The sequence below is a fragment of the Trinickia mobilis genome, from assembly GCF_017315705.1.
Classification (GTDB): Bacteria; Pseudomonadota; Gammaproteobacteria; order Burkholderiales; family Burkholderiaceae; genus Trinickia_A; species Trinickia_A mobilis.
On sequence record NZ_JAFLRF010000011.1, the window covers coordinates 173561 to 229169 of the forward strand.

General features: G+C 64.9%; 52 protein-coding genes, 1 tRNA gene, 4 pseudogenes and 1 riboswitch (1 of these 58 only partly in view). Of the genes and pseudogenes, 28 read left to right on the forward strand and 29 right to left on the reverse strand.

Annotated features, from left to right (window positions below; genetic code table 11):
* From J3489_RS17555 to J3489_RS17590, 8 genes are all read left to right on the forward strand, one after another.
* Positions 1–1682, forward strand: partial view of a sensor histidine kinase gene (locus J3489_RS17555; protein ID WP_207000065.1) — the 3' portion only. It extends 721 nt beyond the left edge of the window; only the last 1682 of its 2403 coding nucleotides appear in the window; the start codon falls outside the window, past its left edge; its stop codon occupies positions 1680–1682.
* Positions 1683–2369 carry a response regulator transcription factor EsaR gene (gene esaR / locus J3489_RS17560; RefSeq protein ID WP_207000066.1) on the forward strand — a complete coding sequence of 229 codons (687 nt, stop codon included), beginning with the start codon at positions 1683–1685 and terminating at the stop codon, positions 2367–2369.
* Between the two features lie 57 nt (positions 2370–2426).
* Positions 2427–2502: transfer RNA gene (locus tag J3489_RS17565), tRNA-Phe, on the forward strand.
* A 397-nt stretch (positions 2503–2899) separates the two neighbouring features.
* The gene (queC, locus tag J3489_RS17570; RefSeq protein ID WP_207000068.1) at positions 2900–3631 is read left to right on the forward strand and encodes a 7-cyano-7-deazaguanine synthase QueC; all 732 of its coding nucleotides are present in this window, start codon (positions 2900–2902) and stop codon (positions 3629–3631) included.
* A gap of 150 nt (positions 3632–3781) precedes the next feature.
* Complete coding sequence (gene queE, locus J3489_RS17575; RefSeq protein ID WP_207000070.1) at positions 3782–4414, forward strand: 7-carboxy-7-deazaguanine synthase; 633 nt, start codon at positions 3782–3784, stop codon at positions 4412–4414.
* A gap of 10 nt (positions 4415–4424) precedes the next feature.
* Positions 4425–4868, forward strand: coding sequence for a 6-carboxytetrahydropterin synthase QueD (queD, locus tag J3489_RS17580; RefSeq protein ID WP_207000188.1), 444 nt, complete (start codon positions 4425–4427; stop codon positions 4866–4868).
* Between the two features lie 165 nt (positions 4869–5033).
* Complete coding sequence (locus J3489_RS17585; RefSeq protein WP_207000072.1) at positions 5034–5816, forward strand: HpcH/HpaI aldolase family protein; 783 nt, start codon at positions 5034–5036, stop codon at positions 5814–5816.
* Positions 5813–6568 (forward strand): tetratricopeptide repeat protein, encoded by a 756-nt coding sequence (locus J3489_RS17590; RefSeq protein ID WP_207000074.1) that lies wholly within the window; start codon positions 5813–5815, stop codon positions 6566–6568. The genes J3489_RS17585 and J3489_RS17590 overlap by 4 nt, the downstream gene beginning before the upstream one ends.
* Before the next feature lie 84 nt (positions 6569–6652).
* On the opposite strand, the gene rodA is transcribed toward J3489_RS17590, so the two are convergent.
* The 5 genes from rodA to J3489_RS17615 form a co-directional block, all read right to left on the reverse strand.
* Entirely contained in the window at positions 6653–7801 is a 1149-nt protein-coding gene (gene rodA, locus J3489_RS17595) for a rod shape-determining protein RodA (RefSeq protein WP_207000076.1), read from the reverse strand.
* 11 nt (positions 7802–7812) lie between these two features.
* The gene (mrdA, locus tag J3489_RS17600) at positions 7813–10122 is read right to left on the reverse strand and encodes a penicillin-binding protein 2 (protein WP_207000077.1); all 2310 of its coding nucleotides are present in this window, start codon (positions 10120–10122) and stop codon (positions 7813–7815) included.
* Between the two features lie 16 nt (positions 10123–10138).
* Positions 10139–10651 carry a rod shape-determining protein MreD gene (gene mreD, locus J3489_RS17605; RefSeq protein ID WP_207000078.1) on the reverse strand — a complete coding sequence of 171 codons (513 nt, stop codon included), beginning with the start codon at positions 10649–10651 and terminating at the stop codon, positions 10139–10141.
* Positions 10648–11646, reverse strand: coding sequence for a rod shape-determining protein MreC (gene mreC / locus J3489_RS17610; RefSeq protein WP_207000079.1), 999 nt, complete (start codon positions 11644–11646; stop codon positions 10648–10650). The genes mreD and mreC overlap by 4 nt, the downstream gene beginning before the upstream one ends.
* Before the next feature lie 107 nt (positions 11647–11753).
* Entirely contained in the window at positions 11754–12797 is a 1044-nt protein-coding gene (locus J3489_RS17615; protein ID WP_136897651.1) for a rod shape-determining protein, read from the reverse strand.
* A 400-nt stretch (positions 12798–13197) separates the two neighbouring features.
* On the opposite strand from J3489_RS17615, the gene gatC reads away from it, so the two are divergent.
* The 5 genes and pseudogenes from gatC (at position 13198) to J3489_RS17640 (ending at position 18407) form a co-directional block, all read left to right on the forward strand.
* Positions 13198–13497: an Asp-tRNA(Asn)/Glu-tRNA(Gln) amidotransferase subunit GatC gene (gene gatC / locus J3489_RS17620; protein ID WP_207000080.1), complete on the forward strand. Its 300-nt coding sequence runs from the start codon at positions 13198–13200 to the stop codon at positions 13495–13497.
* A gap of 23 nt (positions 13498–13520) precedes the next feature.
* Positions 13521–15005 (forward strand): annotated as a pseudogene (gene gatA / locus J3489_RS17625) (Asp-tRNA(Asn)/Glu-tRNA(Gln) amidotransferase subunit GatA); the annotation flags it as partial.
* Between the two features lie 86 nt (positions 15006–15091).
* Positions 15092–16567 (forward strand): Asp-tRNA(Asn)/Glu-tRNA(Gln) amidotransferase subunit GatB, encoded by a 1476-nt coding sequence (gene gatB, locus J3489_RS17630; protein WP_207000082.1) that lies wholly within the window; start codon positions 15092–15094, stop codon positions 16565–16567.
* A gap of 148 nt (positions 16568–16715) precedes the next feature.
* Complete coding sequence (locus J3489_RS17635; RefSeq protein WP_207000085.1) at positions 16716–17555, forward strand: polyphosphate kinase 2 family protein; 840 nt, start codon at positions 16716–16718, stop codon at positions 17553–17555.
* A 72-nt stretch (positions 17556–17627) separates the two neighbouring features.
* Positions 17628–18407 carry an exodeoxyribonuclease III gene (locus tag J3489_RS17640; protein WP_207000086.1) on the forward strand — a complete coding sequence of 260 codons (780 nt, stop codon included), beginning with the start codon at positions 17628–17630 and terminating at the stop codon, positions 18405–18407.
* Positions 18408–18473: 66 nt separating this feature from the next.
* On the opposite strand, the gene J3489_RS17645 is transcribed toward J3489_RS17640, so the two are convergent.
* The 5 genes from J3489_RS17645 to J3489_RS17665 all read right to left on the reverse strand — a co-directional run bounded on the left by J3489_RS17645 (position 18474) and on the right by J3489_RS17665 (position 23831).
* On the reverse strand, positions 18474–19532 hold the full coding sequence (locus tag J3489_RS17645; RefSeq protein WP_374193460.1) for a M48 family metallopeptidase: 1059 nt from the start codon (positions 19530–19532) through the stop codon (positions 18474–18476).
* Positions 19463–20803, reverse strand: a complete 1341-nt coding sequence (locus tag J3489_RS17650) for an AmpG family muropeptide MFS transporter (protein ID WP_207000090.1) — start codon at positions 20801–20803, stop codon at positions 19463–19465. The genes J3489_RS17645 and J3489_RS17650 overlap by 70 nt, the downstream gene beginning before the upstream one ends.
* Before the next feature lie 16 nt (positions 20804–20819).
* Positions 20820–21428, reverse strand: coding sequence for a methionine biosynthesis protein MetW (metW, locus tag J3489_RS17655; RefSeq protein WP_207000092.1), 609 nt, complete (start codon positions 21426–21428; stop codon positions 20820–20822).
* The gene (gene metX / locus J3489_RS17660) at positions 21425–22570 is read right to left on the reverse strand and encodes a homoserine O-succinyltransferase MetX (protein WP_207000095.1); all 1146 of its coding nucleotides are present in this window, start codon (positions 22568–22570) and stop codon (positions 21425–21427) included. Before metX ends, metW begins: the two co-directional genes overlap by 4 nt.
* Before the next feature lie 310 nt (positions 22571–22880).
* Positions 22881–23831: a LysR substrate-binding domain-containing protein gene (locus J3489_RS17665; protein WP_207000097.1), complete on the reverse strand. Its 951-nt coding sequence runs from the start codon at positions 23829–23831 to the stop codon at positions 22881–22883.
* Between the two features lie 165 nt (positions 23832–23996).
* On the opposite strand from J3489_RS17665, the gene J3489_RS17670 reads away from it, so the two are divergent.
* Positions 23997–25169, forward strand: a complete 1173-nt coding sequence (locus J3489_RS17670) for a M20 aminoacylase family protein (RefSeq protein WP_207000099.1) — start codon at positions 23997–23999, stop codon at positions 25167–25169.
* Positions 25170–25242: 73 nt separating this feature from the next.
* A complete protein-coding gene (locus J3489_RS17675; protein WP_207000101.1) occupies positions 25243–26613 on the forward strand; it encodes an MFS transporter in 1371 nt (456 codons plus the stop codon).
* 21 nt (positions 26614–26634) lie between these two features.
* Here J3489_RS17675 and slmA read toward each other — a convergent pair whose 3' ends face one another.
* The 3 genes from slmA to argB all read right to left on the reverse strand — a co-directional run bounded on the left by slmA (position 26635) and on the right by argB (position 29223).
* Positions 26635–27336 carry a nucleoid occlusion factor SlmA gene (slmA, locus tag J3489_RS17680; RefSeq protein WP_207000103.1) on the reverse strand — a complete coding sequence of 234 codons (702 nt, stop codon included), beginning with the start codon at positions 27334–27336 and terminating at the stop codon, positions 26635–26637.
* 119 nt (positions 27337–27455) lie between these two features.
* The gene (locus J3489_RS17685; protein WP_207000106.1) at positions 27456–28247 is read right to left on the reverse strand and encodes a pyrimidine 5'-nucleotidase; all 792 of its coding nucleotides are present in this window, start codon (positions 28245–28247) and stop codon (positions 27456–27458) included.
* Between the two features lie 76 nt (positions 28248–28323).
* On the reverse strand, positions 28324–29223 hold the full coding sequence (gene argB / locus J3489_RS17690; protein ID WP_207000108.1) for an acetylglutamate kinase: 900 nt from the start codon (positions 29221–29223) through the stop codon (positions 28324–28326).
* Between the two features lie 210 nt (positions 29224–29433).
* Here argB and J3489_RS17695 point away from each other — a divergent pair, with 210 nt between their 5' ends.
* Genes J3489_RS17695 through J3489_RS17705 form a run of 3 tightly spaced genes read left to right on the forward strand, consistent with a single transcriptional unit; the run spans position 29434 to position 31526 of the window.
* The gene (locus J3489_RS17695) at positions 29434–29682 is read left to right on the forward strand and encodes a cysteine-rich CWC family protein (protein WP_207000109.1); all 249 of its coding nucleotides are present in this window, start codon (positions 29434–29436) and stop codon (positions 29680–29682) included.
* A 9-nt stretch (positions 29683–29691) separates the two neighbouring features.
* The gene (locus J3489_RS17700; RefSeq protein ID WP_207000110.1) at positions 29692–30987 is read left to right on the forward strand and encodes an ATP-binding protein; all 1296 of its coding nucleotides are present in this window, start codon (positions 29692–29694) and stop codon (positions 30985–30987) included.
* Positions 30984–31526, forward strand: coding sequence for a response regulator transcription factor (locus tag J3489_RS17705; protein WP_207000111.1), 543 nt, complete (start codon positions 30984–30986; stop codon positions 31524–31526). Before J3489_RS17700 ends, J3489_RS17705 begins: the two co-directional genes overlap by 4 nt.
* Before the next feature lie 109 nt (positions 31527–31635).
* Here J3489_RS17705 and hslU read toward each other — a convergent pair whose 3' ends face one another.
* From hslU to J3489_RS17750, 10 genes and pseudogenes are all read right to left on the reverse strand, one after another.
* Entirely contained in the window at positions 31636–32985 is a 1350-nt protein-coding gene (gene hslU / locus J3489_RS17710) for an ATP-dependent protease ATPase subunit HslU (RefSeq protein WP_207000112.1), read from the reverse strand.
* Between the two features lie 7 nt (positions 32986–32992).
* Entirely contained in the window at positions 32993–33529 is a 537-nt protein-coding gene (hslV, locus tag J3489_RS17715) for an ATP-dependent protease subunit HslV (protein WP_207000189.1), read from the reverse strand.
* Positions 33530–33961: 432 nt separating this feature from the next.
* Entirely contained in the window at positions 33962–34381 is a 420-nt protein-coding gene (gene dksA / locus J3489_RS17720) for an RNA polymerase-binding protein DksA (RefSeq protein ID WP_136897671.1), read from the reverse strand.
* Between the two features lie 597 nt (positions 34382–34978).
* A complete protein-coding gene (locus tag J3489_RS17725; RefSeq protein WP_207000113.1) occupies positions 34979–36055 on the reverse strand; it encodes a CobW family GTP-binding protein in 1077 nt (358 codons plus the stop codon).
* Positions 36056–36269: 214 nt separating this feature from the next.
* A pseudogene (locus J3489_RS38850) lies at positions 36270–37103 on the reverse strand (class I SAM-dependent rRNA methyltransferase); the annotation flags it as partial.
* Between the two features lie 95 nt (positions 37104–37198).
* Positions 37199–37553: pseudogene (locus J3489_RS38855) on the reverse strand (23S rRNA (cytosine(1962)-C(5))-methyltransferase RlmI); the annotation flags it as partial.
* A 152-nt stretch (positions 37554–37705) separates the two neighbouring features.
* Entirely contained in the window at positions 37706–38635 is a 930-nt protein-coding gene (gene xerC, locus J3489_RS17735; protein WP_207000115.1) for a tyrosine recombinase XerC, read from the reverse strand.
* A gap of 54 nt (positions 38636–38689) precedes the next feature.
* Entirely contained in the window at positions 38690–39424 is a 735-nt protein-coding gene (locus J3489_RS17740; protein WP_207000116.1) for a DUF484 family protein, read from the reverse strand.
* 37 nt (positions 39425–39461) lie between these two features.
* Positions 39462–40337 (reverse strand): diaminopimelate epimerase, encoded by an 876-nt coding sequence (gene dapF, locus J3489_RS17745; protein ID WP_207000117.1) that lies wholly within the window; start codon positions 40335–40337, stop codon positions 39462–39464.
* Between the two features lie 62 nt (positions 40338–40399).
* Positions 40400–41416, reverse strand: a complete 1017-nt coding sequence (locus J3489_RS17750) for a lipid A biosynthesis lauroyl acyltransferase (protein ID WP_309491385.1) — start codon at positions 41414–41416, stop codon at positions 40400–40402.
* A gap of 154 nt (positions 41417–41570) precedes the next feature.
* Between J3489_RS17750 and metK the strand changes: the two genes are divergently transcribed.
* Positions 41571–42758 carry a methionine adenosyltransferase gene (metK, locus tag J3489_RS17755; RefSeq protein WP_207000122.1) on the forward strand — a complete coding sequence of 396 codons (1188 nt, stop codon included), beginning with the start codon at positions 41571–41573 and terminating at the stop codon, positions 42756–42758.
* Positions 42759–42867: 109 nt separating this feature from the next.
* Here metK and J3489_RS17760 read toward each other — a convergent pair whose 3' ends face one another.
* The gene (locus J3489_RS17760; RefSeq protein ID WP_207000124.1) at positions 42868–43233 is read right to left on the reverse strand and encodes a hypothetical protein; all 366 of its coding nucleotides are present in this window, start codon (positions 43231–43233) and stop codon (positions 42868–42870) included.
* A 376-nt stretch (positions 43234–43609) separates the two neighbouring features.
* Between J3489_RS17760 and J3489_RS17765 the strand changes: the two genes are divergently transcribed.
* On the forward strand, positions 43610–44371 hold the full coding sequence (locus tag J3489_RS17765; protein ID WP_207000126.1) for a phytanoyl-CoA dioxygenase family protein: 762 nt from the start codon (positions 43610–43612) through the stop codon (positions 44369–44371).
* A 102-nt stretch (positions 44372–44473) separates the two neighbouring features.
* On the opposite strand, the gene J3489_RS17770 is transcribed toward J3489_RS17765, so the two are convergent.
* Positions 44474–44680, reverse strand: coding sequence for a DUF3185 family protein (locus tag J3489_RS17770; protein WP_207000128.1), 207 nt, complete (start codon positions 44678–44680; stop codon positions 44474–44476).
* Positions 44681–44923: 243 nt separating this feature from the next.
* On the opposite strand from J3489_RS17770, the gene mgrA reads away from it, so the two are divergent.
* Positions 44924–45967, forward strand: coding sequence for an L-glyceraldehyde 3-phosphate reductase (mgrA, locus tag J3489_RS17775; RefSeq protein ID WP_207000131.1), 1044 nt, complete (start codon positions 44924–44926; stop codon positions 45965–45967).
* A gap of 121 nt (positions 45968–46088) precedes the next feature.
* Here mgrA and J3489_RS17780 read toward each other — a convergent pair whose 3' ends face one another.
* Complete coding sequence (locus J3489_RS17780) at positions 46089–46274, reverse strand: hypothetical protein (RefSeq protein ID WP_207000133.1); 186 nt, start codon at positions 46272–46274, stop codon at positions 46089–46091.
* A gap of 649 nt (positions 46275–46923) precedes the next feature.
* Here J3489_RS17780 and J3489_RS17785 point away from each other — a divergent pair.
* From J3489_RS17785 to J3489_RS17800, 4 genes are all read left to right on the forward strand, one after another.
* Positions 46924–47136, forward strand: coding sequence for a hypothetical protein (locus J3489_RS17785; RefSeq protein WP_207000135.1), 213 nt, complete (start codon positions 46924–46926; stop codon positions 47134–47136).
* An 81-nt stretch (positions 47137–47217) separates the two neighbouring features.
* On the forward strand, positions 47218–48270 hold the full coding sequence (locus J3489_RS17790) for a serine/threonine protein kinase (RefSeq protein ID WP_207000190.1): 1053 nt from the start codon (positions 47218–47220) through the stop codon (positions 48268–48270).
* A gap of 101 nt (positions 48271–48371) precedes the next feature.
* Complete coding sequence (locus J3489_RS17795) at positions 48372–48803, forward strand: STM2901 family protein (RefSeq protein WP_207000137.1); 432 nt, start codon at positions 48372–48374, stop codon at positions 48801–48803.
* Complete coding sequence (locus J3489_RS17800; RefSeq protein ID WP_207000191.1) at positions 48803–49174, forward strand: DUF1493 family protein; 372 nt, start codon at positions 48803–48805, stop codon at positions 49172–49174. Before J3489_RS17795 ends, J3489_RS17800 begins: the two co-directional genes overlap by 1 nt.
* A 20-nt stretch (positions 49175–49194) precedes the next feature.
* Here J3489_RS17800 and J3489_RS17805 read toward each other — a convergent pair.
* From J3489_RS17805 to J3489_RS17815, 3 genes and pseudogenes are all read right to left on the reverse strand, one after another.
* A pseudogene (locus J3489_RS17805) lies at positions 49195–49434 on the reverse strand (coniferyl aldehyde dehydrogenase); the annotation flags it as partial.
* 264 nt (positions 49435–49698) lie between these two features.
* Positions 49699–51417: an isovaleryl-CoA dehydrogenase gene (locus J3489_RS17810; protein ID WP_207000138.1), complete on the reverse strand. Its 1719-nt coding sequence runs from the start codon at positions 51415–51417 to the stop codon at positions 49699–49701.
* 172 nt (positions 51418–51589) lie between these two features.
* A complete protein-coding gene (locus J3489_RS17815; RefSeq protein WP_207000140.1) occupies positions 51590–52531 on the reverse strand; it encodes a LysR family transcriptional regulator in 942 nt (313 codons plus the stop codon).
* A 113-nt stretch (positions 52532–52644) separates the two neighbouring features.
* Here J3489_RS17815 and J3489_RS17820 point away from each other — a divergent pair, with 113 nt between their 5' ends.
* The 3 genes from J3489_RS17820 (at position 52645) to ahcY (ending at position 55534) form a co-directional block, all read left to right on the forward strand.
* On the forward strand, positions 52645–53100 hold the full coding sequence (locus J3489_RS17820; protein WP_207000142.1) for a CidA/LrgA family protein: 456 nt from the start codon (positions 52645–52647) through the stop codon (positions 53098–53100).
* 51 nt (positions 53101–53151) lie between these two features.
* The gene (locus tag J3489_RS17825) at positions 53152–53877 is read left to right on the forward strand and encodes an LrgB family protein (protein ID WP_207000144.1); all 726 of its coding nucleotides are present in this window, start codon (positions 53152–53154) and stop codon (positions 53875–53877) included.
* Positions 53878–53971: 94 nt separating this feature from the next.
* A riboswitch (S-adenosyl-L-homocysteine riboswitch) is annotated at positions 53972–54082 on the forward strand.
* 33 nt (positions 54083–54115) lie between these two features.
* On the forward strand, positions 54116–55534 hold the full coding sequence (ahcY, locus tag J3489_RS17830; RefSeq protein WP_207000146.1) for an adenosylhomocysteinase: 1419 nt from the start codon (positions 54116–54118) through the stop codon (positions 55532–55534).
* The last annotated feature ends 75 nt before the right edge of the window (positions 55535–55609 follow it).

The following is a 55609-nucleotide window of genomic DNA, read 5'->3' on the forward strand; positions in this document are numbered from 1 at the left end:
CGAACTCGAAAGGCGGCTTACGGTTGCGCATCGTGCAGCGCATTCCGGATTCGAGCACGTCGCTCTTGCAGCCGGCCGAACGATTCCTGCAGCTCACGCAACCGGTATCGCCCACCTTGGCGCGCAACGCCGATGCCGTGCAGCGCGCGTATCGCGAGTACCAGGAGAAAGCGCTGGGCCGCACCGGCTTGCGCAAGATGTACATCGGCACGCTGACCCTCGCGCTCTTTCTCGCGACCTTCATTGCGATGATGCTCGCGCTCGCGCTCGGCAATCAGCTCGCGCGGCCGCTCTTCCTGCTTGCACAAGGGACGAAGGAAGTGGCCGAAGGCGACTACACGCCGAAGCGCGAAATCAAGTCGCGCGACGAGCTCGGCTTTCTCACGCAGTCGTTCAATGCGATGACGCGTCAGTTGTCCGAGGCGCGCGCGGCCGTCGAGAAAAACCGCATCGCGCTCGAGCATTCGAAGGCGTACCTCGAAAGCATTCTTGCGAACCTGACGGCGGGTGTGTTCGTGTTCGATCGCCAGTTTCGTCTGACGACGGCCAATCGAGGCGCCGAGCGCATCTTCCGTCAGCCTTTCCAATCAACGCTCGGTGCTTCGCTCGATCACATCGGCGTGCTCGCCGAATTCGGCGCGATGGTGAAGAAGGCGTTTGCCGAGCGCGATGCGGCGAGCACCAACGGCGCGGCCGACGGCGGCCACTGGCAGCAGCAGGTCGCGGTGCCGGTCGCCGGCGAAACCGAACCGCTGACGCTGCTCGTGCGCGGCGCGCGGCTCGTATCGAGCACGGAGCGCATCGAAGACGTGCAGACGGCGGGCTACGTGGTCGTGTTCGACGACATCTCCGACGTGATCTCCGCGCAGCGTTCGATCGCGTGGGGCGAGGTCGCGCGGCGTCTCGCGCATGAGATCAAGAACCCGCTCACGCCGATCCAGCTTTCGGCGGAACGCCTGCAAATGAAGCTCGCCGACAAGCTCACGCCGCAAGACGCCGACGTCTTGAAGCGCGGTGCGACGACGATCGTGAACCAGGTCGCGGCGATGAAGCAGATGGTCGACGATTTCCGCGAATACGCGCGCACGCCGCCCGCGGTGCTTGAGAATCTGCAACTGAACGAACTGGTGTCGGAAGTGCTGACGCTCTACGGCATCGAGGAAGGCAAGAGCGCAATCAAGGTCGAGCTGTCCGGTCTGCCGGTAATTCGCGGCGACGCCACGCAGCTTCGTCAGGTGATTCACAACTTGTTGCAAAACGCGCAAGACGCGGTGGCCGATGTCGAAAACCCGCGTGTTTTGCTCGAAACCAAGACAGTAGAATATGGCGACCCCGACGCGGACGGCAAAGTGCGCGTCGCCGTGCGCCTGACCGTCTCGGACAACGGTCCGGGCTTCCCCGCGCGCATCCTGACGCGCGCGTTCGAACCCTACGTAACGACGAAGGCCAAAGGGACGGGACTCGGTCTCGCCACGGTCAAGAAGATCGTCGATGAACATGGCGCACGCATCGACATTCGCAACCGCCTCAGGGCGGGCGACGTGATCGAAGGGGCGCAGATCTCAATTCTGTTTCTGCAAATGGCAGACGATGGCGCATCGCCCGCGGCGGCGAGCGTGCCGTCGCACGGCGCGGAAGTGCCGGGACACACAAAAGCAATAGTGCAGACAAGGGCAGCGTAAATGGCAACCATCCTGGTGGTAGATGATGAAATGGGCATCCGGGAATTGCTCTCGGAGATCCTCTCCGACGAAGGACACGTCGTGGAGGCCGCGGAAAACGCGCAGCAGGCGCGGGATTTCCGCTTGCGCCAGGCGCCCGATCTGGTGCTGCTCGATATCTGGATGCCCGACACCGACGGCGTCACGTTGCTGAAAGAGTGGGCAGCGCAAGGGCAGTTGACGATGCCGGTCATCATGATGTCCGGCCACGCGACGATCGATACGGCGGTCGAGGCGACGAAGATCGGCGCGCTGAACTTTCTCGAAAAGCCGATCGCGCTGCAGAAGCTCTTGAAGGCGGTCGAGCAGGGGCTCGCGCGCGGTAACGCGACGCTGCCCGTCGGCGCGGCGGCGAAGCCGGCGTCGCCGATCAACTCGGCGGCGGTTGCGTCGGCGGCGGCACTGCCGATGCTGGCCTCGGAGAACGGCGTGAGCGGCGCCCTGCCTGCGCAGACCACGTCGATTTCGTTCGATATCCCCCTGCGTGACGCGCGCGATGCGTTCGAACGCGCATATTTCGAATATCACCTCGCGCGCGAGAACGGCAGCATGACGCGCGTCGCGGAAAAGACCGGGCTCGAGCGCACGCACTTGTATCGCAAGCTGAAGCAGCTCGGCGTGGACCTCGGCAAGAACAAGGGGGAATAAATCTTCACCAAGGGGCTTGAGCACAGCAAAAACCCTTGCTATACTCTCGCTCTTCGTGGCCCGGTAGCTCAGTTGGTAGAGCAGCGGATTGAAAATCCGCGTGTCGGTGGTTCGATTCCGCCCCAGGCCACCAGCAGTATCCAACCCCAAGAATCGCGAGGTTCTTGGGGTTTTTCGTATGTCGGGTCCCATGCAACGCTGGCGATGGATCTGGCAGCGCGCGGGCCGGCGTCAGCGCCATGTCGGGGCGGCATGATAAAATCTCACTGTTACAAGGACTTGCAGCGCATTTGTCCCGCAAGTCCTTTTTTGTTTTCGGCCGCGATTCCTGCGTGCTCGCATCCCGGCCGGCGTGATGCGGCACATCGGCGGCACATCGCGCCAGCCGATCAGCGGTATAAGCGGCACGCCGCCTGCCGCCAAACGGTGCGACCTATACTGCATGAGCCGGCGCCGCCGGCACGCGTTGCCGCACGGCGCCGCCACCGCGCCGGCGCGACGCGAGCCCTCATCACTCACGGAGTTTCACGGTGACTCGGACAGACGCTAAGAACAGCGCGCTCGTGTTGTTTTCCGGCGGCCAGGATTCGGCCACATGCCTTGCATGGGCGCTCGATCGATACGAAACGGTCGAGACGCTCGGCTTCGACTACGGTCAGCGGCACCGGGTCGAGCTCGAATGCCGCGAAGGTTTTCGCAGCGCGATCGCGCGCGAGTTTCCCGCGTGGTCGGAGCGGCTCGGCGACGATCACATGATCGACCTTTCGGTGCTCGGCTCGATCAGCGATACCGCAATGACGCGCGAGATCCAGATCGAAGCGGCGGCCAACGGTCTGCCGAATACGTTCGTGCCCGGCCGCAACCTGATGTTCATGACGTTCGCCGCGGCGATCGCTTATCGGCGCGGGTTGAAGGTGCTGGTCGGCGGCATGTGCGAGACCGATTTCTCGGGCTATCCCGATTGCCGCGACGACACGATGAAGGCGCTGCAAGTCACGCTGAATCTCGGCATGGACAGCCGCTTCGCGCTGGAGACGCCGCTGATGTGGCTCGACAAGGCCGATACGTGGCGCTTGGCGCAGCAACTGGGCGGCGACGCGCTCGTCGAGCTGGTGCGCGTCGAGACGCACACGTGCTATGTCGGCGAACGCGCCGAGCTGCACGATTGGGGCTTCGGCTGCGGCGAATGCCCGGCGTGCCGTCTGCGCAAGCGCGGCTACGAAGCGTTTCGCGCGGGCGAGAACGTGACTGAGCCGGCTTGAGCGGCTGGGATGGTTGATTCGGATATGCCGAGCGGCCAGGGTGGCCGGTGCGGCGCACCATCGGAAACATTCAGGCGGTCCGGCCAACCGCCGATCCACGACTGACGGCGGCACGAATCGGCCACGGTTGAGAACCTCACAGAGAGCAGCATGACGTACGCGGTAAAGGAAATTTTCTACACGTTGCAGGGCGAGGGCGCGAACGCCGGCCGCCCGGCCGTGTTTTGCCGGTTTGCCGGCTGCAATCTGTGGTCGGGCCGCGAGGAAGACCGGGGGGAAGCCGTGTGCCGCTTCTGCGATACCGATTTCGTCGGCACCGACGGCGAGAACGGCGGCAAGTACAAGAGTGCGGACGAACTCGTCGCGATGATCGCGTCGCTGTGGCCCGAGGGCGAGACGCACCGCTTCGTCGTGTGCACGGGCGGCGAGCCGATGCTGCAGATCGACCCGCCGTTCGTCGACGCGCTGCACGCAGCCGGCTTCGAGATCGCGATCGAAACGAACGGCTCGCTGCCGGTGCTCGAGACGATCGACTGGATTTGCGTGAGCCCGAAGGCCGACGCGCCGCTTGTCGTGACGAAAGGCAACGAGCTCAAGGTCGTGATCCCGCAGGACAACCAGCGTCTTGCCGACTACGCGAAGCTCGATTTCGACTATTTCCTCGTCCAGCCGATGGACGGCCCCTCGCGCGACTTCAACACGAAGCTCGCGATCGACTGGTGCAAGCGCCATCCGCAGTGGCGCCTGTCGATGCAAACCCATAAGTACCTGAACATTCCGTGATTCCGCCGTGCTGACGATTACCCGAAAACTCGAATTCGATGCGGGCCACCGCATCCCCGACCACCGCAGCCAGTGCCGCAACCTGCATGGGCACCGCTACGTGCTCGAAATCACGCTGCAAGGCGATGTCGTCGAAACGGAAGGCGCGCCGGACCGCGGCATGGTGATGGACTTCGCCGACGTCAAATCGCTGGCGATGGAGCATCTCGTCAATCTCTGGGATCATGCGTTTCTCGTCTACGAGGGCGACGCGAAGGTGCGCGAGTTTCTCGATTCGATGCCGGGCCACAAGACGGTCGTGCTCAACCGCATTCCGACGGTCGAAAATCTCGCGGCGATCGCGTTCGACGTGCTCGCCAACGTCTACGACGCGCACTACGGCGTGAACCTGCGCCTGCAGCGCGTGCGTCTCTACGAAACGCCGAATTGCTGGGCCGACGTGGTCCGCAACTAAGCTGCTTTTGTCAAGGTATGATCGTTCCGGTATAGCCATACGGCGATACACACATACGGAGCGAGACATGCTGGAGACCTTATTCATAACCGCGCCATGCGGGCAACCAGCCCGCGTCATCGGGCGCTTTTCGTGCTGTACCGCGCGTGCGGGAGGAATGCGTCGATGAGCGCCCTGACCAATCCCCTCAAGCAACGCCTGAAGGAAGCCGGCCCGCTCTACGGGCTGTGGCTGTCGCTCGGCAGCGAGAACGCGGCCGAGGCGCTCGCGCATGCCGGCTTCGACTGGCTTTGCATCGACATGGAACACGCGCCGAACGATTCCGGCGATGTCACCGCGCAACTGCGCGCGATCGCCGCGGCGCACTTGCCGAGCGAGCCCGTCGTGCGCGTGCCCGCCAAAGATCCATGGCTCGTGAAGCGCGTGCTCGATGCGGGCGCGCGCACGATCATGTTCCCGAATATCGAATCGGCCGACGATGCGTTGCACGCGGTGCGGCTCACGCAATACCAGAACACGGAATCGCCCGAGGGCTTGCGCGGCGTCGCCGGCGTGGTGCGGGCGGCGGCCTTCGGCATGCGGCGCGATTACGTGCTGACGGCCAACGCGCAGATCGCGACGATCGTGCAGATCGAATCGGCCCGCGCGCTCGAGAATGTCGAAGCGATCGCGGCGACGCCGGGCGTCGACTGCTTGTTCATCGGCCCGGCCGATCTGTCGGCGAGCCTCGGTCATCTCGGGGACACCAAGCATCCGGAAGTGCAGGCGGCGATGGCGCGCATTGCGGACGCGGCGCAGCGCGCCGGGGTCGCCACCGGCATCTTCGCGCTCGACAGCGCCGGCGCGCGCCAGTATCGCGATGCCGGTTTTCGATTCATCGCGCTTGCGGCCGACGTCATGTGGCTGCTGCGTGCGACGCGGCAAGCGTTACAGGAGGTGCGGTCATGAGCAAACGGGCTACAACGAAGGCTTGGGCCATTGCGCCCTGGGCCATTCCGGTCCGGGCCGTCGCGGCCTGCGCGGGCGCGGCGCTCTGCGGCATCTTGGCGGTGAGCGTACCCGCCCATGCGCAGACGATGACGCAGGAGGCCCCCGACGCGGAAACGCAGACGGCCGTCGCCGACTACAACGCCGGCAATCTTCCCGTCGCGTTGAAGGAATTCCGCCATGCCGCCGAGCACGGCAGCCGGCTCGCCGAATTCAACTACGCGATGATGCTGCTGAACGGCGAGGGGACGTCGGCGAACGTCGATGAAGGCAAGAAATGGCTGCGCAAGGCGGCCGACGCGAACATGTCGCACGCGCAATACGTGTACGGGAAGATGTACGACGACGGCGATTTCGTCGCGCGTGACCCGGCGGAGGCGCATCGCTGGTTCCTGAAGGCTGCGCAGCAAGGCCACGTGCAGGCGGAACTCGCGCTCGCGAATCAGTTCCTCGACGGGCGCGGCACGATGCGCGACAACCAGCAGGCGTTCGTCTGGTACAAGAAGGCCGCCGAAGGCGGCGACATGACCGCGCAATACGTGACGGGGTCGTTTTATGAACGCGGCGGGGATGGCGTCGAGCAGAACCTGAACGTGGCGCGCGCGTACTACGCCGCCGCTGCGGCGCAGGGCGATCCGGCGGCGCGTCTGAAGTACCAGCAGCTCAGCACGCAATTGCAGCAGAAGGGGAAACCGCAAGCGCAGTCGCAGTAGCGAACCGCAATCGCAATCACGATCGCAAGCAAAGACGAACGCCGCGCTGGTTGGGGCCTAAAATCAAGACCCCCAGCGCGGCGTTCAGCTTTTCATGAGCCGCTTCTGCCGCCCGACGCTCATGATGAGGCCGACCGCGACGCCGAGCGTGGTGAGGGCGGTGCCCCCGTAACTCATGAACGGCAGCGGCACGCCGACGACCGGGAGAATCCCGCTCACCATCCCGATGTTGACGAACGCGTAGGTGAAGAACGCCATCGTGAGCGATCCGGCCAATAATCGCCCGAACAGTGTCGCGCCGTTGGCGGCGACATATAGGCCGCGCGCGATCAGCAGCATGTACAGCACGAGCAGCACGAGCCCGCCCGCGAGCCCGAATTCCTCGGAGAACACGGCGAAGATGAAGTCGGTATGCTTTTCGGGGATGAATTCGAGGTGCGCCTGCGTGCCCTTGAGCCAGCCCTTGCCGAGCGGACCGCCCGAGCCGATCGCGATGACGGCCTGGATCGTGTGGAAACCTTTGCCGAGCGGATCGGAGGTCGGGTCGAGCAGCGTGCAGACGCGGTGCTTCTGGTAGTCGTGCATCAGCGGCCACTGCACTTCGGGCTGGCAGATCTTGTCCTGGAACGTCGCGATCAACGCCACCGACATGACGACGGCGACCAGCACCGGTGCGATCAGCTTGAACGACAGCCCCGCGAAATAGATGACGAAGAGGCCCGCGGCGAATACGAGCATCGCCGTGCCGAGGTCCGGCTGCTTGGCGATCAGGCCGACCGGCACCGCGAGAATGGCGAAGCCGACGAGAAAGTCCCACCAGCGCAGCCCGCCTTCGCGCTTCTGGTAGTACCACGCGAGCATGAGCGGCGTGGCGATCTTGAGGATTTCCGACGGCTGGATCACGACGCCCACGTTGATCCAGCGTTTCGCCCCCTTCTTCGTGATCCCGAACAGCGCCACGCCGACCAAGAGCGCGATCCCGATCGTATAGAGCGGCATGGCAAAGCGCATGAGCGTCGTCGGCGGCAGGTTGGCGAGCGCCCACATGAGGATGAAGGTGAAGACGATGTTGCGCAGTTGGTCTTCGACCTTGCCGGGCATGTCGAGCGTCGCGCTATAAAGCGTCACGATGCCGACGCACAGCAACAGGAACACCGTCAGCGCGAGCGCGCGATCGAAGCCCACGAACATCTGCTTGACGCGTTCGATCCAGATACGCTTGTCGAATTGCATGCCTTTCTCCGTCAATCGTCGATGCCGGACGAGGCCGGCGTGGAGGGGGTGGCGGACGGCGAGTTGTTCTCGTCGCGCGACGGCGGCGCGATGGCGACGTCGGGTGTATCGCTGGCGGGGCGCGGTTTGCGCGGCGCGGGCTTGTTGGCCGCGGCGGGGGCGGCCGCGGCGGTGCTCGAAGCGCTCGAAGCGCCCGCTGCGCCCGACGCCGGAAGCGCACCGGCGGCACCGGAGGCGGAGGCATCGGAAGCCGCAGCGTCAGACGCCGGCGTCGGCGGCACAGGCGACGCCAGCGGCGTGAAGCCCGCGGCAATCTTGACCACCGGCACGGAGCCGCCGGTCGCCTCGGATGCGCCGATCACGGGCGCGGCGATGCCTTGCGTTGCCGAGGCCGCCGCCGCGACCGCCGCCGCTTCCACACCTGACTTCTGGCGCTCGAGCAGCCAGAAGTCGAGCACGCGGCGTGCGATCGGGCCGGCCGCCTGCGCGCCCCAGCCGCCGTTTTCGACGACCAGTGCGACCGCGATCTGCGGCTTGTCGGCAGGAGCGAACGCGATGAAGAGCGCGTGGTCGCGCAGATTTTCGGCAAGCGCATGGCCGTGGTATTTCGCGCCTTGCAGCGAGAACACCTGCGCCGTGCCGGTCTTGCCTGCCACGGTGTACGGCGCGTCGCGGAAAACCTGATAGGCGGTGCCCGACGGATTGCTCGTCACGTTGACCATGCCCCGCTTGACGACGTCGATATCGTCCTGGGACACGTTGATCCGTCCGTTGTCCTTCGGCACGGTCAGCCGCATCTCGTGGGAGATCGGGTTCTCGATTTCCTTCACCAAGTGCGGCTTCATGACGACGCCGTCGTTCGCGAGCGTCGCCGTTGCGTGCGCGAGCTGCAGGATCGTGTAGGAGTTGTAGCCCTGGCCGATCCCGAGGCTGATCGTCTCGCCTTCGTACCAGCGCTGCTGTTCGGGCTTGCGATACGCCTTCTTCTTCCACTCGGTCGACGGCAGCACGCCGCGCGCTTCGCCCGCGATGTCGATGCCGGTGATCTGCCCGAAGCCCCACGGCTTCATGAAGTTGGCGATCGCGTTGACGCCCAGGTCGTGCGCGAGCATGTAGAAGTAGGTGTCGTTCGACACCATGATCGCGCGATTCATGTCGATCCAGCCCTGGCCCTGCGGCACGTCGTTGCGGAACGTGTGGCCGCCGAACGTGTACGAGCCCGGGTCCTGGAACCCCCACTGCGGCGTGCGCTTGTGCAGCGTCAGCGCCGCGAGCGCCATGAACGGCTTGTACGTCGAGCCTGGCGGATAGGTGCCGTGCAGCGGGCGGTTCAGGAGCGGGTGGTCGGACGAGTTGTTCAGTTCGTCCCAGGTTTGCTGATCGATGCCGTCGACGAACGCGTTCGGATCGAAGCTCGGCGACGACACGAACGCGAGCACGTCGCCCGTCGACGGCTCAATGGCAACGAGCGCGCCGCGCTTTCCCGCGAACGCCTGCTCGGCGACTTCCTGCAGCCCGATGTCGAGCGACAGCACGAGGTTGTTGCCGGGCGTCGCCTGCGTGCGCGAGAGCGTGCGCACGGGCCGGCCGCCTGCCGTCACTTCGACTTCCTCGAAGCCGGTCATGCCGTGCAGTTCGGTCTCGTAGCTCTGCTCGACGCCGATCTTGCCGATGTAGTCGGTGCCCTTGTAGTTGTTCGCGTCGAGGCGCGGATCGTAGTGATCCGGGTCGCTGTCGTTCTGGTCGCTGATGTCGTCGATGCGCTCCTGGTCGCGCTGCGAGATTCGCCCGATGTAGCCGATGACGTGCGCCGCCGTCGTGCCGAGCGGATATTGGCGGAACAGGCGCGCGCGCACGTCGACGCCCGGGAAGCGGAAGCGCTGAGCGGTGAACTTCGCGACTTCGTCGTCGGTGAGGCGGGTGCGGATCGGCAGGCTCTCGAAGTTCTTCGAGTCTTCGAGCAGCTTCTTGAAGCGGCGGCGGTCGCGCTGGTCGATCGTGATGACGGTCGACAGCTTGTCGATCACGTTGTCGAGCGTGTCGTCGATCTTCGAGGGCGTGATTTCGAGCGTGTACGCCGAGTAGTTCTTCGCCAGCACGACGCCGTTGCGGTCGGTGATGATGCCGCGATTCGGCACGATCGGCGCGACGGAAATGCGGTTTTCCTCGGCTTGCAGCGAGTATTTGCTGTAGCGCCAGACCTGCAGGTCCAGAAAGCGCAGCACCAGGAGCCCGAAGCAGACGAACACGAACAGCCCGGCCGCCGCGACGCGCAGGCGGAACCTGGTGAGCTGTTGCTGGGTGTCCTTGAATTCGGTCATGCGATTCGGGGGCGGCTCAGATCGGCCGGGTGTCGTCCGGATCTTCCGGGCGGCGCTGCGGCATCAGGAGCAGCGTGCTCGCGACCGGCCAGAGCGCGGCCTCGACGAAGCCGTTGATCAGATAACCCCAGCCGGGAAACGCGGCGCCCATCAAAAGGCGAATCACGAACGGCACGATCTGCGCGCCGACCAGGAGCGGCGCGACGGCGAACATCTGCACGCCGAGCGTCATCCACAGCACGCGACGGTGAATCGTGATCGCACCGTAGGAGAGCAGCGTGTAGGCGAGCGCGTGCTCGCCGAGCAGGCTCGCGTTGTGCACGTCCATCAGGATGCCGAGCAGGAACGCGATGCCCATCCCGACCTTGCGCGGCTGATGCACGTTCCAGAACAGCAGCACGAGCGCGACGAAGTCGGGCACGGCGACGAGGCGCCCCCACGGCATCAGGTTCAGCAGGAACGCGGCGGCGAGACTGAACGCGATGAAGTACGGATTCACCGGCAGCAAGATGTATTGCGGGCGGTTCATCGCTTGGCCCCCGACGCGGCTACGGCTTTATCGGCGGTGGGCGCCTTCGCGTTCTTGTCGGCGGGTTTGTCCTTGTCCGCTGCCTTCACCGCTTTCTTGCCCTTGGCGTCCTTGCCCGCCGTCGCGGACGCCGCTTCCGGCTCTTCCGGACTCGGCGGCACGTTGCTCTGATAGTGCAGCACCAAGAACTGCTTTGCGCCGCGCACGGTGGCGATCGGCTGGCAGACGACGCGTGCGAACGCCGTATCGGCGAGCTTGTCGACGCGCGTCACTTTCGCGACCGGCAGGCCCGGCGGATAAACACCGTCGAGGCCGCTCGTCACGAGCTCGTCGCCGGCGACCACATCGGCGCTGATCGGCACGAAGCGCATTTCGAGCGCGTCGCCCTTCGGCGTGCCGTAAATGACGCTGCGCAGCCCGGTGCGCACGACTTGCACGGGCACGGCTTGATCCTTATCGCTGAGGAGCGTCACTTCCGACTGCATCGGATACACGCGCGTGACCTGGCCGACGACGCCGTTCTCGCTCACCACCGGCGAACCGTTCTGGATGTCCTGATGCGACCCGACGCCGATCACGACCTTCTGCGTGAACGGATCGCTCGTGTCGTACTGGATTTCGGCGGGGATGGCTTGCGTCGTGATCTGCTTGGACAGATTCAAGAGGGCGCGCAGATGCGCGTTTTCGGCTTCGAGCGCGGCGGCTTGGTTCGCTTGCAGCGAGAGCTGCAGGTTGCGCGCGGTGAGCTTCTGGTTTTCCGTGCGCAACGTGGCGCTCGTGACGGCGAGATCGGCGGCGCCCACGAAGACGTCGCGCGGCACGAGGGCCGCGCGCTGCAGCGGATAGAGCCCCGCGCCAAGCACGCCGCGCACGATTTCAAGCGTCTTGAAACGCGCATCGGAAATGAGCAGCGCGAGCGCGAGCATGACAAAAAAGACCAGCCGCGCGAGCGCAGACGGGCCTTGCTTGAAAAGAGGCGGCGGACTGTATTCCATGGTCGGCGCCGGGGGCGTGAACGTGTGAGTGAAGCTACGGCGCGCTTAGCGCGCGGCGGCTCGCCGAAGAGGCTGTGAGCGCCGCGCAACTGCGGATGTCACGGGGTTCACTCGTACGAGAAGATGCTGCCGAGCTTGTCCATGCGCTCGAGAGCCATGCCCGAGCCGCGCACGACGCACGTCAGCGGGTCTTCGGCGACCAGCACCGGCAGGCCGGTTTCTTCGGCGAGCAGGCGGTCGAGATCGCGCAGGAGCGCGCCGCCGCCCGTCAGCATCATGCCGCGCTCGGCGATGTCGGCGCCCAGTTCCGGCGGGGTTTGTTCGAGCGCGATCTTCACCGACGACACGATCTGGTTCAGCGGATCGGTCAGCGCTTCGAGGATTTCGTTGCTGGAGATCGTGAAGCTGCGCGGAATGCCTTCCGACAGGTTGCGGCCCTTGACTTCGATTTCCTTGACTTCGGAGCCCGGGAAAGCCGAGCCGATTTCCTTCTTGATCGATTCGGCGGTTTGCTCGCCGATCAGCATGCCGTAGTTGCGGCGGATGTAGTTGACGATCGCTTCGTCGAACTTGTCGCCGCCGACGCGCACCGAGCCCTTGTAGACAATGCCGCCGAGCGAAATGACGCCCACTTCAGTGGTGCCGCCGCCGATATCGACGACCATCGAGCCCGTGGCTTCCGACACCGGCAGGCCGGCGCCGATTGCGGCGGCCATCGGCTCTTCGATCAGGTAGACCTGCGAGGCGCCGGCGCCGTGCGCGGCTTCCTTGATCGCGCGGCGCTCCACTTGCGTGGAGCCGCACGGCACGCAGATGATGATGCGCGGCGACGGCGAGAACATCCGCGATTCGTGCGCCATCTTGATGAACTGCTTGATCATCTGTTCGGTGACGGTGAAGTCGGCGATCACGCCGTCCTTCATCGGGCGGATCGCCTCGATGTTGCCCGGCACCTTGCCGAGCATCTGCTTGGCTTCCTTGCCGACTGCCTGAATGGTCTTCTTGCCGTTGGGGCCGCCTTCCTGGCGGATGGAAACGACGGACGGTTCGTCGAGAACGACACCCTTGCCGCGCATGTAGATGAGCGTGTTGGCCGTGCCGAGGTCAATCGCCAGATCGTTGGAGAAGTAGCTGCGCAAAAAACCGAACATGAAAATCCTGTTTCGCTGGGGGCCGGCTTCGCTTCATGGGCGCAGCGCGGCAGCGGAAAAAATAACAGCTTCGAGTTCGGGCGTGAGCGGCCGCCACACGAGCACGAAGCTGCAATGAAATCTACCGGGGACCGTGAAAACCAAGGTGGAATTTTCAGCGCAACGTTCAGTGAACACGCCAAAAGGCCTGAGTAAGTCGGCCCGGGTTTGGATCGAACGCGTAATGATACCTTATAATTTTGTCGTATTTGAAGGTTGCAGACGGCACTTTTTGCCCTGGTTTTACCCTTGGAAGCCGCCTTTTTAAGGGTTCGATCTGGCCGCCGCAACGCTTCCTAACCCCCTGTCGCAGCATCGTTTTTTTCGATGCGCTAAGTTCCACGCCTTTTCCGGTGACAGCATGCCTTTGACCCTGACCGATGTTAAACGCATCGCGCACTTGGCGCGCCTCGAATTGGCCGACGCCGATGCCGAGCACACCCTCACCCAGCTCAACGATTTCTTCGGGCTCGTCGAGCAGATGCAAGCCGTCGATACGACCGGCATCGCGCCGCTCGCCCACCCGATCGAGCACATCGAAGACGTCGCACTGCGGCTGCGCGAGGACGCCGTCACCGAGTCCGTCGACCGCGACTCGTATCAGCGCCCGGCGCCCGCTGTGCAGGATGGTCTGTACCTCGTCCCGAAAGTGATCGAATAACCGTCTTCAGGAACGCAATCCCAATGCACGCAAAGAGTTTGACCGAGCTGCGCGCGCTCATCACGTCGAAGGAATGTTCGGCGCTCGAGCTGGCGCAGCACTATCTGAAGCGAATCGACGCCGCGAGCGCGCTCAACGCGTTCATCCAGGTCGATCCCGAGCTGACGCTCGCGCAGGCGAAGGCCGCCGACGAGCGCATCGCGCAGGGCGACGCCGGCCCGCTCGCCGGCTTGCCGATCGCGCACAAGGACGTGTTCGTCACGCGCGGCTGGCGTTCTACCGCCGGCTCCAAGATGCTTGCCGATTACGTGAGCCCGTTCGATGCAACGGTCGTCGAGCGCTTTGCGCGCGCCGGCATGGTGACGCTCGGCAAGACCAACATGGACGAGTTCGCGATGGGCTCGTCGAACGAGAATTCGGCGTTCGGCCCCGTGAAGAACCCGTGGGATACGAGAGCGGTGCCGGGCGGCTCGTCGGGCGGCTCGGCCGCGGCCGTGGCCGCGCGCCTCGCGCCCGCCGCGACGGCCACCGATACCGGCGGCTCGATCCGCCAGCCGGCGTCGTTCTCGGGCGTGACCGGCATCAAGCCGACCTACGGCCGCGTGTCGCGCTACGGCATGATCGCGTTCGCGTCGTCGCTCGACCAGGGCGGCCCGATGGCGCAGAGCGCCGCCGATTGCGCGACGCTGCTCAACGCGATGGCGGGCTTCGACGAGCGCGATTCGACGAGCTTGAAGCGCGACGACGAAGACTACACGCGCTATCTCGGCAAGACATGGTCGGCCGACGGCACGTCCGCCAAGCCGCTCGCGGGGCTGCGCATCGGCTTGCCCAAGGAGTACTTCGGCGCCGGTCTCGCCGACGACGTGCGCGCCGCCGTGGACGCCGCGCTCAAGCAATACGAAGCGCTCGGCGCGACGCTCGTGCCCGTGACGCTCCCGAAGACGGAACTGTCCATCCCGGTCTATTACGTGATCGCGCCGGCGGAAGCCTCGTCGAACCTCTCGCGTTTCGACGGCGTGCGCTACGGCCATCGCGCGGCGGAATACCGCGATCTGCTCGACATGTACAAGAAGTCGCGCGCCGAAGGCTTCGGGCACGAAGTGAAGCGCCGCATTCTGGTCGGCACGTATGTGCTCTCGCACGGCTACTACGACGCGTACTACCTGCAGGCGCAGAAGATCCGCCGCATCATCGCGCAAGACTTCCAGGAAGCGTTCAAGACCTGCGACGTGATCATGGGGCCGGTCGCGCCGTCGGTGGCGTGGGAGATCGGCGCGAAGGGCGACGATCCGCTGCAGATGTATCTCGCCGACGTCTACACGCTGTCGATCAGCCTCGCAGGCCTCCCCGGCATGAGCGTGCCGTGCGGATTCGGCGCGGGCGCGAACGCGAAGCGTCCGGTCGGCTTGCAGATCGTCGGCAATTATTTCAATGAAGGCCGGATGCTGCAGGTCGCAGACGCGTTCCAGCGTGCCACCGATTGGCACAAGCAATCCCCGGCAGGAGCATGGGATGAACCCCCACGCTTACAACAACGTTCGCTGCCCCCCGAGGGGGCGCATGCCTCCCTTGAGGCGGCTCGGCGGGAGGCATGAACATGGAGTGGGAAGTCGTTATCGGCCTGGAGACGCACACACAGCTCTCGACGGCCTCGAAGATTTTCTCGGGCGCCTCGACGCAATTCGGCGCCGAGCCGAACACGCAGGCGTGCCCCGTCGATCTCGCGCTGCCGGGCGTGCTGCCGGTGATGAACAAGGGCGCCGTCGAGCGCGCGATCCGCTTCGGTCTTGCGATCGGCGCGACGGTCGCGCCGCGCAGCATCTTCGCGCGCAAGAATTATTTCTACCCCGATCTGCCGAAGGGCTACCAGATCAGCCAGTACGAGATCCCCGTCGTGCAGGGCGGCCAGATCACGATTCAGGTGCCGGCCAACGACAAGGCCGGCACAGCCGCGTACGAGAAGACCGTCAACCTCACGCGCGCTCACCTCGAAGAGGACGCCGGCAAGTCGCTGCATGAAGACTTCGCGGGCATGACCGGCATCGACTTGAATCGCGCCGGCACGCCGCTGCTCGAAATCGTCACCGAGCCGGAAATGCGCAGCGCCGCCGAGGCGGTGGCGTACGCGAAGGCGCTTCATGGGCTCGTCATGTGGCTCGGCATCTGCGACGGCAACATGCAGGAAGGCTCGTTCCGCTGCGACGCGAACGTGTCGGTACGTCCGGTTGGGCAGAAGGCATTCGGCACGCGCGCGGAGATCAAGAACCTGAACTCGTTCCGCTTCCTCGAAGAAGCGATCCAGTACGAAGTGCGCCGCCAGATCGAGCTGATCGAAGACGGCGGCACCGTCGTGCAGGAAACGCGTCTGTACGATCCGGACAAGCGCGAAACGCGCTCGATGCGCAGCAAGGAAGACGCGCACGACTACCGCTATTTCCCCGACCCCGACCTGATGCCGCTCGTGATCGACGCGGCGTGGGTCGAGCGCGTGAAGGGCGAGATGCCCGAGTTGCCCGCCGGCATGCAGAAGCGCTTCGTCGACCAATACGGCGTGACGCCGTACGACGCCGGCGCGCTGACGTCGAGCAAGGCGATGGCGGCGTACTTCGAGGCGGTCGTCGCGAAAGCCGGGGTTGCGCAGGCAAAGACGGCGGCGAACTGGCTGATGGGCGAAGTGTCGTCGCAACTGAACCGCGACGGGCTCGACATCGCCGACAGCCCCGTCTCCGCCGCGCAGCTCGCGCTGGTGCTGCAACGCATCGCCGACGGCACGATCTCGAACAAGATCGCGAAGGAAATTTTCCTCGCGATCGGGGACGAGCGCGCCACCGACGAAGCCGCCGCCGACCGCATCATCGAAGCGAAAGGCTTGAAGCAGATCTCGGATACCGGCGCGCTGGAAGCGATCATCGACGAAGTGCTTGCCGCGAACCAGAAGTCGGTCGAGGAATTCCGCGCGGGAAAGGAAAAGGCGTTCAACGCGCTGATCGGCCAGGCGATGAAGGCGACCAAGGGCAAGGCGAACCCGCAGCAGGTCAACGAGCTGCTGAAGAAGAAGCTGTCTTGATGGCGTTTTGATCGAAATGAATCGCCGGCTCGCAGGAGCCGGCGCGATGTGACAACGGGCTGTTGCCGGACCTGAATACGGGGCGACGGCCCGTTTTGTTTGGGCTGGCCCATCACGGGCCCGGCAACCCGATCCCAGGGGAGTGCGCATGTCGAAGCAACCGAATCTGGACGACTTTCGCGTCCCGTACACCGGCAACGGCAAGAAAACCGAGAAATTCGCGCTGACCGATTTCGACACCGCATCGAAGCCGTTTTCGATGGGATCGAAAGACGCCGACCGCGCGCGCCTGTCGGAGATCGGCAAGCGCCTCGACGAGCTGCAGGAGCGCCTTCACGCGCAGCGCCGCCAGCGCGTGCTGCTGGTGCTGCAGGGCATGGACACGAGCGGCAAGGATGGCACCGTGCGCGCCGTGTTTCACGAAGTCGATCCGCTCGGCTTGCGCATCGTGCCCTTCAAGGCGCCAACGCCGATCGAGACCGCGCACGATTTCCTGTGGCGCGTGCATGCGAACGCGCCGGCGGCCGGCGAACTGACGGTCTTCAACCGCAGCCACTACGAAGACGTGCTCGTGCCGCGCGTGCTCAAGCAGATCGACGCCGCCGAGATCGAGCGCCGCTACCAGCACATCCGGCAATTTGAGGAACTGCTCGCCGATACGGGCGCAACGATCGTCAAGTGCTTCCTGCACATCTCGAAGGATGAGCAACGGAGCCGCTTGCAGGCCCGCATCGACGATCCGACGAAACACTGGAAGTTCGACGTCTCGGACATCGAAGCGCGCGAGTACTGGGACGCGTATCAGGAAGCCTATCGCGACGCGCTCGCGGCAACTTCGACGGAATACGCGCCGTGGTACGTGATTCCCGCCGATTCGAAAACGCACCGCAACCTGATGATCGCCGAGCTGCTGCTGCGCGTGTTCGAGGGCATGAAGCTCGAATACCCGCCCGCGAAGGAATCGCTCAAAGGCGTCAAGGTCGAATGACCGCCATCGCGCGACGCACGGCGCTTCGCGCATCGAACCGACTCCATTCACCGACAAGAACCAGGGAACACCATGCTGCGTGTGATTACCGCCAATCTGAACGGCATCCGCTCCGCCGCGAAAAAGGGCTTTTTCGAGTGGTTCGGCGAGCAGAAGGCCGACGTGCTTTGCGTGCAGGAACTGAAGTGCTCGCAGGACGACATGACGCCCGAGTTTCTCGCGCCGCACGGCTTTGCCGGCTACTTCCAGCATGCGGAGAAAAAAGGCTATAGCGGCGCGGGCGTCTATACACGCCACGAACCCGACGATGTGATCATCGGCTTCGGCAGCGAAGAGTTCGACCCGGAAGGGCGCTATGTGGAGGCGCGTTTCCGCAAGCTGTCGGTGGTGTCGGTGTACGTGCCGTCCGGCTCGAGCGGCGACGATCGCCAGCAGGCGAAGTACCGCTTCATGGACGAGTTCATGCCTCACCTCGCGGCGCTCTCCAAAAAGCGCGAAGTGATCCTGTGCGGCGACGTGAACATCGTCCACAAGGAAATCGACATCAAGAACTGGAAGAGCAATCAGAAGAATTCGGGCTGCCTGCCCGAAGAGCGCGCGTGGCTGACCCATCTCTTCGACGAAGTCGGCTACGTCGACGTGTTCCGCACGCTCGATCAGCGGCCCGAGCAGTACACGTGGTGGAGCAATCGCGGGCAGGCGTATGCGAAGAACGTCGGGTGGCGGATCGACTATCAGATCGCGACGCCGGGCATCGCGGGCACGGCGAAAAGCACGTCGATCTTCCGCGATATCAAGTTCAGCGACCACGCGCCGCTGACGGTCGATTACGACCATAAGGTGAAGGGTTGAGGCTACCCGGGCCGACGCGCACGACGCATGCGGCGCGGCGATCGAACGGCGCGCCGCGCCGCTTCGTCAGTCGCGCGCTGCGGTGCCCCGGCGTGCCGCGCTGATGCCCGCGTAGTCGGGCAACGAATCGACCGGCACGCCCTTCGCCTTCGCGTACAGCACGAGCATGTCGGGCAGGCGCTTCATGATGTCGTGACGCCGCGCCGCGCTGTACGGGTGCACGTAGATGAAGCCTTGCTCCTTGTTCGCGTGCGTCGCAGCGGCGAGCTTGTCCCATAGCGTGACCGCCGCGCGCGGGTCGAAGTCCGCGCGCGCGGCGATGTCGCTGCCGATCACGTCGGCCTCGGTTTCGTCGGTCGGCGTATAGCGCATCGCAAGGAGCTGCGAGCCGATGCCGAGCGGCGTCGCGCCCAGATCGGCGAGGCCGAAGAGCTGCGGAATCGTCCCGGCGCCAAGCTGCGCCGACTGCTGCTCGCCGAGCCGTTCGCGCGCATGTTCGCGCAGCGCATGCGCGATTTCGTTGCCGAACAGCACGCCGAGTTCGTCTTCGTTCAGATGCACGCGATCCAGCAGCCCGCTGTAGACGACGATCTTGCCGCCCGGCAGGCAGTACATGCGGATCTCCGTCGAGCGGACCACGTTGACTTCCCACCTCCAGTTCTTCACGCGGTCGTTCCACTTCAACGCGTACGGCGTCACCCTCGCGGCGATGTCGCGCGCGAGTTTGACGCGCGGATCGGAATCCGGCAGCAGGCGGCCGGTTTGTTCGGCGCCGTGCAGGATGTCGGCGTATTCATCGGCGGCCTGTTCGTCGAGCACCGGAGACGGGATCAGATTGCGGAACGTGGTCGCGTTGCCGAAGCGCACCTGCAGATTGCGGTCCGGTTGATAGGCGGCAGCCGCTGCGGGTGCGCTTGCCGCAGGGGCGGGCGGCGCACTTGCGGGCGTAGTGGACGCTGCCTCTGCTGCAACAGCGGCGACCGACAGGTTCGAAAGCAGCGCTGCGGCACAGAGAAGCACCGCAACGCGCCGTAGTGCCGACGCAGCCGATGCGCTCACGACCGTGCCCTCCACGGCGCGATCATCGGCAACAGCAGCATCCCGGGCAGCGCGAGCACGGCGCAAACGATGAAGTAATCGAACCAGCCGATCTGCGCGACGACAAAGCCGCTCGAGGCCGAAGCCAGCGTGCGCGGCACCGAGGCGAGACTCGTGAAGAGCGCGAATTGCGTCGCGGTATAGCGCGGATCGGTGGTGCTCGCGATATAAGCCGTGAACGCCGCGAGTGTGAGCCCGGTCGAGAACGTTTCGAAGCCGTAGATCAGCGCGAGCGCGGCGGGCGACGGGCCGATCTTCGCGAGCCACGCGAAGCCGAGCGTCGACACGATCTGCACGACCCCGAAAATCCACAACCCGCGCGCAATGCCGATCTTCACGAGCCACGCGCCGCCGATGATGCCGCCCGCGATGCTGGCCCAGAACGCCGTGGTCTTCGCGATCACGCCGATCTGCGTCTTGTCGAAGCCGATGTCGAGGAAGAACGACGTCGACAGCGTGGTCGCCATCGTATCGCCGAGCTTGTAAAGGAAGATGAAGCCGAGCACGAGGAGCGCCGCGCGCCAGCCGTCGCGCGAGACGAACTCGGAGAACGGCAGCACGATCGCATCGCGCAGATTCTTCGGCGGCGCGCCGTGGATCTCGGGTTCGCGCACGACGAGCGACAGCACCATGCCCGGCAGCATGAACGCGGCGGTCACGGCGAACACGACGTTCCACGGCATGTGGTCGGAGAGAATCAGCGCGAGCGAGCCGGGAATCAGCGCGGCGATCTTGTACGCGTTCACGTGGACCGCATTGCCGAGCCCTTGTTCGGTGTCGCGCAGCAGTTCGCGCCGGTAGGCGTCGACGACGATGTCCTGGCTCGCGCCGAAGAGCGCAACAAGCGCCGTGAGCGCGGCCACCGTCCAGATGTCGTTGCGCGGCGAGACGAACCCGAGCGAGGCGATCGCGCCCGCGACGAGCAATTGCGTCACGAGCATCCAGCCGCGCCGCCGCCCCGGACGCCAGCCGGGCAGGCGCGGGACGTAGCGGTCCATCAGCGGCGCCCAGATGAACTTCCAGGTGTACGGGAACTGGATCAGCGCAAAGAGGCCGATTTCCTTGAGATTGACCCCTTCCGAGCGCAGCCACGCCTGCACGAGATAGACGAGCGTGAAGAGCGGCAATCCGGACGTGAAGCCGAGAAAGACGCAGATCAGCATGTGCCGGTTCAGGAACGCCCGCCAGCCGGGATGCGCCTCGTGGGCGCTCAGCGCGGGCGGCTCGTGGTGCTCGGGGTGCTCGTGCGGCGGCTTCCGGTCCTGTTCCTGTGCCTGCTCATTTGACTGATTGGGCATGTCTCGTTTGATGGCGCTACCCTTTTTTCACGCGATAGACCGCAAGACTACCACGCCAGTTAACACCCCACCTCACGGTCTGGCCGCCGTGCAGCACGACGCGGTCCAGAATTTCGATGCCGACTTCCGGCGCGAGCGCCTCGAAGTCCTTGATCGTCAGCACCCGCACGTTCGGCGTGTTGTGCCACTGGTAAGGCAGCGATTTCGACACCGGCATGCGTCCGTGCAGCACCGACAACCGGTGCGTCCAGAAGCCGAAATTCGGAAACGACACGATGCATTGCTTGCCGACGCGCACCGTCTCGCGCAGGATCGCGGCGGTCTGGTGGATGGTCTGCAGCGTCTGCGACAGGATCGCGAAATCGAAGCTGCCGTCCTCGAACAGGCGCAGGCCGTCTTCGAGATTCTGCTGGATCACGTTCACGCCGTTCTTCGCGCACGCGAGCACGCCGGCGTCGTTGATCTCGATCCCATAGCCCGAGACTTCGAGCTCTTCGGAGAGGAGCTGGAGCAGGGTTCCGTCGCCGCAGCCGAGGTCGAGCACCGTCGAGCGCGGCTCGACCCAGCGGGCGATCGCGCGGAAGTCGGAGCGTGCAGTCAGGTTGTCGATAGCGTGCTGGTTCATGCGCCCACCTCCTCGGCAATGCGTTCGTAATAGGCGCGCATCAGGTTGTGATAGCGCGCGTCGTCGAGCAGGAAGGCGTCGTGGCCGTGCGGCGCGTCGATCTCCGCGTAGGTGACCTGCCGCTTGTGGTCGAGCAGCGCCTTCACGAGCTCGCGCGAGCGCGCGGGGGCGAAGCGCCAGTCGGTCGAGAAGCTCGCGATCAGGTACTTTGCCTGGGTGTGCGCGAGCGCGGCGGTGAGGTCGCCGTCGAACGCCTTGGCCGGGTCGAAGTAGTCGAGCGCGCGCGTGATCAGGAGGTAGGTGTTCGCGTCGAAGTAGTCGGCGAACTTGTCGCCCTGGTAGCGCAGGTACGACTCCACCTCGAATTCGACATCGAAGTTGAAGTTGTACTCGTCGAGCGCGCCTTCGGCCCGGCGCAGCGCGCGGCCGAATTTGGCGGCCATGTCGTCGTCGGACAAATACGTGATGTGGCCGATCATTCGCGCCACGCGCAGGCCGCGCTTCGGCTTCACGCCGTGCGCGTAGTAGTCGCCGCCGTGGAAGTCCGGGTCCGACAGGATCGCCGAGCGCGCGACCTCATTGAACGCAATGTTTTGCGCGGAGAGCTTCGGCGTCGACGCGACCACGATGCAGTGGCCGAGACGCTCCGGATACATCAGGCTCCACGCGAGCGCCTGCATGCCGCCGAGGCTGCCGCCCATCACGGCCGCGAAGCGTTCGATGCCGAACGCGTCGGCGACGCGCACCTGAGCGTTCACCCAATCCTCGACCGTGACGACCGGGAAGCTCGCGCCATACGGCTTGCCGGTGGCGGGATTGAGGCTCATCGGCCCGGTCGAGCCGAAGCACGAGCCGAGGTTGTTCACGCCGATCACGAAGAAGCGGTTCGTATCGAGCGGCTTGCCGGGGCCGACCATGTTGTCCCACCAGCCGACGTTCTTGGGCTCGTCCGCGTAGACGCCCGCCACGTGATGCGACGCGTTGAGCGCATGGCAAACGAGCACCGCGTTCGAGCGCGCGGCGTTGAGCGTGCCGTAGGTTTCGACCATGAGGTCGTAGCTGGCGAGCGAGCTGCCGTTTTGCATGGCGAGCGGCTCGGTGAACAGCATTTTTTGTGGAGCGACGATACCGATCGATTCCATTCATTCCGCCTTCTGACAGGGGCGGCTAAATGGTGTCGGCGATGCGCGGGGGAGAGGGTGCGCGGCTGACGACCTCTTTAGCCGCATTTATAGTGAACCTCAGATTTCGAAGGTTCGCGCGCCCGCAATCGAGTCAGCAAATCGGCGCGCTGTGAATGATTCCGCTGCAAGTGCGCAGCGAATTTCACGAAAGAGGGCAAAGTATAGCGGAAAAAATTCTGCGGCGACGGCGCCGCGCGCATAGCCGCCATTACGGCGACGGATGCGGCGCGCGTCGCCTTTGGCGCTCGCTTGCCCGGGCCGCGCGGGCTTACAGCAGCAACTCGATCGAATGAAACAGCCGCCGCCGTTCCGGATCGTCCGAGCGCGCGCCCTCGTCGATCACCTCGCGCAAGCATTCGAGAAAGCACGCCCCGGCCGGGCTCGCTGGCGCGCCGCGGCGCGAGACCACGCTCACGATCGTCTCCTCGACCGTCTCGCGCAGCGGCAGCGCCCGCAGGTTCTCCTTGCCGATGCTCACCTCGACGAGTGGCCACGGAAAGATGCTGAGCATGTCGGTCTTCGCGAGCAGTCCGAGCACGATGGCGAGCGAATGCGCGAGATGAATCGTGCGCGGCACATTCATGCCGTGGCTGAGAAATACGTTCTCGGAGATCGACTCGCGGCTCGCCGGGTCCCAGTTCAGGACCCATTCGGCGTCTTCGAGTTCGACGAGGTTGCGGCATTGGGCCAGCGGATGATCGCGCCGCGCGACCACGGCCGAGTGCGTCGAAAAGAGCGGCACGTTCTGAAACTCCGACTGCGGCGACGCGGGCGGCGGCCGTCCAATCGAGAAATCGAGGCTGCCGTCGCGCAGGCGCGGCTGCACAACGGCCAGGAGCCCCTCGAAGAATTCGAGCTGGACTTCGGGCATGCGCTGCCGGAAGCGCTGCACGGTCTGGGGCAGGAACGTCAGTGCGACCCATGGCGTGACGCCGATCGACAGCTTCCCGGCCGAACGCCCGCGCATCGCGTCGAGTTCGGCTTCGGCGCGCGCGAGCTGGCCGAGCACGAGCCGCGCATGGACGACGAGCGCGCGGCCGTACTCGGTGAACGTGATCCCGCTCGTGCCGCGGATCACGAGCGGCGCGCGCAGGTCGGCTTCGAGTTCGCGCACGGCCTTCGTCGCCGCGGCCGGCGAGACGCCGAGCGAGCGTGCGGCGGCGCGGATGCTGCCGGTGTCGGCGATCGCCGCGAGCGTGGTGAGTTGATGGAGTTTCATCGGACCAAATTGCCTGCCGCTTGGTGTTCGCTTGGTACTGATCGACGCGTGGAGCTGGCACGCGGCATGGCAACCACAGGTTGCTGCCGCGAAGATTCTACGCCTGTCCGTCGAGCCATCCGCTGGCTATGCTGCATCGATGCCAATCATCGAGGAAGACAACGCATGAACACGATGGCAATCCCGTCCGGCATCGCCGATCTGGAAGAGGAAATGATAGCGTTGCGGCGCCGGATCCACGCGCATCCGGAGCTGGCGTACGAGGAAGTGGCGACGGGCAATCTGGTCGCCGAGCGGCTCGAAGCATGGGGCTACACGGTCCATCGCGGGCTCGGGAAAACCGGCGTGGTAGGGCAACTGAAAGTGGGCAATGGCACGCGGCGCCTCGGCCTGCGCGCCGACATGGACGCGCTGCCGATCCACGAGCAGACCGGCCTGCCGTACGCGAGCAAGCTCCCCGGCAAGATGCACGCGTGCGGCCACGACGGCCACACGGCGATGCTGCTCGCCGCCGCGCAGCACCTGGCGCAAGAGAAATCGTTCGACGGCACGCTTAACCTGATTTTCCAGCCGGCGGAGGAAGGGTTCGCGGGCGCCGAGAAAATGCTCGAAGACGGCCTGTTCGAGCGCTTCCCGTGCGACGCCGTGTTCGCCATGCACAACATGCCCGGCCATCCGACCGGCAAGTTTGGCTTCCTGCCGGGCTCGTTCATGGCGTCGTCCGATACGGTGATCGCGAAAGTGACCGGGCGCGGCGGCCACGGCGCGATGCCGCACAAGGCGGTCGATCCGGTCGTCGTGTGCGCGCAGATCGTGCTCGCGCTGCAGACGATCGTCGCGCGCAACGTGGCGCCGCTCGACATGGCGATCATCACGGTCGGCGCGATCCACGCGGGCGAGGCGCCGAACGTGATTCCCGAGAGCGCGGAAATGCGGCTGTCGGTGCGTGCGCTGAAGCGCGAGGTTCGCGATTTCCTCGAAGAGCGCATCACCGACGTGATTCACGCTCAGGCGGCCGTGTACGGGGCGCGCGCCGAGATCGACTATCAGCGCCGCTACCCCGTGCTCGTCAACGACGCGCAAATGACGGACTTCGCGCGTCAGGTCGCGCTCGACTGGGTCGGCGAGGCCGGTCTGATCCGGGACATGGAACCGCTCACCGGCAGCGAGGACTTCGCGTTCATGCTCGAATGCTGCGCGGGCAGCTACCTGATCATCGGCAATGGCGACGGGGAGGGCGGCTGCATGGTCCACAACCCGGGCTACGACTTCAACGACGACTGTCTCGCGACAGGCGCCGCCTACTGGGTGAAGCTCGCCGAGGCTTTCCTCGCGTGAGCTTGATTGAGCGACCGAAACCGCCCGAGCGGCAAGCGCAGGACATCGGCTTTGCTTGGGACCCGGGAGAGACATGGACTATTCCGCCACTGAGGCGACCGGCCCGCAGAGCGCCGGCGCCGCCACCGCACCAACCAAGCGCATCTCGCAGCCGAAGGCGATCGCCGCAATCACGATCGGCAACGGCCTCGAATTTTTCGACTTCACGATCTACAGCTTCTTCGCGACGATCATCGGCAAGCTGTACTTCCCGGTCGAGGGGCAGCTCGGGCAACTGATGCTCGCGGTCGGCACGTTCGGCGTCGGCTTCATCATGCGGCCGATCGGCGGCGTCGTGCTCGGCGGTTACGCGGACCGCGCCGGCCGCAAGGCCGCGATGAGCCTCACGCTGTGGCTCATGACGCTCGGCTCGGCGATCATCGCGTTCGCGCCGACTTACGCGACGATCGGCCTCGCTGCGCCGGCGCTCATCATCCTCGCGCGGCTGATCCAGGGCTTTGCCATCGGCGGCGAGGTCGGCGCGTCGACCTCGCTCCTGCTCGAATACGGCGGCGACCGCACGCGCGGCTTCTACGGCAGTTGGCAGTTCGTGAGCCAGGGGCTCAACACGGTGTGCGGGTCGCTGCTTGGCGTCGTGCTGGCGGCGAGCTTGTCGACGCCGTCGCTCGAGAGCTGGGGCTGGCGCATTCCGTTCGTGATCGGGATGGCGATGGGGCCGATCGGCACCTATATCCGCCGGCATCTGAACGAGACGCTGCCGGGCGTCGAGACCGCCGATCACCGGCCGCAGGCGTTGCCCGCAGCCGAACGCACCGGGCCCGCCGTCCATCCCACCCATCCCGCGCGCACGATCTTCCGCCACCACGCGGGCTCGATCACGGCGGGCGTGGCGACGACGATCGGCGGCACCGCGGCGAACTACATCGTGCTGTTCTATCTGTCGACCTACGCGATCCGGATGCTGAACATGCCGATGTCGCTGGCGTTGTGGGCTTCGTGGACCGCCGCCCTCATGACCGTGATCTGCTCGCCGTTTGCCGGCGCGCTGTCGGACCGGGTCGGGCGCAAGCCGGTGCTGTGGGTGTCGCGGGTGTTGCTGACGCTCGCGATCTATCCGGCGTTCAAGCTCATCAACGCGTATCCGACCGTGCCGGTTCTGCTGGCGGTGGTCGCGGTTCTCGCGGTGCTGGTCGCGTTCACGGCGGTGCCGAACATCGTGATGCTGCCCGAAATGTTTCCGCGCGAAATTCGGGCGACCGGGATGTCGATCGTCTATTGCCTCGGCGTGTCGATTTTCGGCGGCTTCGCGCAATTCTTCGCGACGTGGCTGATTCAGTTGTCGGGCAATCCGATCGCGCCCGCGTGGTACCTGATCGGCTGCGGGACCGTGTCGCTGCTCGCGCTGCCGTTCGTCCGCGAGACGGCGGGGCGGCCGATCGGCTGACGGCCGCCGAGACTGCCGGGACTATTGAAGAATCAGCCGCAGTTGCGCGTCGGCGTGCTCGCCCGGCGTGCGCGCGAACCCGCTTTTCGTGTAGCGGTGCCAGCGGCCGAGCACATAGCTGATGACGAGGCTCGCGCGCACCGCCGGGTCGTAATCGGTCGGCAGCGGCACCGCGGCATCGGCCGATTTCTGGTTGGCCTCCATCAAGCCGAGCCGCAGGCACTGCTTGAGCGATGCCTCGATGCGCTCGAGCATCTGCGTGACCCGCTCGGCGAGGCGCTCGTGCTCGCCGACGAGCGCCTCGCCCGTCAGCACGCGTGTCATGCCGGGATTTTTCGCGGAAAAGTTGAGCAGCATCAAGCCGATCGCACGCGCCTGGAGCACGCCGTTCGGCTCCTTCGCCGTGATCTGGTTGACGAGGCCGAAAAACGTCTCTTCGATGAACTCGATCAGCGCCTCGAACATTTGCGCCTTGCTCGCGAAATGCCGGTAGAGCGCCGCCTCCGACACGCCGAGCCGCGCGGCCAGCGCCGCGGTCGTGATCTTTTCGCTTTTGGGGGTCTCCAGCATCGCGGCGAGCGTCTGGAGGATGTGGACCCGCCGCTCGCCGGGCTTTAGGCGCGGCGCACGCGCGCCTGCTGAAGTTGCGTCTTCCGCGTGGTCTTGCTGGTCCTGCGCGTGTTCGCTGTTTACCGCCGTGTCAGGCTTTTGAGTCGGCTGCATATCTGTTGCCCCGATGGATGACCGATCCCCACGCTCACTATCGTTCGCTGCCCCCCGAGGGGGCGGGCGCCTCCCTTGGGGCGGCCCGGCGGGAGGCGCATGAACGACCCCCACGCTCACTATCGTTCGCTGCCCCCCGAGGGGGCGGGCGCCTCCCTTGGGGCGGCCCGGCGGGAGGCGCGAGTGCCCAGCCGAAGCGATTTTAACGAACGAATGCGACGATCGACATAGTGGGGACGTCCGGTGCCGGGCTGGCGCGCCGGCGTGCCGTTTGCCTTCGACGCCGCGGGGAGATGGCCGACGATCCAGACCGTCCGAATTCCCAGGCGCTTGTAGCGCTTCAGGTGTCCGCGCGTGTCTTCGACGAGGATCGCATCGGCAAGCGGCACGTGCGCGTCGCGCATCGCCCGGCGCAGCATCGATGCGTCGGGCTTCGCGCGCCACGCGCGACGGTCGCGCATGTGCTCGATTGCGATCACCCGCTCGAACAGGCGCTCGATGGAGAGCTCCCGCAGCACCGCGTGCGCGTAGGCCTCCGGCCCATTGGTCAGCACCAACTTGCGTCCTGGCAGCGCCGCGATAAGGCGCGCGAGACCGCGCTCGGCGCGCACCATCGAGCCGAGGTCGGGGAACGTGTGGACTTCTTTCAGGAAGTCGTGCGGGTCGATCAGGTGATGCCGCGTCAAGCCGAGCAGCGCCGCACCGTAGCGCTGCGTGTAGCCGGTGCGCAGGCGGTTCGCCACATCGCGCTCGACTTGCAGCGCGTCGATGATGTATTGCGTCATCGCCTGGTTGATCGCCGGGAAGATCTTGTACGACGCGTGGTGCAGGGTGTTGTCGAGGTCGAACAGCCAGACGGGGCTGCCCGCGTTGACGTGCGGCCGGCGCCGCTTGGGGCGAGAGATGGGCATGGCGGTGGGGGAGGAGACGCCCGAACAGCAGGCGAAGCGCGGCGCATTGATGCGCGCCGTGCTTCGCCGGGCATGCTCAATGCGAGCGGATCATCGTGCCGAACGGTTGCTCGGTCAGGATTTCGAGCAGTACCGAGTGCTCGATCCGGCCGTCGATGATGTGCACCGAGCGCACGCCGCTCTTGGCGGCGTCGAGCGCGGACGCGATCTTCGGCAGCATGCCGCCCGAGATCGTGCCGTCGGCGAAGAGTGCGTCGATCTCGCGCGCCGACAGATCCGTCAGCAGGTTACCCACCTTGTCCATCACGCCGGGGATGTTGGTCATCATCACGAGCTTTTCGGCGTTCAGCACGACAGCGAGCTTGCCCGCGACGAGATCCGCGTTGATGTTGTACGAGAGGCCGTCTTCGCCGAAGCCGATCGGCGAGATCACCGGAATGAACGCGTCGTCTTGCAGCGCGCGCACGACGGCCGGGTTGATCGCCTCGACTTCGCCCACTTGGCCGATGTCGACGTATTGGCCGGGGTTGTCGCGGTCCGGCATCATGAGCTTGCGCGCGTGGATCAGGCCGCCGTCCTTGCCCGTGAGGCCCACCGCGTGGCCGCCGAAGTGATTGATAAGCGTGACGATGTCCTGCTGCACTTCGCCGCCGAGCACCCATTCGACGACTTCCATCGTCTCTTCGTCGGTGACGCGCATGCCCTGGATGAACGTGCCTTGCTTGCCGATCTTCTTGAGCGCCTGGTCGATCTGCGGGCCGCCGCCGTGCACGATCACCGGGTTGATGCCGACCAGCTTCAGCAGAATGACGTCGCGCGCGAAGCCTTGCTTCAGGCGCTCTTCGGTCATGGCGTTGCCGCCGTATTTGATGACCACGGTCTTGCCGTGATACTGGCGAATATAAGGCAGCGCCTCAGCGAGGATTTCGGCTTTCAACGTGGGAGCGATCTGCGAGAGGTCGATGGGCTCGGACATGGCGGCAAACTCGGCACGGAACAAACAGTTGAGACGGGCGAAATAGGGCGAATTGTACAGGACTGGCGCGGCGCAGCACGGTTTTTGCCGGTCATCCAAACGACATAGGACGGCTGTTTTCGCGCGGCTGCGCGGCGAGCCCCGCGAGCCGTGGCATCATGCATTTATCCACTTGATTCGACTCTGTTTCCATTGTTGTTTCGACGCGTCATGACTCGCTCAGGCTCGACTTCCACGACCCGCTCCGCGCCGCCGGCCGGCGGGAGCGCACGCTGCCCGCGCTGCGGCCGCGCGTTCGATTGCGGCAAGCGCGCCGACGCGTCCGAGCCGTTCAAGTGCTGGTGCACGTCGATGCCTGCCTTGCCGCCCGAGCGCTTGGTACCCAATATGCGTTGCCTGTGCCCGGAGTGTTTCGCCGAGGCGATCGTCACGGTGTCCCCGGAAGCGCCCAGCGGTTAAACTGGCCCGATGCACCGTATATCCAACACCGGCCGCGTCAATCTCGGCCACTTGTTTTGGCTGCGCTGCCTGGCGATCATCGGCCAGCTCGTCACCATCTCTGTGGTCCAGATCTTCTTCGGCGTGCATTTGCCGTTGCCGGCCATGCTCATGGTGATCGCGCTCGAAGTGGTCTTCAATGCGCTGACCTGGATACGCGTCGCGCGGGCGCGGCCGGAGACCAATTTCGAGCTGCTCGGCCAGTTGTGGGTCGACCTCGCTGCGTTGTCCGCACTGCTTTTTCTGTCCGGCGGCACGACGAATCCGTTCGTGTCGCTGTATCTGCCCTCGCTTGCGATTGCCGCTGCCGTGCTGCCGTGGCACCTGATGGTCTGGCTCGCGGTCTTCGCCGTCTGCTGCTACGCGGCGCTCGGATTCGATTCGATCCCGCTCAACATGGACAACCCCGCCAACCTGTTCGACTACTACCGGGCGGGCATGTGGGTGAACTTCATGGTGAGCGTCGGGCTGATTGCGTGGTTCGTCGCGCGCATGTCGAACGGGCTGCGCCTGCGCGATGCGGCGCTCGCGGAGGCGCAGCAGCGCCTCTTGCGCGACGAGCGGGCGGTCGCGCTCGGCGTGCAGGCGGCCACGGTCGCTCACGAAATGGGCACGCCGCTCTCGACCATCGCGATGCTGTCCGAAGAGTTGCGCGACGCGGCTCGCAGCGACAGCGGGCTCGCGCCGTATTCCGCCGATCTGGAACTGCTCGAGCAACAGATGGCGCTCTGCACGTCGGCGCTCGCGCGCTTGCGAAGCCGCGCATTGGTGGCGTCGCACCGGCAGACGCTCGACGAATGGCTCGAAAGCTTTGCCGTCCAGTGGCGGCTGCGTCATCCGCACGTGAAATTCGAACGGATCGGCACTGCGCCCACGGGCGTGTGGCTTGACGACACGGTCGCGGTCAGCCAGATTCTGACCATCCTGCTCGACAACGCCGCGCGCGCGAGCCGCGATCGCGTGACGCTCGCCGCGTCGAGCGTGAACGGCAAAGTCGAGTTCGAAGTTTGCGATTCAGGGCCGGGCATTCCTCCGTCGTTGCGCGCCACGCTCGGCTCGATGCCGGTAGGCAGCACGCAGGGCGGCCACGGCGTGGGGCTCTATCTGGCTTTCACGGCTGCCGCACGGCTTGGCGGCGAGATCGAGCTTGCCGACGGCAAGCCGCACGGCACGCGGGCGGTGCTTCGTCTGCCCGCCGCTAAAGAGGAGGCAGGTGCAGGCCACGCCGCTTCCGATTCAACCGATACGAGGGAGAAAAACACATGAGCGATATGAATTTCCTGGTCATCGACGACGACGAAGTGTTCTCGGGGATTCTCGCCCGCGGGCTGACGCGCCGGGGCTACACGGTCCACACCGCGCCGAACGCCGAGGAGGCGATCAAGCTCGCGAACCAGCACAGGTTCGGGCAGATCACGGTCGACCTGCATTTGGGCGGTGATTCGGGCTTGAGCCTCGTCGCGCCGCTGCGCGAGCTGCAGCCCGACGCGCGGATGCTGATTCTCACCGGTTACGCGAGCATCGCGACGGCCGTGCAAGCCGTGAAGGACGGCGCCGACAACTATCTCGCAAAGCCGGCCAACGTGGAATCGATTCTGGCTGCGTTGCAGAAGGAGGCGAGCGTGGCGCAAGCGGAGGAGGCCATCGAGCATCCGGCGCTGCTTTCCGTCGCGCGGCTCGAGTGGGAACACATCCAGCGGGCGCTCGCTGAAAACGGCGGCAACGTTTCGGCGACGGCGCGCGCGCTGAACATGCATCGGCGCACGTTGCAGCGCAAGCTCTCGAAGCGGCCGGTGAAGCAGTAATGTTTTTTCACGCTCTTGTTCACGCGTTACGCGTCGAATTAAAAACGGGCGGTCCTGCGAAATGCAGGCCGCCCGTTTTCTATTGGCTTAACGCTTTACGCGCTGCCCGTTACAGCACATAGCGCGACAGATCCTCGCTTTGCGCGACTTCGTCCAGCGCGCGATCGACATACGCCGCGTCGATCTTCACCGCCTGGCCCGAGTGGTTGCCTGCTGCGAACGAGACTTCCTCGAGCAGCTTCTCGATCACCGTATACAGGCGCCGCGCACCGATGTTCTCGGTCTTCTCGTTGACCGCGAACGCAATTTCGGCCATCCGGCGGATGCCGTCCGCGGCAAATTCGAGCTGCACGTCTTCGGTTGCCAGCAGCGCCTGGTATTGCTTGACGAGGCTGGCATCGGTGGCGACGAGAATTGCTTCGAAGTCCTCAACCGAAAGCGAATCGAGTTCGACGCGAATCGGGAAGCGCCCTTGCAGCTCGGGGATCAAGTCGCTCGGCTTCGACAGGTGGAACGCGCCGCTCGCGATGAAGAGGATGTGGTCCGTCTTCACCGTGCCGTACTTCGTGTTGATCGTCGTGCCTTCGACGAGCGGCAGCAGATCGCGCTGCACGCCCTGACGGGATACCTCGGCGCCGCCCGTTTCGCTGCGCGACGCAATCTTGTCGATTTCGTCGAGGAACACGATGCCGTTCTGCTCGACGTTCTGCACAGCCTTCGCTTTCACTTCCTCGTCGTTGAGCATCTTCGATGCTTCTTCGTCGGTGAGCACCTTCAGAGCTTCCCTGACCTTCAGCTTGCGGCGCGTTTTCTTGCCGCCGCCCAGGTTCGCGAACATCGAGCGGATCTGCTCGGTCATGTCTTCCATGCCCGGCGGGCCCATGATGTCCATGCCGATTTGCGGCGATTCGACGTCGAGCTCGATTTCCTTGTCGTCGAGCGAGCCCTCGCGCAGGCGCTTCCTGAACGTCTGGCGCGTGGCGTTGCCATCGTCGCCATGGTCGCTCGAGCTCGACGCCGCCGAGCCGAAGCCGACCGGGCGCGCGCTCGGCAGCAGGATGTCGAGAATGCGGTCTTCGGCCTGGTCTTGCGCCTTCGTGCGGACCTTGCGCATTTCGGTCTCGCGCGTCTCCTTGACCGAGATTTCGATCAGGTCGCGCACGATGCTGTCGACATCGCGCCCTACGTAGCCGACTTCGGTGAACTTGGTCGCTTCGATCTTGATGAACGGCGCGTCGGCGAGCTTCGCGAGACGCCGCGCGATTTCGGTCTTGCCGACGCCCGTCGGCCCGATCATCAGAATGTTCTTCGGCGTGATTTCCTGGCGCAGCGGCTCGGCGACCTGCTGGCGGCGCCAGCGATTGCGCAGCGCGACGGCGACCGCACGTTTCGCGCGCTTCTGCCCGATGATGTTCTTGTCGAGTTCCGAAACGATCTCGGCGGGGGTCATGGTGCTCATCGTTTCCTCACTCGATCGTCTCGATGACGCGGTTATGGTTGGTATAGATGCACATGTCGCCGGCGATCCCCAAAGATTTTTCGACGATGTCGCGCGGAGAAAGATCCGTGTTTTCGGCGAGCGCGCGGGCCGCGGCCTGCGCATAGGCCCCGCCCGAGCCGATCGCGCAGATCCCGCCCTCGGGGTCGAGCACGTCGCCGTTGCCGGTGATGACGAGGGTGGTTTGCGCGTCGGCGGTGATCAGCATCGCTTCGAGGCGGCGCAGCATGCGGTCGGTGCGCCAGTCTTTCGCGAGTTCGACCGCGGCGCGCGTCAGGTTGCCCTGATGTTTTTCGAGCTTGGCTTCGAAGCGGTCGAGCAGCGAAAACGCATCGGCCGTGCCGCCGGCGAAGCCGACGAGCACCTTGCCGTTGTAAATGCGCCGGACTTTCTTCGCGCCGCCTTTCATGACGATGTTGCCGAGCGTTACCTGGCCGTCGCCGCCGAGCGCGACCTTGTCGCCGCGACGCACGGATACGATCGTCGTGCCGTGAAATTGCTCCATGTGCGTTCCTTTAGAAAAGCTGAAGGTCCCGGGCGGTGCTAGTGACCTGTTCCGCCCGAGCATATCGGGTGGGCGGCCGAGGCGCGGCTTGATGCGCGCGCGCTCATGCAACGCACGTCCGGATAATTTTAGGGCGTGCAGCGCTTTATCAAGAGGCAGCCGAAGGGCATAGGACGGAAATTGGCCCGCAGGCGAGGTAAAAGCTGCGCGAGCGGAGCAGCCGACGTCAGACCAGCGCCCGTAACGGCTGTCATGACGCAGGCTGGAGAGACACAGGGAGCGCGCGGTGCGATCGCACAGCTTTGCATGGGACCGGAGTAAGTGCTGAAGCACTAACTCCGGTCGACAAAAGAAAAAGGCGCGCGGTTCACCGTGCGCCTCTTTGACGAAGCAGCGTATCCGGCGCGCGAGCGGGCCGCGCGGTTCCAGCAATCAGTCGCCGAACAGCTTCTGGCGCAACTCGCGGCGCTCCTGCGCTTCGAGCGACAGGGTGGCCGTGGGCCGTGCGATCAGACGCGGAATGCCGATCGGCTCGCCGGTTTCCTCGCACCAGCCGTACTCGCCCGATTCGATGCGCGCGAGCGATTGCTGCACCTTCTTCAGCAGCTTGCGTTCGCGATCGCGCGTGCGCAGCTCGAGCGCATGCTCTTCTTCGATCGTCGCGCGATCGGCCGGGTCCGGCACGATCACGGTTTCGCGCAGGTTCTCGGTCGTCTGGCCGGCATTGCGGAGGATTTCCGCCTGCAGCTGTTCGAGCCGGTTCTTGAAGAAAGCGAGCTGATCCTCATTCATGTAATCCTTCTCGCTCATCTTCAGGATTTCGGCTTCGGTCAAGAGTCGTTTCGTCGTCATCTGCGTGCTTCTTCAATGTGAGGCAAAACTCTTACATATTGCCCGCACTTTCGTGTTGCCCGCAACCAGCGTCAATCAGGCGCAGACGAACACGGACGCTGGGCTGTCGTGACGCCCATCGCGCCGCTGCGGGGCCGAACTCCTCTGGAAACCGATCCTCGGATGCCCCCGAGCATCTCGATGCCGGACTGCGCGCTAACTGACAAACCGGCGTGCAGGCCGGCGCTTCGGCATTGTTTCGGCATGATCCGGATGAGGTTTTCCGGCGCCGTTTATACGCCCGGCATCGTTGCGCGACGTCCAGCGGGTGCGCCAGACAATGCGCGGGCAAGTCGTTGTCATTCTCCAGTGGGCACGTATTGTAACTGAATCAGAATGCGGTTCCGCAACCGAGAGATCCCCACGACGGATGAACGTGCTATCCCGAAAATATAGCGCGCGAGCCGTCAAAAAGCGATGATCATCCGGCCCCTTCTATCATAGGGCTTTCACCTGTTTTACCACGGGCGGCGGCACCGGCGAACCGGTTTGGGTGCCATAGCGCACACAAACCGGCCGCGCCAGTGTGAGGGACCAATAACGGTTCGAAACGCGGTCTTACGCGAGGCAGGCGTCGAGGCCGTCGGTGATGAGGTCTTGCGGAAGGTCTACGCCGATGAAAACCATCTTATTGGTCTTCTTCTCGATCGGCAGCCACTTCGCGGCGAGGTCGCTGCCCATCATCTGGTGCACGCCCTGGAACACGACTTTGCGGTCGACGCCTTTCATATAGAGCACGCCCTTGTAGCGCAACAGACGCTCGCCGTAGATCTGCAGGATGCCGCCGAGGAAGTCTTCAAGCTTGTTCGGGTCGAACGGGCGGTCGTTGCGATAGACGAACGACTTGATCTTGTCGTCGTGATGCGCGTGGTGATGGTGGTGGTGCCCGTCGTGCCCCTCGTGCTCGCAGTGGCCGTGATCATGGTCGCAATGCTCGTGGTCATCGCCATGATCGTGGCCGTGGCGCGCGTGGTCGTGATCGTCCTCGGCGAGGAAATCGGGATCGATTTCGAGCTTCGCGTTCAGGTTGAAGCCGCGCAGATCGAAGATTTCCTTGATGTCCGCCTCGCCGAAATTGACGACCTTGATCGTCGCTTTCGGGTTCATGTGCACGAGGCGGTGGCGCAGGTCGGAAAGCTCGGCTTCGTCGACGAGGTCCGACTTCGTGACGAAGAGGCGGTCCGCGAAGCCCACTTGGCGCTGCACGACTTCGTGCTCGTCGAGTTGAAGGTTCGCGTGCTTGGCGTCGACGAGCGTGATGATCGCGTCGAGCAGGAATTCGTCGGCAATTTCGTTATCGATGAAGAAGGTCTGCGCGACCGGGCCCGGGTTGGCGAGGCCGGTGGTTTCGATCACGACGCGATCGAACTGGAGCTCGCCCGACTGCTTTTTCGCTGCCAGGTCGCCGAGCGCCAGCGCGAGATCGCCGCGAATCGTGCAGCAGATGCAGCCGTTGCTCATCTGGACGATCTGCTCGGCCGAATCTTGCACGAGGATTTCGTTGTCGATGTTTTCTTCGCCGAACTCGTTTTCGATCACGGCGATCTTCATGCCGTGCTTTTCGTTCAGGATGCGCTTGAGCAGCGTGGTTTTGCCGCTGCCGAGGAAGCCGGTCAGGATAGTGACGGGAATCATGTGAGTCGCCTGTAGTTCGTGAATCGGTGTCAATGCGTCAACAGCCCACTATTGAAGCACATCTGTCAAGCGCCCGTGGTCCGCCCGGTTCGTCGCTTGCCACGGGCTTGCGCTTGCCGGCCAGCCGCAATTCGGCTGCAAGACGCGCCATGGACGGCCCCCACGCTCGCTTGCGTTCGCGGGGGGGCGTCAAATGTCCGCTAACTATGGGCATTCAGGCGATTTGCAACAATAGCCCTTTCAGATATTCGCCTTCCGGAAACGCCGTGAGGAGCGGGTGATCGACCCCGGCGCCCAGGCGCTTCAGGATGCGGGCATCGACGCGCGCGTCGGCCGCGGCGCCGGCGACGATCTTCTGGAACAGGTCGGCGTCGATCGCGCCCGAGCACGAGTACGTGAACAAGAGGCCGCCCGGGCGCAGCAGCTTGAAGCCGCTCAGGTTGATGTCCTTGTAGGCGCGCGCGGCGCGGTCGACGTGCTCGCGCGACGGCGCGAATTTCGGCGGATCGAGCACGACGAGGTCGAAGCGCTCGCCGTCGTCGTAGAGGCGGCGCAGGGTCTTGAACGCGTCAGCGTCGAGCCAGTCGGCGCGGCTTGGGTCGAAGTCGTTGGCGGTGACGTTCTGCCGGGCGAGCGCGAGTGCTTCGCCAGACGAGTCGATCGACACCACCCGCTTAGCGCCGCCCTTCAACGCGGCCAGCGAAAAGCCCCCGGTGTAGCAGAAGCAGTTGAGCACGTCGCGCCCGTCCGCGTAGGCTTGGACGAGCGCGCGGTTGTCGCGCTGGTCGACGTAGAAGCCTGTCTTGTGGCCGCTCCTGACATCGACGTGGTAGCGCACGCCGTTTTCGTTCGTAATCAGCGTGTCGGGTGGCGGGTCGCCGGCCAGCACGCCGGTGGTCTGAGCGAGGCCTTCTTTTTCGCGGATCGACACGTCCGAGCGCTCGTAGACGTTCGGGCAGCCGGTCGCGCCGACGAGCGCCGCAACGATCACCTCCTTCCACGCCTCGACGCCCACCGCCATGAACTGGCAGACGAGCTGGCCGCGCTTTTCGGCGTCGTCCCCCAATCCCCCAAGTGGATTTCCTGCGGGGCGGGGGACTTCCTGCGGGGCGCCCCGCAAGGGGACTTCCTGCGGGGCGTCGGTAACGTAGTAGTCGGCGATGAGCCCCGGCAGTCCGTCTGCTTCGCCGAAGATCAGCCGCACCGCGCCCGTGCCGTGGACGAGCGCTTGCCGGTGCGCGATCGCGCGCTGCACACGGCGCTTGAAAAAGGCGTGATCGATCGGCTCGGCTTCGTCGAAGCTCCAGACGCGCACGCGGATCTGCGATTGCGGGCTGTATGCGGCGCGGGCGAGAAAGCGGCCGTCGTGCGCGCGCACGATCACGGTGGCGCCCGGTGCGGGCTTGCCGTCGATGCGGTCGATCGCGTTCGCATAAACCCACGGATGGCGGCGCAGCAGCGATTTTTCCTTCGACGGCTTCAGCGTTACGGTATTCATAAATGATCAAATGCAAGTTTCTGCCGCGCGAATCGTGCGCGGCGGGGTGATGGCTGTGGCCGGTCACGGCGCGGATTGCACGGCATCGCCAAGCGGGACCGGAGCGGCCGGCAAGATCGCCGGCCGGGCAATGACGCGGATGAATGAACCGCTCAGTCGCGCTTTTTCGCGCGCGGATGCGCCTTGTCGTACACCTGAGCGAGATGCTGGAAATCGAGCGCGGTATAGACTTGCGTCGCTGTGATGCTCGCGTGGCCGAGCAGCTCCTGCACCGCGCGCAGGTCGCCGCTCGATTGCAGCACGTGCGTCGCGAACGAATGGCGCAGCACGTGAGGATGCACGTTGGCCGGAATGCCGGCCGCGAGTGCCGCGCGCTTCACGCGGTCGCGCACGACGTTCGGCGACATCCGGTTGCCGCGCACCGACAGAAAGAGCGGATGCGGATCGAGCTTCACGAACTCGCCGCGCGCGGCGAGCCAGCTCTTGAGCGCATCGAGCGCCTTGCTGCCGACCGGCACCGTGCGCCGCCGGTTGCCCTTGCCGAGCACCGTCACTTCCGCCGCCTGCAGGTCGAGCCAGCCGGCGGAGCGGTAGCCGTCCGCATCGGCGAAGGCGACATCGAGGCCGACCAGCTCGGCGAGCCGCAGCCCCGACGAGTAGAACAGCTCGAGCATCGCGTGATCGCGCAGGCCTTCGGTGTTCGGGGCGGCGGGGGCTTCCATCAGCGCGTTGGCGTCGTCGACGGAAAGCGCCTTCGGCAGCGTCTTCGCTTGCTTCGGTGCGCGCACGGTCGCGACCGGGTTCGCGGGCAGATCGATGCGCCCGGCGAGCCAGCGGTAGAACGCGCGCCACGCCGAAAGGCGGTGCCCGATCGAGCGCGCCGATAGCCCGCCCGCGTGCGCGCGCGCCACGGCGCCGCGCATGTCGGTGGCGGTAAGGCTTTCGAGCGGACGGCCTTTCGCGAGCTTCTTCAGCTCGTCGAGTTCATGCGTGTAGCCGCGCAGCGTATGTGCCGACAGCCGCCGCTCGTGCTCGAGGCTGGAGAGGTAAGCGGCAATCGGGTCGTGGTCGGCCGCGGTCACAGGGCGGATTCCGGATCGATGGGGGCGCGGATCAAGACGAATACTGCGCGCGCATCAGCGTGCAAGCAGCCGGCTCAGCGCGGCGCTCGCGAGTCCGCCGATCTGGGCGAGGAAATCGGTCGCCATGCCTTCGTGGAAACGGCGCGGGTCCGGCGAGCCCATCACGAGGAGGCCGAACGTCGCGACTTCGTCGCCGGCGCGCGGGTCGCGCAGCGCGACAAGCGCGATCGATTGCGTTGCGGCGCCTTCGGCTGCGGCGGGGTCGGCGGCGGAATCGCTCGCCGCGCTCGCGGCCGCCGCGGCGGCTTCTCCCGAGATCAGCCACTGTGCCGCCTCAAAGCCCGTGTTCGCGCCGCAATAAGGCGCGGCGAGGCTGTTCGCGAAGATCCGCACTTCCTCGCCCACGTGGCGCGCGAACTCCGCTTCGCGGTACGGCTCGGCCAAGTCCCAGACCCGCAGCGCCGCCTGCGGCACGTCGAACACTTCGGTGAGCCCTTGCGAGACGGCGCGCGGCAGCGCGTAGGCGTCGCGCTCGGCCATCACGCGCATCGTCCAGCGATTGAACTTCACCGCGATGCTGTCGTTTTCGTGGCCGTAGCGCAGCAGCTCGGCGAGACGTCGCTCGAGATGCTTGTTCTTTTCGCGCAGCATCTCCATCTGCCGCTCCTGCAGCGACACCGCGGCCTTGCCGTGCGGATTCGCAAGCCGGATCGTCGCGAGCAGCTCGGCGTGCTCGTCGAAAAATCCGGGGTTGGCGAGCAGGTATTCAGCGACTTCGCGATCGTTCATGGTCTCGGCAATAAGGAATGCGCAGGGAATTGGGGGATCAGTCGGCGATCTCGATCTCGCCTTCGAAGACGGTCGCGGCCGGCCCTGCCATCGTGAGCGGGGCGGTTTCGTCGCGCGCGCCGGCCCAGGCAATGCTCAGCACGCCGCCGTGCGTGTGCACGGTCACCGGCGAATCGAGGAGGCCGCGGCGGATGCCGGCGGCCACTGCCGCGCACGCGCCCGTGCCGCAGGCGAGGGTTTCCCCGGCGCCGCGCTCGAATACGCGCAGCTTGATCTCGCTGCGCGACACGATTTGCATGAAGCCGGCGTTGACGCGCTGCGCAAAGCGCGGGTGATGCTCGACAGCCGGCCCGACCTGGCCGACCGGATATTGCTCGACGTCGTCGACGACTTGCACCGCATGCGGATTACCCATCGAGACGACCGAGATCCAGTGCGTTTCGCCGTCCGCGCCGGTCAACAGGAGGGGCCAGAGCGTATCGGCGCCCTCGCGACGCCCTTCGAGGCCGCTCGCATCGAACGGCACGCGTGCCGGCACGAACACCGGCTGCCCCATATCGACGACGACCTCGCCGTTCTCATGCATCGTCAGCGTGATGACGCCGTTTTGCACCTGCACGCGCACGCTGCGCTTGTCGGTGAGGCGCGTGTCGCGGACGAACTTGACGAAGCAGCGCGCGCCGTTGCCGCAATGCTCGACTTCGCCGCCGTCGCAATTGAAGATCCGATACTTGAAATCGACGCCGTCGATCGTGGGCCGCTCGACGAGCAGCAGCTGATCGGCGCCGACGCCGAAATGCCGGTTCGCGAGCGCGCGCACCTGCTCGCTCGTCAGCGCGAGCGGCCGGGTGTAGCCGTCGAGCACGACGAAGTCGTTGCCCGCGCCATGCATTTTGGTGAACTTGAGCTTCATGGGCGCTATTGTAAGTGACTCGGCTCGCCGCGTCGGCGTCTAAATCGGCTGCGAAACGGGCATCAATAGAAGCCCGGCTCGCCCTCCGGGCGGGTCTTGAAGCGCTTGTGCACCCAGTAATACTGCTCGACGATCCGCGGAATCTGCTCCTCTAGAAACGCGTTCATCCGGCGCGCGTCGGTGTCGTCGTCGCCGCTCGGGTAGTGGTCCCACGGCTTGAAGACCTTGAGCCGGTAGCCCTTGTAGTTCGGCAGTACTTCGCCGATGAACGGGAGGACCTGTGCGTGTCCCACCTTGGCGAACCGGCCGACGGCGGTCAGCGTGCAAGTGGGAATTCCGAAGAACGGCACGAAAGTGGAATTGCGCATGCCGTAGTCCATGTCGGCGCCGAGCATGACCGGCTTGCGCTCGCGCAGCCAGCGCAGCACGACGCGCGCGCTGTCGGCGCGGCTTGCCATGTCGGCGCCGAAACGGCCGCGCGCCTGCTTGGCGATTTCATCGAGCTCCTGATTCTTCATCGGCTGATAGAGCGCGCCGCACCGGCGCCGCAGCGCGTGATTGATGAAGACCGAGCCTGCCTCGATGCCGACGAAGTGGAGACCGAGCAGCAGCGTAGGCGGCATGTCGGGATCGGTCAGGTCGACTTCGCTATCGACCTGCACCAGCTTCTCCATCTTCTTCAACGAGCCGAACCACTGGACGCTGCGCTCGACGTAGCTGCGAATCGCGTGCCGGAAGTGCTTTTGCGCGATGTCTTCGCGCTTTTCGTCGCTCCACTCGGGAAAGCACAGCTTCAGGTTGATGTGGACGATGCGGCGGCGCCGGCTGGGGATCTGGTAGAGCAGCCAGCCGAGCCCGTCGCCGAGGCGCGCGACGAACCCGTAAGGGAGGATGGCGAGAAACTTAAGCAGCGCGATGCCGAGTTTGCTCCCGAGCCGGCCTAGCATCCCACGGCTCCGTTGACGGCCTGAAAGCGTGCGGAGAGTCCGCCCGCCATGGGTTGATGAAGTGACGCCAAAACGAAATGAGGATACTGCACGCGTGCACGCCCTGTGACAATTCTGAGAAGACGCTATAATACGGAATTCGCCGAGTTAATAGACAACTTGCGGGGCGAAGCCGCCGGACGCATATCGAACGTCCGGACGGTCCAGGAAATCCGCTAAAGCGTCGCCGCTTCAGGCTCCCGAAGCTGGCTACGTGAAAAACAACCGTAACCATGGAGTCTGCAAAGTGGCAAACGACTATCTCTTCACCTCTGAATCCGTTTCCGAAGGCCATCCCGACAAGGTCGCCGACCAGATCTCGGACGCGATCCTCGACGCAATCCTTTCCCAAGACAAATACTCGCGCGTTGCCGCCGAAACGCTGTGCAACACGGGTCTCGTCGTGCTCGCCGGTGAGATCACCACGACGGCGAACGTCGACTACATCCAGGTCGCGCGCGATACGATCAAGCGCATCGGCTACGACAACACCGACTACGGCATCGACTACAAGGGCTGTGCGGTGCTCGTGGCCTACGACAAGCAATCGCCGGACATCGCCCAGGGCGTCGACCGCGCGCACGACAACAATCTCGATCAAGGCGCCGGCGACCAAGGCCTGATGTTCGGCTTCGCCTGCGACGAAACGCCCGAGCTGATGCCGCTGCCGATCCACCTGTCGCACCGTCTGGTCGAGCGCCAGGCGAGCCTGCGCCGCGACGGCCGCCTGCCCTGGCTGCGTCCGGACGCGAAGTCGCAGGTCACGGTCCGCTACGTCGACGGCAAGCCGCATTCGATTGACACCGTCGTGCTGTCCACGCAGCACTCGCCGGACATCGAACTGTCGACGCTGCGCGAAGCGGTGATCGAAGAAGTCATCAAGCCGACGCTGCCGGCTGAACTCGTCAAGGGCGACATCAAGTTCCTCGTGAACCCGACCGGCCGGTTCGTGATCGGCGGCCCGCAAGGCGATTGCGGTCTGACGGGCCGGAAGATCATCGTCGATACGTACGGCGGCGCGGCTCCGCACGGCGGCGGCGCGTTCTCGGGCAAGGATCCGTCGAAGGTGGACCGCTCGGCCGCTTACGCCGGCCGCTACGTCGCGAAGAACATCGTGGCCGCCGGCCTCGCGTCGCGCTGCCTGATTCAAGTGTCCTACGCGATCGGTGTCGCGCAGCCGACGTCGGTGATGGTCAACACGTTCGGCACGGGCCGCGTGTCCGATGCGACGATCACCCGTCTCGTGCGTGAGCACTTCGACCTGCGTCCGAAGGGCATCATCCAGATGCTCGACCTGCTGCGCCCGGTCTACGAAAAGACCGCGGCCTACGGCCACTTCGGCCGCGAAGAGCCGGAATTCTCGTGGGAAGCGACCGACAAGGCGCTGGCACTCGCCGAAGCCGCTGGCACGGAAGCCGTGGCCGCGGTGGCCTGAGGCTGTTCGGAGTCACGCGCCTGGGTTGAATGGCGCGAACGCAGTCGATCAAAAAACCCCGGTGCTTGCGCCGGGGTTTTCTTTTTCTACGACCTGATCAGCGCCAGCGTCAGCGCGCAGCGAACGCGAACCAGCCGGCGCTGGCCGCGAGGCGGCGCGGACGGCGGTTCGCGCCGTGCAGCGAGCCGTCCGGCGTGCGGCGCGAAGTCAGCGCATGGAGCGTCACCGGCGGCTTGGGCAGCAGCGTGCGCAGCGAGAAGCGCGAGAACGGACGCGCGCCGGCGCGCATGCGCAGGATCGAGAAGAGCGTTTGGAACCAGGCGCGGAAGCCGTCGGCCGACCAGGCCTGCCGTTGTTGCGCGAGCTGGCGGGTGCGCGCCGCGTGATGGCGCAGCGCGCGCACGATCTGGCGTCGTGCGGGGCGGGCCGCCTTCAAGGCGACGCGCTTGATACGGGTAGTCAGACGAGTGTGCATGGTTCGAGCGAAAGGGGAAGGGCGTCGCGGGACGTGGGCGGCGGCAGGCTAGACGCAGCAGCATATGTGCCAGCACGCGGGACGTCGTGGCCCGAATCGAGGCCCGACGCGGCGGCGATTCCGGCGGACCGCTCGCAGAAAGGGGAGACAATCGACATCGGTGCAGACTACACGCGAATCGTGACGCGCGAAAGTCTCAGTGCTCCAACTGAGGTTAGGGGTTTTTACGGAGAAAGATCGCATTGTTTTCACGGAAGTTGTGAACAAATTGCGTGCATCGATGCTCCTGCACCGTGCAGTGCGCGCGCGCCGATCATGCCCGTTTTACAATCGATCCATTCACCAAAACGTCAACCTGCGTAGAACGGAACGCCTCATGCCAGAGCATTCAAAAAAGGAACAGGTGCAATTGCTGCGGGAACGCGGCTTCGTGGTCGTGCCGGGACTCGTTTCGCCCGAGCGGTGCGCCGCGCTCAGGGCGCTGGCGCAGCAGCAGCTCGAAGAAGCGGCCGCGCCGCTCGAATTCGAGGCCGATTTGCGCTATCCGGGCGCGCCGGACTCGAAAGAGGCGCCGGGCGGCCACACGGTGCGGCGTCTGCTCGACGCCTATGTGCGTCATGCGCTCTTGCGCGAGTGGGCGACGGCGCCCGAAATCAAGGGCTGGATGGAGCTCTATTTCGGCGAGGAGCCGCGCCTGTCGCGCGCGCATCACAACTGCCTGATGACCAAGCACCCGCGCTACGGCAGCCTGACCGGCTGGCACCGCGATGCGCGCTACTGGTCGTTCGAGCGAGATGATCTGGTTTCGACGTGGCTTGCGCTCGGACCCGAGGCCGTGAGCAACGGTGGTTTATGGTTCGTGCCGGGTTCGCACAGCGTCGCGTTCACTTCCGATCGCTTCGACGAGGCGAAGTTTTTCCGCTCCGATCTGCCCGAGAATCAGGCGCTGATTCATACGGCCGTGTCGCCTGAGCTGCAGCCGGGCGACGTCGTCCTATTCCACTGCAATACGCTGCATTCGGCGGGACAGAACTTGTCCGACGACGTGAAGTTTTCGCTCGTCTTCACGTATCACGGCGCGAGCAACGTGCCGCTGCCGGGTTCGCGCTCGGCGTCGAAACCCGAAGTGGCGCTTTAAGAGCGGCGGCAAGCGGGGCGCCGGCGGCGGTGTTGGCGACCTCGGCGGCGCTGCTCGATCCACCCGCACCGCTCTTGTGCGCCGCTGCCCGGTACGTCCGCGTCAATGCTTGCCCGATGACGATGCGAGGCCGATCAGCCCGGCCACCGTCGCGACGATACCGCCCGCGATCAGCATGATCGTCTTGTTGGTCGGCGCGCCGGTGAACACGCGCGACATGTCGTTGGCAAACGAGTGAAACGATTGCCCGCCGAAATACAGCAGTACGACGCCGCCGACGATCAGCGCGAGCGAAATCGCCTTGATCATAAGAATCCCCCATCGATAAAAACGCGGACGCGGCAGTGTATGAGACCTGCATGGCATCGTCCATCCCTTGCGCGGGCGGTGCCCGGCGCCTCGATTGCGGCATTCAGGCGGACCGCAGCGCGCTGGATCCCACTATCCGGGCTCTTTGCTGCCGTCAGCACGGACAGACGCGTTTAGCTAACATACCCGGTTGGGCGGCCGGGCGAGGCCGTGCATTCTTCCACGCTTTCATCGAGGATTCACATGGCCTACGAAGCAGCAACGGAACGCTATACGGACATGCAGTACCGCGTGTGCGGCAAGTCGGGGCTCAAGCTGCCGGCACTTTCGCTCGGGTTGTGGCACAACTTCGGCGACACGGCGCCGCTCTCGACGCAACGCGACATCCTGCGTACGGCGTTCGATCTGGGCATCACGCACTTCGATCTCGCGAACAACTACGGTCCGCCGTACGGGAGCGCCGAAACCAATTTCGGGCGGCTCTTCAAAGACGATTTCAAGCCGTATCGCGACGAGCTCTTGATCTCGTCGAAGGCCGGCTGGGACATGTGGCCCGGCCCGTACGGCCAAGGCGGCGGTTCGCGCAAATATGTGCTCGCCAGCCTCGACCAGAGCTTGACGCGCATGGGGCTCGATTACGTCGACATCTTCTACTCGCACCGCTTCGACGCCGATACGCCGCTCGAAGAAACGGCTGGCGCGCTCGCGACCGCCGTACAGCAGGGCAAGGCGCTCTACATCGGCATCTCGTCGTATTCGGCCGCGAAGACGCGCGAGATGGCGAAGCTGTTGCGCGAACACAAGGTGCCGCTCCTGATTCATCAGCCGGCGTACAACATGCTCAACCGCTGGATCGAGAGCGAGCTGCTCGACACGCTCGATGACGTGGGCGCGGGCAGCATCGCGTTCACGCCGCTGGCGCAAGGGCTTCTGACCGCGAAGTACCTGAACGGCGCGCCTGCCGATGCTCGCATCAACAAGCCGGGCGGCGGTTCGCTGCAGCAGGGCCATCTGAGCGCTGAGAACATCGAGCACGTGCGCAAGCTCAACGCGATTGCCGAGCGGCGCGGCCAGAGCCTCGCGCAAATGGCGCTCGCGTGGGTGCTGCGCGATTCGCGCGTGACCTCGGCGCTGATCGGCGCGAGCAAGCCGGAGCAGGTGCGGGAGAACGTCGGAGCGCTGAAGAACCTCGCGTTCACGCAAGAGGAACTGGCGGAAATCGATCGCTACGCCACCGAGGGCGGCATCAATCTGTGGGAAAAACCGTCGACCGATCAGGCGATTTGAACCGCGCGCGTCGAGGCAAATGAGGCGCACCGGCGTCGCTGACGACGGCCGGTGCCGACCTTCGAGAAGGCGCAAGCGGCCTGACGGATGTCAGGCGTGCGAAGCGCTCGCGAAGCAAGCGCTACATGAGAACAGGAAGTCCTTCGACCAGCACCACCGCGAAGGCCGCGCCGAGCAGCGCGCCTAGCACGCGCAGCGCGTTGTGCTTGAATGCGGACGACGTCGGCAGCGCACCGAGAAAGAGTGCGCCGGCAAGCGCCATCGGAATGACCAGGATGAAATCGCCGATGGTGAAGTAGGTCGTCATGCTGTGTCTCCTTGTCCCATGCAAAGCTCTAATGGCCGTTGGCTCGTCGTGTGTGCCGGGCAAGCCCGGTGAACCGCGCAGACGTTGCGTCGCGCCAGGCGACCCGTCTGCATTAACTGAGTATAGGAGGCGAATCGAGCGGTGCCGGGTAGTGAGCGGCGCTGCGCGGCATCGCCTCCTATAGCGGAAAGCCCCGTGCGGCGCGGCCTGCAGGGCAATGCTGCCAATCGTTCAACGGCTCGCGCGGCGTGTGCTTACACTTGCGTTCGCCTTTCATCCATGCACCACGGGTTCGCGCAAACTGCGGTTACGTAGCCCCGTGCGTTCGCCGTGCCGTCATGGCTTCGATGAAGCGGCAAGGGACTTCATGCAGCGCCATTTCGAATGACATATGCGCGGCGGTTTATCATGGTGCCGCTCCGGTCCCATGCAACGCTGCGGTGGCTGAGCGGTTTCCATCGAAACGCAGTCAGGCATTCGTAAGCGCGATCACGGGAAGTAGAGGCATTTGTACTATTAGCTTTGGCTTTCCCGCATCCGTTAGTGCGGGAACAATTAGATGCACGCGCAACGGCTTGTCCGTCGCGCCGTTTGACCGCCAGGGCAGTTCGCTCTGGCTTTGCCGGCAACATAGAACGGGGGAAATATCATGCAAGTCGGTTCGATCGTCCGGTCCGGGCATATTGCCGTGCCTGCAGGCGCGCGCGGCATTGTGATGCGTATTCTCGGGGACATGGCGATGGTGGTCTGGTATGCCGGCGAGCCCGGCGCGTCGCTGCAACTCAACACTGAACCGTTCTTTTTGGAAGATCTGATCGACACCGGCGACCTCGTGCGGCCGGCTTCGGAATTGATGCATTGAATGTAGGGCTTTAAGGTCTTTTTGCCTGCTTGTGCGGCGGCGCGCGTGATGGCAAGCGCGCTCATGCGGCACAATGCGGGCATGAACGACGCCAATTTCGATCCCTCCTCCGAAGCGGACGGCGAACCCGCCGATCGCGGCGCGGCCGCCCATCCGTTCACCCGGCTCACGCCCGAATGCGTGCTCGACGCCGTCGACAGCGTGCTCATCGACACCGGCGTGCGCACCGACGGGCGCCTGCTCCCGCTCAACAGCTACGAAAACCGCGTGTACCAAGTGGGCGTCGAAGACGGTCCGCCCGTGATCGCGAAGTTTTACCGGCCGCAGCGCTGGTCGAACGAAGCGATTCTCGAAGAGCACGCGTTCGTCGGCGAACTCGCTGCGCGCGAGATTCCCGCGGTGCCGCCACGCGTAACGGACGGGCAAACGCTCCACGAATTCGACGGCTTTCGCTTCGCGATCTTCGAGCGGCGCGGCGGCCGCGCGCCCGAGATCGACCGGCGCGACACGCTCGAATGGCTCGGACGCTTCATCGGCCGCATACACGCGGTTGGGGCGAGCGAGCCGTATGTCGCGCGGCCGGCGCTCGATATCCAGGCGTTCGGCTACGAGCCGCGCGACTATCTGCTAGCCAGCGATTTCGTCCCGCTCGACGTGCGCGCGCCGTACGAGGCGGCGGTGACGCTGGCGCTGGAAGGTGTCGAGCGCGCCTTCGAGCGCGCGGGCGATGTGCGCCAGTTGCGCCTGCACGGCGACTGCCATCCGAGCAATGTGCTCTGGACCGACGCCGGTCCGCATTTCGTCGACTTCGACGACAGCCGCATGGGCCCCGCCGTGCAGGACTTGTGGCTGCTGCTGCCGGGCGGCCGCGCCGACGCGTCGCGCGCGCTTGCCGATCTGCTGGCGGGCTACGAGGACTTCTGCGAATTCGAGCCGCGCGAGCTGCATCTGGTGGAGGCGCTGCGCACGCTGCGGCTCATTCACTACGCGGCATGGCTCGCGCGGCGCTGGGACGATCCGGCGTTTCCCGCCGCGTTTCCGTGGTTCAACACGCAGCGCTACTGGGAAGAGCGCGTGCTCGAGTTGCGCGAGCAGATCGGGGCGATGCAGGAGGGGCCGCTCTGGGCGGTTTAGCGGGCTTCGCCGGCGGGTGAGGCGATTCGAATTTGAGATGTGTCCGGATCATCGCTTGATACATTCAGCGCTCGTTTACCTCTGGGGGCTGAAAGATAAGTATGAGCGACAACCGTTATACGTATTTTCACTATCGTGACCTGAAGCCGGGCGAGTTGTTCTTTTTCATCGCAATGGAAGAGACACGAAAGGAGTTGGGGCTGACCGATCTTGCGGCGGCGTCGGCAATTTTGCTCGGGGAGCGAGCTTTGCCCGTCAGTGGAAAGGTTGCAGGCGCTACGGAAGGAACTTCAGTTCTATCAATGGTGTCGCGCAATTTGTTCCGTCAGAAATTGCAACACCGCTTACCGACGATTATTCGAGGAGCTAATGGTTTTCTTCGGATCTCTCTTACACGGAGTCTCGGTGCATTCGTCGGGCGGACGATACCGGTGGTGGGTACCGTAATGCTCGCGGCTGACGCATTCATCATTGCGTCGAACACAGTGCGTTCATATAACCGAATTGTTCGACCTGAAGATCGGGTGTTTTGATGGAAGACGATACTTGGGTTCGAATCGAAGCGTTTGCGCGAGAGGAGTTCGGCAAGCCGCTTTTTGGAGGTCGATTAACGCTCACGCCCGCAACGCGGCTCGAAGAAGATGTTCAGATAACGGGCATCGACGCTATCGAATTCATCGATAAGTGGCTGACGACATTTGGCATTGCGGTAACCGAGTTTCCCTACAACCGGTACTTTGGGCCCGAAAGCTCTGATCTCCTTGGGGCCTTGCTGGGAATATTCGCCAAGCGCTTTCGGCCTTCCCCGTTGGTCCCCATCACGCTAGGCATGCTCGCCGAGGCCACCCGGCTCGGCCGCTGGGATACCGACGAAATCGAAGCGTGGGCGAGAGACGCGAACTGAGCCGCGATTCGCCCATACCGCTACCGCTTCATCATGAATTTCAGAATCGCGTGAAAGCGCCGCCCGTGGGGCGGTGCGATCAGCGCGCGCGCATTGACGCGCGATTGCGTGAGCACCGGCTTCATCTTCGAGAACGTCACGATGCCGTCGTAGCCGTGGTACGCGCCCATTCCGCTCGCGCCGACGCCGCCGAACGGCAGGTCGTCGCACGCGATGTGCATCAGCGTTTCGTTGACCGCCACGCCGCCGGAAATCGTCTCGTGCAGCGTTGAGCGCGGCGTCGATCTCGTTTTTCGCGAGAAAGATCTCTGACAGCAGCACTTCCTCTTTCGCGCGATTGCCGAAATCGGCGCAGACCGCTGCAGCGAGCGCATCGCGATTGTCGAGCAGCATCGCGCGCAACGCCTTCAAGTGCGACGAGCGCGCTTCCCACGAAGGAAACGGCGTCAGCCATTGCGCTTGCCGCTGCTCGCGCCACAACGCTTGGAGCGCGGCATAGCCAGGCAGATCGTTTTTCATGATGCCTAAAACGCGCGCGCGACGATCGCCGCATGGTCGAACGTCGCAGGCAGCGTGCCGTAGACGCGGCCGCATGGGCTGTCTGCAAGGCGCGTGGAGATGAACGCGTCGGCGACTGGCGCAGGCGCATGGCGCAGCAACAGCACCGCTTGCGCGGCGAGCACGAGTTGCTGCGCGGTGCGCCGCGCGAGCGGTTCGCGCGTGTCGGACGCGGCGGCGAGCGTCGCGGCGAGCCGTTCGAGCGAGGCACGCAATGCGGCATGACCCTGCGCGTCGGCAAGCCACGATGCAAGCAATGCCTGCGAGCCTTCCGGATCGCGCTCGATGCCGCGCAGCACGTCGAGACACATCACGTTGCCCGAGCCTTCCCAGATCGAATTGACGGGCGCCTCGCGATAAAAGCGCGCCATCGGACCCTCCTCGACATAACCGTTGCCGCCCCACACTTCCATCGCCTCGCCCGTGAATTCGAGCGCGCGCTTGCAGACCCAGAACTTCGCGGCAGGCGTGACGATGCGCCGCCATGCGCGATCCTCCGGCGACGCGGTGGCCGGGTCGGAATCGAAAGCGCGCGCGAGTCGCATGAAGAGCACGGTCGCCGCTTCGGATTCGAGCGCGAGATCGGCCAGCACGTTTGACATCAGCGGCTGTTCGACAAGCCGCTTGCCGAACGCGACGCGATGGCGCGTGTGATGGATCGCCTGCACGAGCGCCGCACGCATCAGCGCGGCGCTGCCGATCACGCAATCGAGCCGCGTGTAGTTCGCCATTTCGATGATGGTCGGCACGCCGCGTCCTTCTTCGCCGATCATCACGCCGTATGCGTCGAGGAACTCGACTTCACTGCTCGCGTTCGAGCGGTTGCCGAGCTTGTCCTTCAAGCGCTGGATCCGGACGGCGTTCTTCGTGCCGTCCGGTGCGAAACGCGGGACGAAGAAGCACGACAGTCCCTCGTGCGTATCGGTGCGTGCGAGCACGAGGTGCGCGTCGCACTGCGGCGCGGAGAAGAACCACTTGTGGCCGACGAGCCGGTACTCCGCGCCGCGGCCCGCGTGCTGCACCGCATGGGCGCGCGTCTGATTGCTGCGCACATCCGACCCGCCTTGCTTCTCCGTCATCCCCATGCCGACCATCATCGAGCGCTTTTGCGCGAGCGGGATGTCGCGCGGATCGTGTTCGCGCGACAACAGCTTGTCGCGCAATGCTGCGTAGAGCGCCGGCTCGCGTTGCAGAACGGGGATGCTCGCGAAGGTCATCGTCAGCGGACACAGCGAGCCGGATTCGAGCTGCGCGTGCAGAAAGTAGCCGGCGCAGCGCGCGGGCATCGCGCCCGGCTGCGGTTGTTCGAAGGGCAGCGCGTGCAGGCCTTCGCGGCGCAAGAGCACGAGCAGCTGGTGCCAGCTCGGGTGGAATTCGAGCGCGTCGATGCGTTCGCCGCGCGGGCTGAACGTGAAGAGTTCCGGCTCGTGACGGTTCGCGGCGCCGGCGAGCGCGAGCGTTGCGGGCTCGCCGAGCGTCGCACCGTCGATCGACAGCGCGGCCCGGTGCCAGCCCGCACCCTCACGCTCGACCGCCGCGACGAGGGCCGTATCGCTTTCGAAGAAGTTGTAGTTTTCGAGCGGCGGAACCTGGTTCGTGACTTCGTGCGTTGCCGCAGGGGCTTGCGAGGACAGGATGCCTTCCTTGGGAGGCAGCGAGCGCAAGTGAGCGTGGGGGTCGTTCATGACGTCTCCTGATTGCCCTTGCATGATAGGTTTGCGCCGCGCGATCCGTTTAGAGGAATCGCTCTTGCCGCGCCGCGCCGCTCATCGGCGGCAATACCGACGCGCCGGCCGTGATGATCGGCGAGCGCGCGGCCGATTTCAGCGCGGCGGCGCGTCACACCGGCGGCAGCGCTCAGTCTTCCGGCGTACCGGTGAGCCTGCGCGAGCGCGTGAAGGCGAAGTCGTCGCCGGGCTGGCCGGGCAGCGTCTCGCGCGCGACCGCGAGCCACGCGCGGGCCGCGTGCGACAGGTAGCCGTTCTTGCGCCAGCCGACGGCCATCTGCCATTGAATCTCCGGCTCGACGACGGGCCGGCACGTGAAATGCGCCGTGTCGAGCCGCTTGCAATACGGCGCCGGCAACAGCGCGATGCCGACGCCCGCATGCACGAGCGCCGCCATGAAATCCCAGTGACTGCTGCGGCCGACGATCGCGGGCGTGAAGCCGATCTTGCGGCACGCCTCGGTGACCACATCGTTGAGCGTCAAGCTCTCGTTGTAGAAGACGAAGGGCTCGCGCGCAAGATCGGAGAGCGGCACGCTTTGCGCGTCGTCCCAGCGCGAGCCGCGGCGCGCGACGATCCAGAGCAATTGGTTAGTCATCGGCAGCACGTCGAACGTATTCGGGTCGACCGGCTGCAGCACGCCGCCGAGTTCCAATTCGCCCGCGATGAGCGCCGCCTCGATCGCTCGCGACCCGTGCTCGAAGAGCTTCTGCTCGATCTTCGGATAGCGCCGGCGGAACTCGGCGATGGTCGGCGTGAAGAGCGACCCGCCCATCGGCGGAATACCGATGGCGAGCTCGCCGCGGCCGAGCGTGCCGACGTCGTCGAGTTCGGCCTGCAACTGCGCCTGCGCGGCGAGCACCTCCTGGCCGCGCTGAAAGACGATCCGGCCCTCGTCGGTCAGCACCATCTGGCGGCCCTCGCGCAACAGCAGCGGGGCGCCGATTTCGTCTTCGAGCGCCTTGACCATCTTGCTGATGGTCGGCTGCGTGACGAACATCCGCTCGGCGGCGACGGTGAAGCTCTGCTGGCGCACGACTTCCACGAAATAGCGCAGCGCGCGGAGTTCCATGGCCGGGTTCCCTTTGAATTCCGATTTGGAATGAAAGCGATGATTCTAAGTCATTTTATTTATACTTTGGCGATTCCTATACTTGCTGCGTGAGATCAAACAAGGTTGCTGCCATGACACCCAGTCGTTCCATCAGCCTCGCAGCGACGCGGTTGGGCGGCGTCGCGGTGCGAGCCGGCAAGATCGCGTTGCAAACCGCCGCAATTGCAGCCGTATGGTTCGTCGCCGATTTCATCGTGCGCCGGACCGGGTTGCCCGTTTCGGGCGGTGTGGCGGGGTTGGGCCTGTTGCTCGTCTTGTTGATGTACGGCGGCGTCGCGACTCGCTGGGTCGAAGACGGCGCTAACTGGTTGTTGTCCGACATGCTGCTGTTCTTCATCCCCGCGGCGATCGCGGCGGTCAAATACGGCGGCTTGTTCGAGAAAGACGGCTGGCGCATTGCGCTGGTCGTGGTCGCCGGGACGGTGAGCGTGATGGTCGCCGTGGCGTTTGCGGTCGATATGGCCGCGCGATTCGAGCGCCGGCTTGCGTTGCGCCGGGCGTTTGCTGCGCGGGATTCGCGCAACTGATGGAGCGGGCCTGGGCACTGAATGCCGAGTGCGCCGGCCCGGGTATCGAACATGAACACGATTTCTTCTGCGTTTTTTGCCGGTGTTCCGCCGCGGTGGATTGCCGCCGGCTGCTTTGCCCTGACCGTCGCGCTGTATTTCGGCATGAAGCGTGTGTACACGAGCCACAATAAGCCGTATTCCGCGCCGTTCATCGCCGTGCCGGTGCTGATAATCGGCCTCCTGGTGGCCGAACACATTCCGTATGCCGTGTACTTTCAAGACACGCGCTGGCTGCTGTGGCTGCTCGGCCCGGCGACCGTCGCGTTCGCGGTGCCCATCTATCACTACCGCGACTTGATGAAGCGGCATTGGCTCTCGCTCGCGGTGGGCGTGACGGTCGGCATCATCGCGGCGGTCGGCGGCTCGCTGATTCTCGCGAAATGGCTGCACCTGTCGCCGGATTTGCAGCGCAGCCTGCTGACCCGCTCGGTTTCGACGCCGTTCGCGCTCGCCGTCTCCGACAAGATCCATGCGCCCAAGGAATTGACCGCGTTGTTCGTGATCGCGACCGGCATGTGCGGCATGCTGTTCGGCGAGCTGGTGCTCGCGCTCATTCCGGCCAGGACGCGGCTTGCGCGCGGCGCGCTGTATGGGGCGTCGTCGCATGCGGTCGGGATGTCGAAGGCGCGCGAGCTTGGCGGAGAGGAAGGAGTGGTCGCGAGCCTGACGATGATGATGACGGGCATCGTCATGGTGGTGATCGCCCCGCTGCTGCCGTTGATCCTGCCAATTTAGGGTGCGAACCGCTTTGGGCAGCGTGCGCTGAACGCGGCGCGCTGCCTGCCAAACACCTCCCATAACTCTGTCTTCATTTGCTACAATCGCGCTTCGTTCCGAGGAGCGTTGCGACGGATCACTCCGCCAGGCTCGGACACTTCAATCGGACCGCAAGCACGCACTTACCGCGCTTGCCGGCTCCATCGAACGGCGCTCACGTCTTAAATTTCTAGAACTTTTTAGAAAGGAGGGCGTGATGAACGCCGCCGTTTACGATTCCAAGACTCAAGATTTCGTCGTTGCCGATCTGTCGCTGGCCGACTGGGGCCGCAAGGAACTGAACATCGCCGAGACCGAAATGCCCGGTCTCATGCAAATCCGCGAAGAGTACAAGGCGCAGCAGCCGCTGAAGGGCGCGCGCATCGCGGGCTCGCTCCACATGACGATCCAGACGGCCGTGCTGATCGAGACGCTCAAGGCGCTCGGCGCGGACGTGCGCTGGGCCTCGTGCAACATCTTCTCGACGCAAGACCACGCTGCCGCCGCAATCGCGAAGGGCGGCACGCCGGTGTTCGCGTTCAAGGGCGAATCGCTCGACGAATACTGGGAGTTCTCGCACCGTATCTTCGAATGGCCGAACGGCGAGTTCGCGAACATGATCCTCGACGACGGCGGCGACGCCACGTTGCTCTTGATCCTCGGCTCGAAGGCGGAGAAAGACCGCTCGGTCATCGCCAAGCCGACCAACGAGGAAGAAGTCGCGCTCTACAAATCGATCGAACGCCACCTCGAAATCGATCCGACGTGGTACTCGAAGCGCCTCGCGCAAGTGAAGGGCGTCACCGAGGAAACGACGACCGGCGTGCACCGCCTCTATCAGATGGAGAAGGACGGCCGCCTGCCGTTCCCCGCCATCAACGTCAACGATTCGGTCACGAAGTCGAAGTTCGACAACCTGTACGGCTGCCGCGAGTCGCTCGTCGACGGCATCAAGCGCGCGACCGACGTGATGATCGCCGGCAAGATCGCGGTCGTGGCAGGCTACGGCGACGTGGGCAAGGGCTGCGCGCAATCGCTGCGCGGCCTGGGCGCAACGGTGTGGGTCACCGAAATCGATCCGATCTGCGCGCTGCAGGCGGCGATGGAGGGCTACCGCGTCGTGACGATGGAGTACGCGGCCGACAAGGCCGACATCTTCGTGACGGCCACCGGCAACTACCACGTGATCGACCACGATCACATGAAGGCGATGCGCCACAACGCGATCGTCTGCAACATCGGCCACTTCGATTCGGAAATCGACGTCGCGTCGACGCGCCAGTACCAGTGGGAAAACATCAAGCCGCAAGTCGACCACATCATTTTCCCGGACGGCAAGCGCGTGATCCTGCTCGCCGAGGGCCGCCTCGTGAACCTGGGCTGCGCGACGGGCCACCCGTCGTTCGTGATGTCGAACTCGTTCGCGAACCAGACGCTCGCGCAAATCGAGCTGTTCACGCGCGGCAATCAGTACGAGAACAAGGTGTACGTGCTGCCGAAGCACCTGGACGAGAAGGTCGCGCGTCTGCACCTCGCGCGCATCGGCGTCAACCTGACCGTGCTGTCGGACGAGCAGGCCGGCTACATCGGCGTCGGCAAGAACGGCCCGTTCAAGCCGAACCACTACCGTTACTAAGCAGGAACCCGGCAACGCGCGAGCGCATCATGCGCCGCGCCAAGCCGCTTGGTGTTCGTTGCCGATGCCGCCGCG

What these genes read in the sequence shown, in the direction of transcription:
- J3489_RS17635 (WP_207000085.1), top strand. Translation starts at nt 16,716, where the DNA reads ATGTCGAAGCAACCGAATCTGGACGACTTTCGCGTCCCGTACACCGGC.
- mreC (WP_207000079.1), bottom strand. Translation starts at nt 11,646, where the DNA reads ATGGAATACAGTCCGCCGCCTCTTTTCAAGCAAGGCCCGTCTGCGCTC.
- metX (WP_207000095.1), bottom strand. Translation starts at nt 22,570, where the DNA reads ATGGAATCGATCGGTATCGTCGCTCCACAAAAAATGCTGTTCACCGAG.
- J3489_RS17585 (WP_207000072.1), top strand. Translation starts at nt 5,034, where the DNA reads ATGAGCGCCCTGACCAATCCCCTCAAGCAACGCCTGAAGGAAGCCGGC.
- J3489_RS17590 (WP_207000074.1), top strand. Translation starts at nt 5,813, where the DNA reads ATGAGCAAACGGGCTACAACGAAGGCTTGGGCCATTGCGCCCTGGGCC.
- J3489_RS17760 (WP_207000124.1), bottom strand. Translation starts at nt 43,233, where the DNA reads ATGCACACTCGTCTGACTACCCGTATCAAGCGCGTCGCCTTGAAGGCG.
- J3489_RS17705 (WP_207000111.1), top strand. Translation starts at nt 30,984, where the DNA reads ATGAGCGATATGAATTTCCTGGTCATCGACGACGACGAAGTGTTCTCG.
- J3489_RS17665 (WP_207000097.1), bottom strand. Translation starts at nt 23,831, where the DNA reads ATGAAACTCCATCAACTCACCACGCTCGCGGCGATCGCCGACACCGGC.
- slmA (WP_207000103.1), bottom strand. Translation starts at nt 27,336, where the DNA reads ATGCAGCCGACTCAAAAGCCTGACACGGCGGTAAACAGCGAACACGCG.
- gatB (WP_207000082.1), top strand. Translation starts at nt 15,092, where the DNA reads ATGAACATGGAGTGGGAAGTCGTTATCGGCCTGGAGACGCACACACAG.
- J3489_RS17780 (WP_207000133.1), bottom strand. Translation starts at nt 46,274, where the DNA reads ATGACGACCTACTTCACCATCGGCGATTTCATCCTGGTCATTCCGATG.
- J3489_RS17785 (WP_207000135.1), top strand. Translation starts at nt 46,924, where the DNA reads ATGCAAGTCGGTTCGATCGTCCGGTCCGGGCATATTGCCGTGCCTGCA.
- J3489_RS17695 (WP_207000109.1), top strand. Translation starts at nt 29,434, where the DNA reads ATGACTCGCTCAGGCTCGACTTCCACGACCCGCTCCGCGCCGCCGGCC.
- hslV (WP_207000189.1), bottom strand. Translation starts at nt 33,529, where the DNA reads ATGGAGCAATTTCACGGCACGACGATCGTATCCGTGCGTCGCGGCGAC.
- J3489_RS17675 (WP_207000101.1), top strand. Translation starts at nt 25,243, where the DNA reads ATGGACTATTCCGCCACTGAGGCGACCGGCCCGCAGAGCGCCGGCGCC.
- J3489_RS17725 (WP_207000113.1), bottom strand. Translation starts at nt 36,055, where the DNA reads ATGATTCCCGTCACTATCCTGACCGGCTTCCTCGGCAGCGGCAAAACC.
- J3489_RS17765 (WP_207000126.1), top strand. Translation starts at nt 43,610, where the DNA reads ATGCCAGAGCATTCAAAAAAGGAACAGGTGCAATTGCTGCGGGAACGC.
- metW (WP_207000092.1), bottom strand. Translation starts at nt 21,428, where the DNA reads ATGAACCAGCACGCTATCGACAACCTGACTGCACGCTCCGACTTCCGC.
- mrdA (WP_207000077.1), bottom strand. Translation starts at nt 10,122, where the DNA reads ATGACCGAATTCAAGGACACCCAGCAACAGCTCACCAGGTTCCGCCTG.
- J3489_RS17640 (WP_207000086.1), top strand. Translation starts at nt 17,628, where the DNA reads ATGCTGCGTGTGATTACCGCCAATCTGAACGGCATCCGCTCCGCCGCG.
- J3489_RS17790 (WP_207000190.1), top strand. Translation starts at nt 47,218, where the DNA reads ATGAACGACGCCAATTTCGATCCCTCCTCCGAAGCGGACGGCGAACCC.
- J3489_RS17650 (WP_207000090.1), bottom strand. Translation starts at nt 20,803, where the DNA reads ATGCCCAATCAGTCAAATGAGCAGGCACAGGAACAGGACCGGAAGCCG.
- ahcY (WP_207000146.1), top strand. Translation starts at nt 54,116, where the DNA reads ATGAACGCCGCCGTTTACGATTCCAAGACTCAAGATTTCGTCGTTGCC.
- J3489_RS17815 (WP_207000140.1), bottom strand. Translation starts at nt 52,531, where the DNA reads ATGGAACTCCGCGCGCTGCGCTATTTCGTGGAAGTCGTGCGCCAGCAG.
- esaR (WP_207000066.1), top strand. Translation starts at nt 1,683, where the DNA reads ATGGCAACCATCCTGGTGGTAGATGATGAAATGGGCATCCGGGAATTG.
- J3489_RS17810 (WP_207000138.1), bottom strand. Translation starts at nt 51,417, where the DNA reads ATGAACGACCCCCACGCTCACTTGCGCTCGCTGCCTCCCAAGGAAGGC.
- hslU (WP_207000112.1), bottom strand. Translation starts at nt 32,985, where the DNA reads ATGAGCACCATGACCCCCGCCGAGATCGTTTCGGAACTCGACAAGAAC.
- dksA (WP_136897671.1), bottom strand. Translation starts at nt 34,381, where the DNA reads ATGACGACGAAACGACTCTTGACCGAAGCCGAAATCCTGAAGATGAGC.
- J3489_RS17740 (WP_207000116.1), bottom strand. Translation starts at nt 39,424, where the DNA reads ATGAACGATCGCGAAGTCGCTGAATACCTGCTCGCCAACCCCGGATTT.
- gatC (WP_207000080.1), top strand. Translation starts at nt 13,198, where the DNA reads ATGCCTTTGACCCTGACCGATGTTAAACGCATCGCGCACTTGGCGCGC.
- J3489_RS17615 (WP_136897651.1), bottom strand. Translation starts at nt 12,797, where the DNA reads ATGTTCGGTTTTTTGCGCAGCTACTTCTCCAACGATCTGGCGATTGAC.
- mreD (WP_207000078.1), bottom strand. Translation starts at nt 10,651, where the DNA reads ATGAACCGCCCGCAATACATCTTGCTGCCGGTGAATCCGTACTTCATC.
- queE (WP_207000070.1), top strand. Translation starts at nt 3,782, where the DNA reads ATGACGTACGCGGTAAAGGAAATTTTCTACACGTTGCAGGGCGAGGGC.
- mgrA (WP_207000131.1), top strand. Translation starts at nt 44,924, where the DNA reads ATGGCCTACGAAGCAGCAACGGAACGCTATACGGACATGCAGTACCGC.
- J3489_RS17820 (WP_207000142.1), top strand. Translation starts at nt 52,645, where the DNA reads ATGACACCCAGTCGTTCCATCAGCCTCGCAGCGACGCGGTTGGGCGGC.
- J3489_RS17670 (WP_207000099.1), top strand. Translation starts at nt 23,997, where the DNA reads ATGAACACGATGGCAATCCCGTCCGGCATCGCCGATCTGGAAGAGGAA.
- J3489_RS17700 (WP_207000110.1), top strand. Translation starts at nt 29,692, where the DNA reads ATGCACCGTATATCCAACACCGGCCGCGTCAATCTCGGCCACTTGTTT.
- J3489_RS17825 (WP_207000144.1), top strand. Translation starts at nt 53,152, where the DNA reads ATGAACACGATTTCTTCTGCGTTTTTTGCCGGTGTTCCGCCGCGGTGG.
- argB (WP_207000108.1), bottom strand. Translation starts at nt 29,223, where the DNA reads ATGTCCGAGCCCATCGACCTCTCGCAGATCGCTCCCACGTTGAAAGCC.
- J3489_RS17685 (WP_207000106.1), bottom strand. Translation starts at nt 28,247, where the DNA reads ATGCCCATCTCTCGCCCCAAGCGGCGCCGGCCGCACGTCAACGCGGGC.
- dapF (WP_207000117.1), bottom strand. Translation starts at nt 40,337, where the DNA reads ATGAAGCTCAAGTTCACCAAAATGCATGGCGCGGGCAACGACTTCGTC.
- J3489_RS17795 (WP_207000137.1), top strand. Translation starts at nt 48,372, where the DNA reads ATGAGCGACAACCGTTATACGTATTTTCACTATCGTGACCTGAAGCCG.
- J3489_RS17800 (WP_207000191.1), top strand. Translation starts at nt 48,803, where the DNA reads ATGGAAGACGATACTTGGGTTCGAATCGAAGCGTTTGCGCGAGAGGAG.
- rodA (WP_207000076.1), bottom strand. Translation starts at nt 7,801, where the DNA reads ATGCAATTCGACAAGCGTATCTGGATCGAACGCGTCAAGCAGATGTTC.
- J3489_RS17770 (WP_207000128.1), bottom strand. Translation starts at nt 44,680, where the DNA reads ATGATCAAGGCGATTTCGCTCGCGCTGATCGTCGGCGGCGTCGTACTG.